Annotated in this window: 34 protein-coding genes and 2 pseudogenes (1 of these 36 running past the window's edge); 5 read left to right on the forward strand and 31 right to left on the reverse strand. The window is 42.9% G+C overall.

What is annotated here, in order from left to right:
• Positions 1-164 precede the first annotated feature (164 nt).
• The 6 genes from istB to D0T87_RS16670 all read right to left on the reverse strand — a co-directional run bounded on the left by istB (position 165) and on the right by D0T87_RS16670 (position 9548).
• Positions 165-932 carry an IS21-like element helper ATPase IstB gene (gene istB, locus D0T87_RS16645; RefSeq protein ID WP_163176301.1) on the reverse strand — a complete coding sequence of 256 codons (768 nt, stop codon included), beginning with the start codon at positions 930-932 and terminating at the stop codon, positions 165-167.
• A gap of 38 nt (positions 933-970) precedes the next feature.
• Entirely contained in the window at positions 971-2575 is a 1605-nt protein-coding gene (gene istA, locus D0T87_RS16650; RefSeq protein WP_239063725.1) for an IS21 family transposase, read from the reverse strand.
• Positions 2576-3224: 649 nt separating this feature from the next.
• On the reverse strand, positions 3225-4085 hold the full coding sequence (locus D0T87_RS16655) for a hypothetical protein (protein WP_163176259.1): 861 nt from the start codon (positions 4083-4085) through the stop codon (positions 3225-3227).
• A gap of 2 nt (positions 4086-4087) precedes the next feature.
• Positions 4088-7783: an ATP-binding protein gene (locus tag D0T87_RS16660; protein ID WP_163176260.1), complete on the reverse strand. Its 3696-nt coding sequence runs from the start codon at positions 7781-7783 to the stop codon at positions 4088-4090.
• Positions 7767-8345 (reverse strand): hypothetical protein, encoded by a 579-nt coding sequence (locus D0T87_RS16665; protein WP_239063727.1) that lies wholly within the window; start codon positions 8343-8345, stop codon positions 7767-7769. The genes D0T87_RS16660 and D0T87_RS16665 overlap by 17 nt, the downstream gene beginning before the upstream one ends.
• A 6-nt stretch (positions 8346-8351) precedes the next feature.
• Positions 8352-9548, reverse strand: a complete 1197-nt coding sequence (locus D0T87_RS16670) for a hypothetical protein (RefSeq protein WP_163176261.1) — start codon at positions 9546-9548, stop codon at positions 8352-8354.
• 193 nt (positions 9549-9741) lie between these two features.
• Between D0T87_RS16670 and D0T87_RS16675 the strand changes: the two genes are divergently transcribed.
• From D0T87_RS16675 to D0T87_RS16685, 3 genes are read left to right on the forward strand one after another with little or no spacing between them, the layout of a single operon-like run.
• Complete coding sequence (locus tag D0T87_RS16675) at positions 9742-9966, forward strand: helix-turn-helix transcriptional regulator (protein WP_203558713.1); 225 nt, start codon at positions 9742-9744, stop codon at positions 9964-9966.
• Positions 9941-10264: a HipA N-terminal domain-containing protein gene (locus tag D0T87_RS16680; protein ID WP_163176262.1), complete on the forward strand. Its 324-nt coding sequence runs from the start codon at positions 9941-9943 to the stop codon at positions 10262-10264. Before D0T87_RS16675 ends, D0T87_RS16680 begins: the two co-directional genes overlap by 26 nt.
• Positions 10261-11262, forward strand: coding sequence for a type II toxin-antitoxin system HipA family toxin (locus D0T87_RS16685; RefSeq protein ID WP_203558714.1), 1002 nt, complete (start codon positions 10261-10263; stop codon positions 11260-11262). The genes D0T87_RS16680 and D0T87_RS16685 overlap by 4 nt, the downstream gene beginning before the upstream one ends.
• A gap of 110 nt (positions 11263-11372) precedes the next feature.
• Here D0T87_RS16685 and D0T87_RS16690 read toward each other — a convergent pair whose 3' ends face one another.
• The 16 genes and pseudogenes from D0T87_RS16690 to D0T87_RS16765 form a co-directional block, all read right to left on the reverse strand.
• Complete coding sequence (locus D0T87_RS16690; RefSeq protein ID WP_163176263.1) at positions 11373-11990, reverse strand: chloramphenicol acetyltransferase; 618 nt, start codon at positions 11988-11990, stop codon at positions 11373-11375.
• Between the two features lie 85 nt (positions 11991-12075).
• Positions 12076-13272 carry a glycoside hydrolase family 88 protein gene (locus tag D0T87_RS16695; RefSeq protein ID WP_163176264.1) on the reverse strand — a complete coding sequence of 399 codons (1197 nt, stop codon included), beginning with the start codon at positions 13270-13272 and terminating at the stop codon, positions 12076-12078.
• 44 nt (positions 13273-13316) lie between these two features.
• Positions 13317-14990 (reverse strand): glycoside hydrolase 43 family protein, encoded by a 1674-nt coding sequence (locus D0T87_RS16700; RefSeq protein ID WP_163176265.1) that lies wholly within the window; start codon positions 14988-14990, stop codon positions 13317-13319.
• Between the two features lie 139 nt (positions 14991-15129).
• Positions 15130-16518 carry a glycosyl hydrolase family 28 protein gene (locus D0T87_RS16705; protein ID WP_163176266.1) on the reverse strand — a complete coding sequence of 463 codons (1389 nt, stop codon included), beginning with the start codon at positions 16516-16518 and terminating at the stop codon, positions 15130-15132.
• 18 nt (positions 16519-16536) lie between these two features.
• On the reverse strand, positions 16537-18465 hold the full coding sequence (locus tag D0T87_RS16710) for a glycoside hydrolase family 97 protein (protein ID WP_163176267.1): 1929 nt from the start codon (positions 18463-18465) through the stop codon (positions 16537-16539).
• Between the two features lie 975 nt (positions 18466-19440).
• Positions 19441-22077 (reverse strand): annotated as a pseudogene (locus D0T87_RS24670) (serine hydrolase domain-containing protein); the annotation flags it as partial.
• A gap of 2 nt (positions 22078-22079) precedes the next feature.
• Positions 22080-24017: a glycoside hydrolase family 127 protein gene (locus D0T87_RS16720; RefSeq protein WP_163176268.1), complete on the reverse strand. Its 1938-nt coding sequence runs from the start codon at positions 24015-24017 to the stop codon at positions 22080-22082.
• A 205-nt stretch (positions 24018-24222) separates the two neighbouring features.
• Positions 24223-26382, reverse strand: coding sequence for a heparinase II/III family protein (locus tag D0T87_RS16725; protein ID WP_163176269.1), 2160 nt, complete (start codon positions 26380-26382; stop codon positions 24223-24225).
• A 255-nt stretch (positions 26383-26637) separates the two neighbouring features.
• Positions 26638-28041, reverse strand: a complete 1404-nt coding sequence (locus D0T87_RS16730; protein ID WP_163176270.1) for an alginate lyase family protein — start codon at positions 28039-28041, stop codon at positions 26638-26640.
• Positions 28042-28064: 23 nt separating this feature from the next.
• Positions 28065-29639 (reverse strand): Ig-like domain-containing protein, encoded by a 1575-nt coding sequence (locus D0T87_RS16735; RefSeq protein ID WP_163176271.1) that lies wholly within the window; start codon positions 29637-29639, stop codon positions 28065-28067.
• A gap of 27 nt (positions 29640-29666) precedes the next feature.
• On the reverse strand, positions 29667-31412 hold the full coding sequence (locus D0T87_RS16740) for a RagB/SusD family nutrient uptake outer membrane protein (protein WP_163176272.1): 1746 nt from the start codon (positions 31410-31412) through the stop codon (positions 29667-29669).
• A 10-nt stretch (positions 31413-31422) separates the two neighbouring features.
• A complete protein-coding gene (locus D0T87_RS16745) occupies positions 31423-34572 on the reverse strand; it encodes a TonB-dependent receptor (protein ID WP_163176273.1) in 3150 nt (1049 codons plus the stop codon).
• Positions 34573-34684: 112 nt separating this feature from the next.
• Positions 34685-35209, reverse strand: coding sequence for a sigma-70 family RNA polymerase sigma factor (locus D0T87_RS16750; RefSeq protein WP_163176274.1), 525 nt, complete (start codon positions 35207-35209; stop codon positions 34685-34687).
• 640 nt (positions 35210-35849) lie between these two features.
• Positions 35850-38669 carry a two-component regulator propeller domain-containing protein gene (locus D0T87_RS16755; RefSeq protein ID WP_163176275.1) on the reverse strand — a complete coding sequence of 940 codons (2820 nt, stop codon included), beginning with the start codon at positions 38667-38669 and terminating at the stop codon, positions 35850-35852.
• A 154-nt stretch (positions 38670-38823) separates the two neighbouring features.
• Positions 38824-41544: a heparinase II/III family protein gene (locus tag D0T87_RS16760; protein ID WP_370526878.1), complete on the reverse strand. Its 2721-nt coding sequence runs from the start codon at positions 41542-41544 to the stop codon at positions 38824-38826.
• An 86-nt stretch (positions 41545-41630) separates the two neighbouring features.
• Positions 41631-43805, reverse strand: coding sequence for an alpha-N-acetylglucosaminidase (locus D0T87_RS16765; RefSeq protein WP_239063731.1), 2175 nt, complete (start codon positions 43803-43805; stop codon positions 41631-41633).
• An 81-nt stretch (positions 43806-43886) separates the two neighbouring features.
• Between D0T87_RS16765 and D0T87_RS16770 the strand changes: the two genes are divergently transcribed.
• Positions 43887-44048 (forward strand): hypothetical protein, encoded by a 162-nt coding sequence (locus D0T87_RS16770; RefSeq protein WP_163176257.1) that lies wholly within the window; start codon positions 43887-43889, stop codon positions 44046-44048.
• 275 nt (positions 44049-44323) lie between these two features.
• Here the strand turns inward: D0T87_RS16770 and D0T87_RS16775 are convergent, their stop codons facing one another.
• The 3 genes from D0T87_RS16775 to D0T87_RS16785 all read right to left on the reverse strand — a co-directional run bounded on the left by D0T87_RS16775 (position 44324) and on the right by D0T87_RS16785 (position 46599).
• Complete coding sequence (locus D0T87_RS16775) at positions 44324-44572, reverse strand: hypothetical protein (protein WP_163176276.1); 249 nt, start codon at positions 44570-44572, stop codon at positions 44324-44326.
• Positions 44573-45188: 616 nt separating this feature from the next.
• Positions 45189-45656, reverse strand: a complete 468-nt coding sequence (locus D0T87_RS16780; protein ID WP_163176277.1) for a nuclear transport factor 2 family protein — start codon at positions 45654-45656, stop codon at positions 45189-45191.
• 19 nt (positions 45657-45675) lie between these two features.
• Positions 45676-46599: an alpha/beta hydrolase gene (locus D0T87_RS16785; RefSeq protein WP_163176278.1), complete on the reverse strand. Its 924-nt coding sequence runs from the start codon at positions 46597-46599 to the stop codon at positions 45676-45678.
• A 386-nt stretch (positions 46600-46985) separates the two neighbouring features.
• Between D0T87_RS16785 and D0T87_RS16790 the strand changes: the two genes are divergently transcribed.
• Positions 46986-47543 (forward strand): porin family protein, encoded by a 558-nt coding sequence (locus tag D0T87_RS16790; protein WP_163176279.1) that lies wholly within the window; start codon positions 46986-46988, stop codon positions 47541-47543.
• 51 nt (positions 47544-47594) lie between these two features.
• Here D0T87_RS16790 and D0T87_RS16795 read toward each other — a convergent pair whose 3' ends face one another.
• The 6 genes and pseudogenes from D0T87_RS16795 to D0T87_RS16820 all read right to left on the reverse strand — a co-directional run.
• Positions 47595-48905, reverse strand: a complete 1311-nt coding sequence (locus tag D0T87_RS16795; RefSeq protein WP_163176280.1) for a glycoside hydrolase family 105 protein — start codon at positions 48903-48905, stop codon at positions 47595-47597.
• A gap of 1 nt (position 48906) precedes the next feature.
• Positions 48907-50559 (reverse strand): glycoside hydrolase family 28 protein, encoded by a 1653-nt coding sequence (locus D0T87_RS16800; RefSeq protein WP_370526881.1) that lies wholly within the window; start codon positions 50557-50559, stop codon positions 48907-48909.
• 47 nt (positions 50560-50606) lie between these two features.
• Positions 50607-51686 (reverse strand): annotated as a pseudogene (locus D0T87_RS16805) (glycoside hydrolase family 105 protein); the annotation flags it as partial.
• Between the two features lie 150 nt (positions 51687-51836).
• Positions 51837-53981 carry a hypothetical protein gene (locus tag D0T87_RS16810; protein WP_163176283.1) on the reverse strand — a complete coding sequence of 715 codons (2145 nt, stop codon included), beginning with the start codon at positions 53979-53981 and terminating at the stop codon, positions 51837-51839.
• A 12-nt stretch (positions 53982-53993) separates the two neighbouring features.
• Positions 53994-56354 (reverse strand): hypothetical protein, encoded by a 2361-nt coding sequence (locus D0T87_RS25155; RefSeq protein WP_370526877.1) that lies wholly within the window; start codon positions 56352-56354, stop codon positions 53994-53996.
• Between the two features lie 7 nt (positions 56355-56361).
• Positions 56362-57671, reverse strand: the 3' portion of a protein-coding gene (locus D0T87_RS16820) for a RagB/SusD family nutrient uptake outer membrane protein (protein ID WP_163176284.1). 667 nt of this gene lie beyond the right edge of the window; only the last 1310 of its 1977 coding nucleotides appear in the window; its start codon lies off the right edge, out of view — the gene reads right to left on this strand; its stop codon occupies positions 56362-56364.

Below are 57671 nucleotides of genomic sequence, written 5' to 3' on the forward strand. Positions count from 1 at the left end.
TACGCTCTTCTACGCAACCAACAGGGTGTTGGCCGCAATAGGGAAAGGGCTGAGAATTAACTATGCGCATAATGCTGCTTAATTATGAAAAGTTACTTAATAATTTATTCTTTACTGACACAGTTTAAATTACAGTCTCGTCTGATTAGACGTTTCAAATATAGTTATCTTTCATTTGTTTTCAACATTTTTTGTGTTTCTTTTACCCGATATGACTGTCCATTCATGTTTATCAGATACGCTTTATGTGTCAGTCTATCTACCATTGCGGCTACCAATACCTTGTCTTTGACAATTTCTCCCCACCTGCTAAATGCCAGGTTTGTAGTTATAATGGTTGTTTTCTTCCCAGCCCTGAGTGATAAATGGTTAAATAGAAGTTCTCCTCCTTCCTTATCACAGCTGACATATCCAAATTCATCACATATAACCATATCATACCTTTGGAAGCGCAATTCGAGTTGCCTAAGGCTTTTCTGTGATCGGCACTCCCTTATTTGTGTGAGCAAATGGGGTACAGAAGTAAAAAAGACGGTATACCCTTCTAAGCAGGCTTTGATACCCAGTGCTATGGACAGATGCGTCTTACCTGTTCCCGGATTGCCACAAAACACAATATTACGTCCTTCGTTTATAAATTCCAATGTTTCCAGTTCGGGCAATGCTGTTTGTGCATCTTTAGGTAGTTCTTCCCTTACCAGTTCTTGAAGATATTTAAGTTCCGGGAATCCAGCTGTCCTGACCCGCTGTTTTCGACGATTTTCTAGGCGCGCATCCATTTCCTTGCTGAGCAGGCTGCATATAAACGTTCGATAACTCCATCCCTCCTCTGTAGCCAAAGAGATAAAATCCTCCAGTTCATCCCTCAGGACAGGCAGTTTAAGCTCTTTGGCGTAGTTAAAGGCTCTTTCCTTTTCATTTAGATTTTCCATTTGTAAATCATTTAAATTAAGTTCCATATAATTGTTTTTTAATTAATTGTTGCCATTTCATTTATACTATTCCCTGTATCCATTATGCGGGACAGATCCATCAGTATCCTCATGGATTCATCCTCTATCTGTGAAGATTCGTCCTGGAGGTTTCCACCCAGAGAGATTAATTCGTCACCTGTACTTTCATCCTGAGTCGTGGCATGCATCATCGCTTTAATTTGATCAGCAGATATGCTCTTTAAACCGCGCTCTATCAATGCATCATATGCATCTACAATATCAGTGTGGGTAAAATGATGATCTCTGGCATACTGTAACAAGAAGACAAAATCCCTGGCCTTGTCTGTAAAATGCTTATTAAACAATGCCTGTATCTTGGGGGGCATTTGCTTTAGGGCCAACGAAGAATTTAAGGCTCCTGGTTTACGCTCCAATGTGGTCAGGTAGTGCTCCAGTTTAACAGACCATCTTTTGGACCCGGAGTATATGCGCTCATGTACGGCCACTTTGTCGTTATTATAGAGGATGACAAGTTTTTCGGAGTATATCTTAACGGTGACGGTTTTACCAACCAATGTATCGGGAACCGAGTAATGTGAGCACTTCATACAGATAGTAGACCACTTATCTACCTTATATTCCGCAATTTCGAAGCACCCCATTTCATTTACATAAGGATTTAGAGCTTCTAGGTCTGCGGCAAGGGATTCTTCTTTGCCTTGCGTAAAAGCAGAAGCGCTACAGGTGTTAATCTTTTCACAGGTAGCCAGTAAATGCCTGCCGGCATCTTCCAGATTTTTAAAATGTAGATTGATGCTAAAGGCTTTGCGCCTGATATATTCCACCGAACGTTCCACGTGTCCTTTTTCCCAACCCGCACGGATATTACAGAAACGGTAATGGAAACGGTAAAAGTTGCTCATACGAAGCAGTGCATCGGTAGGTTTCTTTTCCACTCCGGCGAACTCCTTGATAGCTACGCGCATGTTGTCATAAACCATCATGGCGGGAACACCTTTTACCTGACGGAAGAAATTACGGTGGCTTTCCATGAAGGCAAGGGTGTTCTGATGGCGGAACAACCATGCATAGCGTCCGTTACTATGACTCAGGGTAAATACAGCTATATACAGGCGCTGAAGCTTCCCGTCAAGATAGATTTTTACTTCTCCCCAGTCAAACTCGCAGGATTCTCCCGCAGGATAATACCCTCGCACGAAGGCTTCTGAGGACTTAACTTCTTGTTTTTGCTTTGCAAGGAAGCTAATGTATTTACAAACACTCGGATAGCTGATTTGGAAGCCTTTTTCAAGCAATAGTTCGTAAATGTCTTTACCACGCATGCATTGCTTCTTAAGCCCCATAGCTCGTTTACGTTCGTTCTTGGCAAGGCAGTCGTCTATTAAATCTTTTAAACTGCCAACAATAACCCTACGCCCTCGTTTGGAACTGTCATAACGGGGAACTGTGGTTAAAATAGTCTCCAATGAAGCTTCAGGATCACAAGCCCTTAAAGCTGATTCATACTCAGAGATAATCTTGTGTACTGTTTTTCGGTTGATACACAACTCTCTGGCTATAGCCCGTTTACTGTAACCGCGGGTACGGTACATATGTATAATTGTTTGTTTTTCCACCATTGTTATCATTTTTACCCTTTGTGTTGATTTAATCACAAAGGAATTTATAATGTTAATTAGGAGAGATAAAATTCAGACTTTTAATATGGAATAGGTCTAAAGTTTTATCTAACTGGTGGTATACTTTTCAATTATTTTAGTGGAATACTTTTCAGTTATTATCTACAAGCTTTGGAGTCGGAAAGTAACCATTCATAAACAAAAGAAATAACAAACAATTATAAACTGTTGTAAACACCTATTTTTCAGAGGTTTTTCTTTGCATTCAATTTTATTCTTACTTAGTTTATTATCTGTTTATTTATGGTATATTTGTACCACATATGTATCAAGCAGTGTAACAACAAACATTTATACCACGATTCAAACTAGAAAGTCACCGTTTGCAACATAATGCAACGTACTGCAATATAAATTGGGGGAGCGTATCAAAAATATGCGATCAAAAGAACCGATAAAGAAGCTACCTGACTAAGCTAACCAAGTTTGATAACTAATCCTATTAAGTTTCCAAACCAAGCCGACTTAAATTCTCTCAACAAGAAAGCGTGTCAGAAACCTCCTGAATGGGGTTGTTTCCGTAGGTCTAAAGGCTACTTGCGTTTAGACTAAAAGGATGATGTCGTTTTAGTCTAAAAGGTATCAGTGTTTACACATCACGCACCAGCACCTCCTGATCCACCCCTCTCCTATACCGATGAATAATTCCAATCAGCTCCGCCACCTGACTCTCTGTAATATCCACCATATCCACACACAACTTCTGCCGATCATATCGTTCGTAATTCCCATACCTTTCAAATAGTTCTTCAATACCCGGAGGGACGAAAAAAGAACACCTTCCATTCGGCAGATGCCTTTTAAATTCATTCATATAAATATTGATCCCAGCAAAATCAAAATCCCCAAAATGAAGATAAGGATTAGGTATAGCCTTAAGCCAACGGATTACATCCCCGTGCTGATTCTGAGGATAACGACTGATAAAAAGCGGTTTCATATCCTTAAAGAGATACCTCTGTTTTTCGATATAGCGGAAACTCTCCGGATTCTCAACGCCGACAATGGTAAGCTGAGGGTCAGGAATAAAATGTTCGAAGTCGTACACAAAGTGGAACAAACCCAGAGTGGGATTCAACAGCGTTTGTTTTCCGTTTAAACAGACCTCTACCGGATCGTAACAATTAACGAGAAACCCTTTAAAACTGCGGCTTCTTATCAGTTTTGAATCTGTAGAAACCTTTATGAGGCTGGCGCGTAAAGTATCTTCTTCTTTTAAAACCGAGACGTATTCATCCAGATTGGCGATGGAGTAATGATTGAGTAGATACAAATCAAGCTGCTCTTGGTTTAGTAAGAGGATGTATCCTCGATTTTTACCGATTCTATAGAGGATATTCTCAAACTGTAGTTCCTTGAAAACGGTCTGTGGAAGCTGACTAGCGGGAATTCTTTCTCCCTGGCGGAGCAAGAGTAGTTTTTCGGCAACGGGCAAAGATATCTTTTCCATATTTATATACGATTGTTTGTGATAATACGGTTGATAATGGTAATATCCTTCCCTATCTGCGTGTCCCGTTGCTTGCTGAGTTTATAGGTATATTTATATGCCAGCGCGTCGAATGATTGCGGCGAGCCGTTAACAAGGAAGATGTTACGGTCATTAGCAAATTTCAGGATGCCACGGACGTTGTTGGGATGGAGCTTTCCTATCTCGTCCATCATGCAATGCAGGCGAAAATCCTTAAACTGATTTTTGGTAGCTCCCTCTTTGAAGACGTTGAGCAGCATGATATTGATCATGGCTTTTACGAGGACATCTGTACCGTCGGAGCCTACATTTGCCAATTTATCTACCCACCCTGTATCGTTATCGTTTTCGATAACCTTGAATTCGAGTTCAAACGAATCGCTCAGGGAGATGGTGCCTGTTTTGTATTCTGCAATGGATTTACTTAAGGCAGAAAGGTACTGAACCGCCTTTTTGTTGTTTTCCTCCCGACTTTGTTCATGGGCGTTGAATAAGTTCATCTCACCGAAGTTGAACAAATTTTCATCGTTGAACGCTTTTATTTCTTCCAATAACTGCACTATTTTGTTGCTACTCGATATCATCCGCAGTTCGATGCTTTTAATTACGCCTGCAAAGTTTCGCTTTACAAAGTCGCTGTTTATTTCATTGATTACTTTGCGGATATCCTTTTCTTTGGACAGCAGTTGGTCCGTTTCGTTGCCCACCTGCTTTATGATATTGGAAAAGAGTTCATTTACCCGTTTCTCGTATTCGTTTATCTTATCTTCCTCTATAAATTCGCGAAGGTCTTCTGCAAATTGAAGATATTCAGCATCTTCAATGAGCTTTGTTTTAAATTTGAAGATGTTGTTTTCGCTAAAATTTCCAGTAAACTTGTTGATGTTTTCGCGCAACGTGTTGAACTCCTTTAACCGGGAATAATACTTACCGTTCAGCTCTTCGATGATGGTAACGCCATTTTTTTCGCTTGGGGTTTTGATGTCCGTATCACGGAATTTGTCGGTGTGATCCAAGTAAACCTCCGTAATTTGAAATTCCGCAAACTTCTGTGCATCAGCTTCAAAGCCTGCCAGTTGCGTCTCATAAGTGGTGATGCGGGATTTGATTTCGTCCTGTTCACTCCTGAGTTTTTGCAACTGTGCCTGATACTTATTTCCCGCTTCCGTTAGTTTATTTTCAAGCAAATCACGTTGCGCCTTGAAATAATCTACTTTGCTGAACAGTTCTTTCTCGTCTTTCCGGTAATTGAAAGTGAGTTCGGTATGCTTTTCTATGAAGCTTAATTCGGTAGCAATGGTTTGCAACTGCTTTTCCAGTGAGGCTATTTTTTCGGTATCCGCCCCCTTGTCTTTAAGTTCTTTGGTTTGACTATTTCTTATCGCTTGCACCTCCTGCCGGGTTTTCTCTTTCCTTTCGGCGATGGTTTGAGCTATAATTTCTTTATCTGCTTCCGTGAGTTGAAGCTTTTCTTTGATCTTTGCTTCCTTCTCTTTTTGCTTAGTTTTGATTTTTCTGTCAATCTCAGCTTTTACTGAAGCCAATTGGTTTTCGGCTTCTGTTTTACTGGCAACTACCTTATCAAACGATTGATTGACTTCATCGATGCGGGCTTTTTTATCTGCTTCGGCACGTTGCTCCCAACCACCGAGTTCTATATTCGCCTTTTCAACGTTTTTTGTTTCTTGCCCAATGTTATATTTACACCTCTCTATCTCCTCCTTATTCTTTTTAATACTGGGAAGATATTTCTTCTTCAATGCCTCCAGTTGGTCGGCGAGCCTTTTATCTTCCGCGTCATTCCGGATTTTAAGAGATGCTATTTCTTTCTCCAACGAAGCAATTTCGCTTTCATAATCATCTACCGTTTTTACCTCTTTCTCTATTTCGTCGAGGTTGATTTGCAGGCCATACAAGCTATCCGGTGCCACATTCGTTTTGCGGGGTGATAGTCCTGTTCTAAACAGCACCTGTTCCTGATCGATAACTTTACCGATGTTTTTTTCCCATCCGGGATACTCTTTGTTGAGCCAGCCATAGAGTGAGTCTTTGCTGTTTTCAATCCGGGTACGGATAATGGTTATTTTCTCAGTCAATTGCCGTATCAGTTCCCGGTTGTCATTTTTCAGTCTTTCCGCTTCCACCTTCACATTTCCTTCCTTTAGCTCCCATTGGGTTTTTAGGGTGGAGTTTTCGTTCCCCAAACATGCAATGCTGTTTTGAGCCTGCTGCATCTGCTCGTTGGCTATACGGATTTTCTCTTTGCACTCATTTATTTCCTGAGCGTACCAGACTGTATTTTTGGCTTCGAACAGCCTATTACGAAGTCTGGAGCTTTCTTCTTTTTTCTCTTCAATCAACTCAGCTATTTGCTGTATTTTGCTTTCCGATTGCTCGCGTATGGTGGAAAATATCTTTTCATATTCATGGGCGAGCACCTCTTTATAGGTATAATAATCAATGTCTAGCTTTTGAATCTTTTCTTGTTGGATGTTCCGGTAGGCTTCAAACTGGTTGTTGAGCTGCTCCACCTGAATCTCGTACCGTTGTTTTATTTCGTTGAAATCTGTTTCCAGCAATGCTTTCTGATCCTTTATGTTTTGTTGTTCGCCCAATAAGTCGCTTTTCCGAGCCACCCGTAACAGAATGTTTTGGATATCGCTCTGCTCATACTCTTCACTTTTCTGCCTCGCTTCTTTCAACTTATTGACAAACACACCTTTATCTTCCGACAGTTTATTTTTACTTTTCTCGTAGGCTTCCCATTTGCTCTTTTGGCTCTGAATGATCACTGCTTCTTTCTCCATTTCCTTAGTCCGCCTTGCATCGAGTTTTACTTGTTGCTCTTCGTTATCTTTCAGCCTGCACATTATTTCAACCGCCAATCTTTTGAAGTCCTGATCTATAAAACGGATGGTGGAGTGATTTTCCACAATGCTGCCGGCAAGTTTACGTATGCGGTTCCCTCCTTTTACCGTTTCCGTCCATAATCGAATATCGTTGAGTTGCGTTTCAAAGTCTTTCAGATGCAGCGTGTAGGTAGAAAGATCAATAGGCATTTCATCTTCATTGAGCGACTTGATAATGGTATCTTTTATGAAATCACTCTCTACTTTGTAGTTGAGAAATACGTGTTGAATGGCGCGCGGTATATTTTGATATCGTTTACTTTCCAGTAGGGCGTATTTGCGAAATTCGGCTCCAAGTCCTTTATTGTTTCCGTAAATAATGTTCCGGTACTCTTCGTAGCGGTCTATCAACCGAGTGTATTTTATCCGGTCGCGACTCAGATTTTCGCGCACCGCATCCCACGATTCCGCAATTCGCCCATCGGTTTCGTGAATGAAATAGGACTGTCTATATTCCGAGTTGAAAAAGCGAAACACTACCCTACCCTGCGATTTGTAGGCAAGCACACAGAATGAACCGTTTTCGTGGGCTACTTCATAGATAATGAAAGAGTTCTGGTAAGGGAAATAAAACTCCACGAACCGTTTTTTCTCTACTGGTATTCCGAGCTTTTGCTGGTTGGCATTGTAAAAGAACAATAATGCTCTTAGTAGGGTACTTTTCCCTACTCCCTGAGTGCCTGTGAGGTGAACATTTCCGTCGAGTTTAACTTCGGAATAACGGATATTTGCACTTTCGATAAATATGATTTTATTCAGGTATCTCATTTTTCGCTTCGTCGGTTATGTGTATAGTTAAAATTAAATCTTCCAGGTATCTGAAAGAGGAGAGTACTTTATATTGATCCGAGATTTCGTTTTCCAGCTCCATAAAGCGGTCACTTCTCATATCACCAATTATCTTTGCCAATACTTCCGAATGTTTGGTTTTATTCGGAGCATACCTTTTTAGCGCGTCTATCTTCGTTTTCAGTTCGGCATTGAGGTTGAGTTGCACTAAGATGTCCGACGGTGTAAAACGGAATCCGGACCCGAAAGCATTGTCGAAGGTTTTAAAGAATTCGAGGATATCAATCCACTTAAACGCCTGTTCTATCTTGCGTTCGAGGTCGGCCTTAGCTTCCACGCGCGAAAAATGATAGTAGCCATCGCCTTTTTCGAGGGTAAAGTTTATTTGCCGGAAGTATTCGTAAAGGTTATCATAATGCTCCTCGTTGTCGAGTATATTGTACAATTTCCTTTCCAGTTCGTCGGTGCAATTCGAATTTATAAGCTGTCCTTTGCTTAGTATTTCGAACACTTGCGCTGTTTGTTTCGGTACGTTCATCATGTTTATTTATTTAGGGTACACCACGGCATATTCAATGTCATTCATTGTATGATAGTGATTTGTAAATTCAAATTCATCTTCATATAGGGATATAAGCTGGCAAAATATCGTAACCTGTTCATCGAACGATACTTCTTTTTCATAAGGGTATTGTATCACAAAGTTGAAAAGATTATTTCCCGAGGCGATAAAACTATTTTTGACCTCTTCGAGGTTGATTTGCACATCCAATTCTGTTTCTTCCTTTAAAAGTCCGGGCGGCAAAGCAGGTGCCAGCGAGGCTCTTTGCTTTACTTTGAGGTGTATCTTGGCATTGGCTTTGCGGATGGATTCAATTACTTCGTCTCGTCCAAGGTAGTCGAGCGACAGTTTCAAAGGATAATGAGTTTTCTTTTCAAAGATAACATTCCGGTTGGCAGACAGTACGCGCTCTATATCCGTATCATGGCGGATGGTAAACTGGTCTTTAAGATATTTCAACTGACGTAGTTTTTCTACAATCCGGCTCTGATATTGTATTTGATTCAGGTATTCAATAATTTGCTGTTGTGCAGCAATAATATTGTGTCGGCACTCATTGAGTTGTAGTTTCAGGTGATGGATGATATGCAACAACTCATCATCAATAGCCGTTGTGAAGAAAGTTTGCTCATCCTTTCCGTTTATCAACTCCTCGATGGACTGGATGAAGAGCGAAAGGTTGTCTCGTTTCTTATCCAGCGATTCGAGTTTGGCCTTTTTAATCTTGTAGTTAGGTTCGTTTTTGAATGTATTGTCAATATTCCGTTTCAGGTCAACCACATTTCGCAGTGTTAGGGTGCCCATCTTTCGGAGTGAGCTTTTGATGGTTCGCAGGTAGTTGTACTTGCGATGTTCATTGTTTTCCTTGAAATAGTAGTTGATATGGTCTTTCAGATGCTGGATATTGGAGTCTATCAACGAGATGTTGATTTCTTCGTTTACCTCGAGTATCTGTTCAAAAAACTGTATGTACTGGTCGTCAATTTCCAGGAAGCTGCCATTCTCACGAATAACCGAATGGTCAATCAGGTACCGGAGGCGGTTGTCGTCGTGATCGACTAATTCCAGCGCATAATCGTACTTATAGGAGAATGTCTTGCGTTTTCCGAACATTTCTGCCAATAGAGTGCGCTCACGGGCAAGGACGCTGAGGAGTTCTTTTATATTGGAGAAAGTGTTCATGGCATAGATTTGGATTATTTGCAAGAAAACATACTGTCACAAATTTACAAAAAACATCATGATTAATGGGGATTTACAATAATAAAATAACTCAGGCAACATAGAAATATTACTTAGGCAATATATTGCACCATTTGTATTAAAGATGAAATTTATTCCATATCTTTGTATAAATGGAATTATATTGCACCTTATGGATATAAAAGAAATAATTAAGAGAAGAAGATCTGTATTGAGAATTACTCAACAAGATTTAGCGGAATTATCTGGTGTAAGTCTTCGTACGATAAAAGATATAGAATCGGGAAGTGCTAACCCTTCATTGGGTATTCTTTCGAAAGTTGCAGATATTCTGGGTATGGAAGTCATTTTGAATGTAAAAGATAAGATAAATGAGACAGGCAGAAGTATACATTAATAGAATATTAGCAGGAGTATTAATGGAAACTGACCATCAGAAATACATATTCAGATACGACGATCAGTACTTCAATGCCAAAAGCAGTAAAGCCATTTCCGTGACTCTACCTCTGTCTCAACAAGAATATCATTCTGATTACTTATTCCCCTTCTTTTTCAATATGCTTTCTGAAGGTGTAAATAAACAGAGATATTGCCAACTATTTAAAATTGATGAGAATGACGATTTCGGACTGCTTCTTGCAACAGCTGATGAAGATACCATTGGTAACGTAAATATCAAAAGGATAAAATGATGAAAGAAATAACCGTATGCCCATCTACATTACAAAAAGGACATAACACATACTGCACAGCAGCTATTAAAGATCTTTTTGATGGAAAAAAAGTTTCCCACATACTCGGATTTAGCCTTGATGACGAAGAAGATCAGGATGGTGATGCGATTGAAGGAAAGATATCCGTTTCGGGAGTCCAGGAAAAGCTTTCTGTAGTGATTGATGGAAATAATCTTCGCCTTACCCGCAAAGGTGAACAGGGAAAATATATCATAAAACCTGCACCGGCCTATCGTTTACGTTTTCGGCATCATATACCGGCTAACGAACATTTAACCATGCAAATTGCCAGACAAGTTTATGGCATCCGCACTGCTGAAAATGGTCTTACATTTTTCTCAGATGGTCGTCCTGCATATATTACCAAAAGATTTGATGTTTTACCTGACGATTCTAAAATTGCTCAGGAAGATTTTGCATCACTAACACATAAAACGACAAACACCGATGGAAAAGACTTCAAATATTCTGGCTCGTATGAGGACATAGCTATAAAGATAAAGGAAAATGTTTCTGCCTGGCAGGTTGAAATGGAACGGTTTTATAAATTGGTACTATTCAATTATCTTTTTTCTAATGGGGATGCACATCTCAAAAATTTCTCCTTGCAACAAACATCAGATGGAGATTATGTACTTACGCCGGCTTATGATTTGATGGATACTTCTATTCATACGGATGATACGGACTTTGCACTAGAAAAAGGACTATCTGAAAATATGGAGAAATCAGATACATACATTCGTACCGGACATCCGTGTAAGAATGATTTTATAAATTTTGGTAGACTGATTGGAATATCTGAAGCGCGAATCAATAAAATGATTGACTTATTTTCCACTGAACAATCGAGTGTGAAAACTCTTGTGGAATCTTCTTTCTTAGAAGATAAACAGAAAAGAATGTATTTACAGAATTATAAAACAAGATTTGACAGATTCCAGAGAAATGACTGATATTGAAAAACGTTCCACGCCCCTCCATCTCCCATTCCTATGTACAAAACGTTCTAACATTATATATTCCGGCTGCGAAAGAATTGCAACAAGCCGTGTGTGCTAATGAATCAAAGGTACTCCAGAAACTGCCCGACATGATACCCATCCATCAAACCATGATGGCAAGTAATTGAGACGGGAAGCATCAATCTATCTCCTTCGCGAAAGAATCTTCCTGTTGAGATTTTGGGAACGCTATCGCCCGATCGCATACTGGTAGGGTGCTTCATATCGGTAAAACTATACCAGGGAACGGCAGAGTAATGTATGGCGTTAGGGTGAAATACACCCGTTTTGTTTAAACCTACGGTATTCTGCAAACGATCCATTTCGGCCTTTGCTTTTTGTACAAAAACAGCCTCGTCGGCGTCATACTCAAAAGAGGCAAAAGAAAAAGTATGATCTTTCCGGCCTACAGTGGCTTCGGGCACAAGACTATCATAACAAACCACATCGTCTCCTTCAATCCGGTAACGGAATTCTTCTACTTTACAAGCAGCAGTAATGATGCGGTGCAATATGAGCAAAGAAAAGGAAAGCCCCTTTTCCTTAGCATATTGGTACGTCTGGGTACAATCCACATTAACGGTAACTCCAAAGAAAGGATCGTCAAAGGCACTGAAGTGTTCAAAGTGCTCTCTACGGTTCCATGTAGTTTTATCTATTATCTTTTCTATTTTACTCATTGCCGATAATTAATCTTAAGATTATCTGACAAAGATAGTATAAGTTGCATAATTACACGATGTTATCTGCCAGCGAATATAAAAATTATAGCAACTTCTTATAACGCATCAATGCTTCTATATAATAATAGTCAGCATAAATAATAGACGCATCTATTTCGGAACCACCCGGCCAGTGTCCTGTTGAATGCAGCAAAAAGGCTGGTTTACTTTCCCGGCATTGATAAACCGGAGAACTCAAACTCTCCAGCATCTTCACAGCCGCATTCCAATACTCCTCACTCTTCTTGCCTTCAAAGTAAGTAGAGGTTTCGAGTAATGCAGATGCAACGATGGCTGCCGCTGAAGCATCGCGTGGAGCATCCGGAATGCCCGGAGCGCTGAAATCCCAATACGGAACATAGTCTTCGGGAAGACCTTTCAGGTATACATCCGTGATCTTTTCTACAAAATCAAGATACTTCGGATCGCCGGTTTCGCGGTAGCACATGGTATATCCATAGATGCCCCATGCCTGTCCGCGTGCCCACATCGTATTGTCGGCATAGCCCTGATGGGTGACACCCTTGATAAGGTTGCCTGTTATGGTATCAAAAACGGCAACGTGATACGAGGTATAATCGGGACGGAATAAACTTTTCATTGATTTATCCGCATGGCTTACGGCAATATCATACAGTCGTTTGTTTCCTCCGTTCTTAGCGGCCCAGAAAAGCATTTCCAGATTAATCAGGTTGTCCATAATGGTGTTGTGCGGCCAGTTACGCGGTTCCACTTCGCGAGGCCAGGACAGGATGGTTCCAACAACCGGATTGTAAAGTGTGGCCAATGAATCGGCTACAGCCAGAATTACATTTTTATATTCAGGCTTCCCCGTCAGGCGATAGCCATTGCCATAGCTGCAAAATATCAGGAACCCAAGATCGTGGTCATATGCAGGAATATGCGCAAAGTACTCCAATGATTCTGTGAATTTCTCGGCCTCACCTTTGATCTTCTGATCTTTGGTATATTCATAGTCATACCACAACACACCTGGCCAGAAGCCCGAAGTCCATTCTTCTTTAGTTGTTTTGCGGGTATGCCATACGGTAAGGCTATCCATAATGTTGCGGGGCATCATTGTATAATCAATGCTTCCTCCATTGCTCAATTCATGCAATGTACGGTCGACTTGTGCAGCGCAGTAATCCAACGCTTCATCCGCATTTATCGTTTCTCTGGTTGGTTGAGAGCAGGCATAAAGCCCTAAAAAAACTAATCCTAAAACAATCTTCTTCATCTTCTATATTAATTTCTTATGTATTTCACCTTCATTTTACAGTCTCATCTTGTTACGCGAAACCAATCCGCATCCACCCATCCCCGGTTGTTCACTCCATGGGGGTTAATACAGAACAGGCCGACTTTAGCACCAATCCACTTTCCCTGCCGGGCTTTAAAGGGTTCGCCCACAATGGTATATTTTTTATCATCCATGCTGTACGAGAATTGGCACATACCGCCATCTGCTACTTGTAAACGCATATAGATATCGCAAACATAATTGGGAAACAGCCCTGCCTCATATTTATGGGCAACGGGCAATTCCGCCAAATCTATTGTACGTTCAGGATTCTTTTGTTCGGCATCCTTACAAATGGATTGTTGCAAGACAAATGCATTCCCTTTTTTAGCAACCGACAAATAAGTGTAGTCCCACCCCATGACGATAAGCCCTGTCTTTGATCCGTCTTCTTTTGCCGTAAACCGGAGTTTCGTAGTGGCGGTAAATCTCTCGGCGGGGAGTTTCTGCATCAGCAGGTTGGGTACTTCCCAGAAGTTCACAAAGTCTTCAGACAGTGTATATCCATATATACGCATGAACCCCAGATCGGAAGGATAGCCAAACGTATCCTGGTAGTTAGCATGCCACTGCCATTGCAGCCCCGGTTGACGAGTATTAAATTCATCACTTTCTGCCGGAGCGGTTACCGGATATTTTGCACCCACATCGGGTTTCCTGTATCGGCTTACAGGTTCTCCGCAGCCATCGCCATCTTTATCTTCACCAATCACAGGCCAGTCGTTCACCCATTTCATGGGGTTCAGATGAATGATACGCCCGTAAGCTCCTTTATCCTGAAAGTGTATAAACCACGACTCTCCGGTGCGAGTGTCTATCCATCCGCCCTGATGGGGTCCGTTAATTTTAGTTTTCCCCTGCGCCATAACGACTTTGGGTTCATAAGGACCATAAATATTCCGCGAGCGTAAAGCAAGTTGCCAACCATCGGCCACGCCACCTGCCGGTGCAAAGATGTAGTAATAGCCATTCCGCTTGTATAGCTTAGGGCCTTCGATTGTATGGTTTACACCATCGTTACCGTCGAACACCAGTACCGGATCGGATATTACTTTTGTGCCTTCGGCATTCATCTCGCTTATCACAATGATACTGTTTATTCCGGCACGACTGCCTGCCCAGGCATAAGCCAGATAAGCTTTACCATCTTCATCCCAAAGCGGAGTCGGGTCTATCATTCCTTTTCCGGCCTTCACCAGAATAGGTCTGTCCCATTCGCCTGCCGGGTCTTTGGTTTTCACCAGATAGATGCCGAAATCGGGATCGCCCCAATAGATATAGAACTCTTCGTTATGATAGCGGATGCATGGCGCCCAAACGCCACGTCCATGTTGTGGTTTATTGAAGAAGTCTGCGGGTTCCTGCGGATTCTTCAATGCATGGTTAATAATCTGCCAGTTTACAAGGTCTTTGGAATGAAGAACAGGCAAGCCAGGAATGCAATTAAAACTGGATGCCGTCATGTAGAAATCATCCTCGACGGCACAAACGTCCGGATCGGAGTAATCGGCATGCAGTACCGGGTTCATATAATAGCCGTTTCCCTGGTCGGAAACCCATGTCTCAGATAAATGGTTCTGAGCATGAATTCCCGCACAAAACAATAAAATGCTTAACAGAGAGAATGCTGTTTTTATTTCTGTTCTTTTTCCCATCTCATTCATTTAATTATCCGAATCCTGTAAAACAACCTTATTACCTTAAAACTACATATTGAGAACCTTTCAGCGGCACCTGGCCGCAATACTATAAAATACGAAGCTAGCAGTCAACTCACCTAATCCATCCGCTACTTTATTTCACTTTTATATCTTCAATAAATTCATTCGTTTGAAAGCCTTTACTGTCTTTCATCTTCTGTCCGTTGATGATAATGTTTTCAAAAGTAACGTTCTTTACGCTGCGTGTAGCATCGTATCCTTTTATCAGTGAGGGCTTCTCTCCTACCCCGTCGTAGCTGATATTACGGAAAGTTATATTCTCTACGCCACGGCCCGGCTCTTTGTCGTACTTTGCATTGAAACGCACATTGATATGAAACAAGCGACCTTCCTGGATACTTTCTACGCGGATGTCTTCGAACAAGACATCGTGTACCAGGTTCTTATCGCCGGCATCAATAGCCATACAGCCCTGATAGGGGATGTCGTCTTCATCGTGTTCCAGAATATCGACGTTACGAACGGTGATATTGCCTACGCGGTCGCCCGGCTGACCCTCGGAATTACCGTGCCCGCCGATATTGATTGGGTGGGCGATGTCTGCCCAAAGGATAGCGTTCTGCAATACAACATGTTGGGTGTCGCCCCAGAAATTCCAGCGATGGGCATAAAGGGCGATACAATCGTCGGAGTTGCGCATAAACACATTGTCTATCATTACATTGCGACAACTCATCAGGTCGATGCCATCACTCCAACCTTTGCAACTGAAGCTTTTCAGGTTCTTAACGGTCAGCCCGTCTGTTTCGCCGCCGAACACGGTGTAGTGGTCGGGGTTTACTACGGTAATGCCATCAATCCATACGTTTTTTGAATAGGTAACTTCTATTCCGCGGACGGGGTGGTCGAGGATGCCGCGACCGATGATGCGGACGTTTTCGGCTTTATCTACCAATAGTTTGGCTTTCAGTACAGCACCCGGAGCAAGGTAAACGGTGGTATTGGAAGAAACCTGTATCTGGTTGTTGGGTAAGTCCTTGGGGCGATGCACACCGGGACCGAAATACATAACGCCTTTTGCTGCTTGGGTATAAGTTTCCGTTTCCAAGGGGTTGGCAAACAGATGAAGGTTGTGCAAGCGGTCGCCGTTAAATTCAATAGAGAGATACTGGGGTTTATCGAGCGTAAACGTGATTACATTACGGTTTACGATGTGTTTAATGCCTTTCGCCAGCGGACGGATGGCCACGTCATAGATGGTGCCGTTGTTCTTTTTCACCATGACTTCTACCGGACTACCCATGTCGAATTGTACCATCGAGGCATTCCGGACATTATCCATATCGACCTGTACGTTGTATTCGAACAAGTCTTGCCACTCTCCGCCCGGCATGCGAACGCAGACGGTATAGTCGTCGTTGTGCTTCATGCCGGTATTCAGGGTGTTGGGATAGGTTTTTAGTTGTGCCTGAAGGGGCGATACGGCGTATAGGGTTAAGAGTAATATAAGTATCTTTCTCATTTTCTTCTTTATTTAATATCAGTTCAGGGGGATAAAGTGCATAGCTGCCCCACCACTGGCTTTCAGGGTGAAGGTGAATGTATCGCCGGTTTTGGCTCGTTTTGTGGTTATTCTCACCCGGGTACGGGTTTTTGCTTTATCGTCATCTTCGTATAGGCGGACTTCGTATTTCCTGCCGGGTTCAAGGAAATCGGCGGATAGGGTGAGTTTGCGCGGGTCGTTGTTTGTCATTATGCCTACAAACCACTCATTTCCCGAACGGCGGGCCATTGCGATGTGTTGGCCGATGGCGCCGGAAAGCACCCGGGTATCTTCCCAAACGGTGGGGATGTTTTTCCAGAACTCAAGTTCGGGTTCTCCCTGATATTGCTTGGGGGTGTCATACCAGAACATGAACTGAATGGGGCTGTAATATACGGCGGCCATAGCCAACTGATGGGCGTAGGTTGTTTTCTTGCGCCCACTGTAATAGCAGAGGGTGTAGTCTGCGGCTCCGCACAGGAATCGTGTGAAGGGCAGTATGACGTTGTGCGTTGCATCGGGCATTTCTTCATTTCCGCGTATGCCTTCCTGCGTCATCAGGTTGGGGTATGTGCGGCTGAAACCGGTGGGACGGTATTCGTCGTGGATGTCTACCATCATTTCATGTTCGGCACACTTCCGGATGGCATCGTGCAGCCAAGTGCTCCAATGTTGGTTGCCTATTTGTACGAAGCCGAACTTGATGCCTTTCAATCCCCATTCCCGATAGAGAGGGAGCAGTTCGTCGAGTTGCTGCACAAGGGCGCGCTGGTTGACGTATACCCACAGTCCGATGCCTTTGCTTTCGGCGTATGCACAGAGTGCAGGCATATCCAGATCTCTGTCGGGGGATACGCTGGTGGCATCGGACGACATTTTCATTTCCGGCCCGTACCATCCGGCATCCATGTGTACGTATTGGAGTCCCATGTTGGCGGCAAAATCAATCGTTTCCATCACTTCGGCTTGTTTCAGGTTGGAACGCATGACTTTACCGGGGGTTATCCAGGAAGTATCTGCAATCCGGCAGGGAGCATTCAGGTTCAGAAAGATGTCATTGTTTGCAATAAGTTCGCCTGGTTGGTTGGCCACCATAACCACACGCCAGGGGGTGGAGTAAGGGGTAATGATGTCGATGCTGCTGTACAGGCTGGCTTGTAGGGTGTTTGGTTTCTGCTCGTTGAGATGGAACTTCATGCGGGCATAGTCAATCATCGCGGCTTCGGCCAGAACGGTTGTCAGCCCGTTGGGGAGTTGCAGGGTGAGCGGGCGTTCGCTTTCGTCTTTCCAGTTGCTTAACGGAAGGAGTTCGTAGGGACCTTGCGCCCAGCGCTCGTACCAGGCATTCGTGCCTTGGGGAAGGGCAAACTGGGTTTGCTCGCCAAGGATATGGAGGAATAATCCGTTGGTAGCCTCGGGAAAGTGGTAGCGGAAAGCGATTCCTTCGTCGTAGGCACGGATAATGAGGTTCATGAAGTACTTCCGGCGTTTGTCGTATCCGTCTGATATGCCGCCACCGGTATCGCCTTTTTCGAAAGCCAGGGTGAGCTGGTTGTATTGGTCTTTAATGAGCGAACGCTCGCCATAGACGGGTTTCCAGAGAGTGTCTACCGTTTCGCGCGTTTCGGCAGTTAGTACAAGGCCTTCGCCCCATATCTTGCTTTCGTCGTTGGGAATGCCCAGGGCCGACTCGAAGAGCTGGTTTTCAATAAGTACGCCTAACTCTGACTCGTGGATAACATCTTTGCCTTCATAAGTCAGTGTATAGTACATCTGCCGGGTGTGGGGGGTGAGTTGTTTCTGGTAGAAAACAAATTCATATGCACCGTTGGGCGACGATATGGTTTTAACAGTCTCTTTAATAACCTGGGTTGCCGGGGCGCTTAAAGAGAATAATAAGAGTAGTGATCCTAAAAGCCTTTTCATTGTTCTGGTTATTTATTACTTTTATTAAAATACGAATAATAAGGAAGAAACACCTAATATAGGTATGAAAAAGGAAAAGTTGCTTTAAAAGGGGGGGGTAAAACGGTTTGGAAAGGAGTGAAACGGTGTGGAAATGACTCCGCATGGCTCAGCCGGAACGGCTGTTAATCTTGGTAGCCCGTTGCTTCAGCATCGGGGCAGCGAGGCGCTGTACCCAGATTGCGTGCCGAAGGTACGCGATAATGAGATCAAGATTGCGTACCTTCGGCACGCACGTGGTAGTTCTTTGCCTACCCGATGCTAAAGCAACGGGCTACCAAGATTAACAGCCGTTCCGGCTGACCCCATGCGGTTGGTCACGAATCGCATCAAAACTATTCAGAAATACTCAAAACCAAACAAAAAGACAGCATTTAGCGGATTTTGCTTACATACAAACTTTTCAAAAACCGCCAACGAGATGTTAAAAACAAGTATTAGGCTTGCTTCAGCAGTGTATTATTGATATTTGGAAGTAGCCCAGCGCAATAATTTCTACACTTGAGCCGCGTACTTTCGATAGCACGCGGCTCAAGTATCAACAGTCGAGCGCTCAAGTATCAACAGCCGAGCGCTCAAGTATCGACAGCCGAGCGCTCAAGTATCGACAGCCAAGCGCTCAAGTGTTTAGAGCGTTTCATTTTATAGGCTTCCATTCTCTGGTTGGTCTATTTTAAGCAAAAAAATTGAAGTATACATTTGCTGCATCAATCCGGATTCATACAACTATTTGCGCATTATTCCACCGAAATAACAATATTTAGATATTACATTTTGCCATTTCAAATCTTTTTGCATTTCAAATACATGGTTCTTTTTCCATTTTCCCTTCCCTTCTTACCCTAAGCCCGGAATTTGCGATTACAGTTCCATTCTATTATCAAATTGTCATTTCTGTCATTTTGTCTATACTTTGCTATTTCCGCCACAAAATCATTCCAATGTTTTTGATATTAATTCTGAGATAACCGGAGCATCGTAAAAAGGTGAAAAGCCATCATCACGAGCGGAAGTTCCTTCTACATGAGTAAGAAACAAACCATAAACACCATCTTTTGTATTTATCCACGGGTATGTGCCCGCCCATCCGGGACTGCTAATCTGATAAGCGTTTCCATGTTCGTCTATTTTTTCCCGCCATTCGCCCAAACCATAAATACCGGTATGGTATGCCCCGAAAGCCCTTTCAATGTATTCGCCAGGCAAAACCTGAGCATCGCCCACCTGATCGGCTTGCATTTCTTTTATTGTTTTTGCTAAGAGTACTTGTTTACCGTTGTACACCCCATGATTGAAGATCATATTCAGGAAAGCCATATAATCGTCCATAATTGTCCTTGCAGCACCTCCAAGCATTGGGCTATGTCCATCTGCGAAACTCACAGGGGTAAAGAAAGTCTTTTTCATCTCTAAAGGTTGGGCTATTTTCTCTTGAAAGAGAGTTTCGAAATCCATGCCCGATGCTACTTCGGCCATACGTCCGGCAATCTGCATGGCAAGGCCGCCGTACTGGAACCGGCTACCGGGAGAGAATACCGTATCCATAGGCATGATATCTGCCACAGCATCTTTCAATACATTGTGCGTATCTCGCTTAGGCAAAGGATGATAGTCGGGAATACCCGAAGTATGGGAAAGCAGTTGCCTTAAGCGGATTTTTCCTTTCGGATCTCCCGCAAACCCGGGCAGCCATTTCTCGATGGGATCATCCCACGATAGCTCCGTTTGGTCGACCACTGTGGCAATAGCTGCCGCTGCCAACCATTTCCCGGCGGAAGCAATATACACTTCTGTTTCGGGTGTATATGTTCCATAATACTTCTCGAAAAGCACCCGATCGGCCTTAACCACTTTGACGGCCGCTCCCGGATAGTAGCCTCTTTCTATCCAACCGGTAATGAGGCTATCTAACGGAGCAAAATCATAGGTCTGTATCGAAGAAGCATCCTGATTATCCAATATATAAAAACTACGTTCTACTGCTTCGGCTGTTTGCCACTGTCCGGCTATTCCGTATTGCCAGGCTACAACGGTAACTTTTACCGGGTACTTGGCCCGGGGCGGTACGGGCGTAAATACAACCCGGTTATCTTCAATGATTGCCGGTCCTTCCTTTATATAATAATAAACCGGAAGTCCGCTACTGGCTGTGGCGTTTAAAGCCACCTGCCGGGTTTTCCGGGTTACATCTGCCAGAGTTGGGAAAACAATATGTTGCTCCGCCCCATCCGTTATCCGGTAAGGAATGCGGAGTGATAATTGCTGTACGGTACTCTTATATTGCTCGTCTCCATCGTTCTCGGCAAGCAGAACGATTTCGCCGGTTCGCCTGGGATTATTCAGCCCCATACGATAGAACTGAATCTGAAATGTGGTATCATTCATCTGTTTTACCGGACCGCAGATGCGGGATATCCGGATTTTACCTTGCGCATGTTCATCACTAACAACCGTCCTGAGCGTATCGGTAAAGGCAGCCGACAAATGAAAAGTCACCCCATCGGCCTCCGGCTGGAAACTACCCGAAATACGGACGTGCGATTGCGGGTTAAACGTTAGCAACTCTCCGTTCTGCACAAAACCAATGTATTGTTCTTTCTTTCCCCGCACTTTTGCATAATACGTTTCGGTTGCCCCAGCCATTTCCTTATCGAAATACCAGAAAGCCGAATCATGACTCCCTTTATATTGAGCGTATGGCGCAGCTTCAGCACGAGGCGGTTCATCTTTGTGCCAGCGATCGGCCAACCAGCCGTGTTGTGCACGAACAGGAATGAGTTGTGCCGGTCTGTCTAAAGGCATAGTTGAAGGCAGACGATATTGAGCCGCTTTCTTCAAGAACAAAGACAGATAATTGATCAACCCATCGGAATGATCGAAATGTCCGCGGCCTGCATCGGCAAGCATCGACAGGGGAGCATCAGGATATTGGCGGCGGTATTCGAAAGCAGTAATCAGCCGGTCTTCCCACCATTCGTACTCGCCCATGACCATCAGCCCGGGAATACCTTCAATGGTGCGGTCGCCCCAGTCGGGGTTTGCCCTACCATATCCGGTGAGATGCGTGCGAGGAGCATCACCATGAATAGAAAGCATGGCCAATGTACGTTCGGGATTCCATGCGCCGAAGTTCCAGGGATAAGTTGCCATAGCCGAGTGTCCGATGGGAACAACAGGTGCATATTGCAGTTCGGTGTATCCGGAGGCAGCAGCCAGATCCTTCAACATCTGGTCGAAGATGGCCGGAGTATCTTCTGACAAACCCCAGCTTTGGTCGATTCCGGGTGTTATCCATATCTCGGCAAAGCCTAGTTCGGACAGATTCTTACGGAAATCCGGATGTTCGAAGATGCCTTCTTCGCTCATATTATGCTGACCGATTACAATAGCCCTGACTTGTTTGCAGTGAGGGGGAATCCACAGATAAGCCTGCGGATGCGCGTTGGTTTCGTTGGAAACAAACCCGCTAACCTCAATAGACCATTGCCACTCGCCGGTATCGAAAGAGGATATGGCAGATTGAGGTGTACATGCAAGTAACCAGAAACATACCAGGAATAAAATGTATTTCATATTCAATCTTTTGCTAAATCCCAATACACAACATACCGTTGATGATGTATCTTATGAATCGGCTCCAAGCGGACATTCTCATTTACCACATAAAACACCAACTTTTCCGTTTCAGACGGTTGGATATATTGGGCCAACTTCTTCTTATCCAGAGCTAATCCGGTTTTAAGATTGGCAGGCACATGGTAATCATACGTATAGTAGTCGTTATGAAGATGCGGATCAGAGAATGGAGCAGGCGCTTCCATACCTTCCGTTCCCATGGCACCGGCCAATACCAGCGGACCGTACATAATGGCGCATTTATCCGGGTTGTCGTTGGCTTCTGCCATATGCAAAGACATGGGGTAGTTGATCTCTATTTTGTCACCATCATTCCACGTTCTATCCACAAGCATATAGCTCGATGGTTTCTGTTTTACGCTGATCTTCTTTCCATTAACTTTCACTTCTACGTTTTTCGCCCACACAGGATAGCGCAGATTCACAGGCATCTTTACCGGCCCATCGGCCTGGATAGTCAACGTTACTTTTCCATCTTCCGGAAACCGGGTTTCCTGCCGCACCTTCACTCCTTTAGCCGCCCAATTCAATTCCGACGGAATAAAGAGATTAACGTATAATGCATGATCTGTATGGTAGTAAATAGCTTCGCCATACTTGGCATGATTCTCAAAACCTGTACCTACGCAACACCAGAACGAGTTCTCGGGTGTACTATATACTTTATGCGCTCCCGGAAGCAAGGGCAGGAAATAGGCCACCATACCCGAGTTCGGGTCTTGCTGCCCCAGAATATGATTATACAATGCACGTTCGTAAAAATCGGCATACTTCGGATCGGCTCCATAAGCAAACAGGTGCCGGGTGAGCTTCAACATATTGTTCGTATTGCAGGTTTCCTGGGTGTAGCCTGTCAGATATTCAGAAATCTTATCAGAATGAATAAACTTCTCTTTATGGCTGTTCCCACCCGTGCAGTATGTTTGATGATCAATAACCGTCTGCCAAAAGAATTCGGCTATTCCTTTAGAGCGCTCATTGGCCGACAGTTCATAGTTTCTGGCTTCTGCTATCACTTTCGGGATGAAAGTATTGGCATGTTTAAAATGTAAATCATCTTTTCCTTCGGCCAGCGGATCAATCACATCATTATGATAAAAGAACTCGGCCAGTTTCTTATGATCCGGATTTCCGGTTATGGAATACAGGTTATAGAAAGCCTCATTTACACCGCCAAATTCATTTCTGATCATCAACCGGCGCTGCTCCTCGCTCAATGGAGAGAGTTTATCGTAAGCCCATTTCGCCGTTTGGGTTATAACATCCAATGCCTGCCGGTTATCGCAATAGAGGTATTGATCAATCAATCCCGAATAGATTTTATGCAACGTATACCAAGGCGCCCAAACCCGCTGCCCGGCAATGTTGCGATTAATCAGGTTTTCCGGATAGGCACTCAGGTAACCATTATGCCCATTGGCCAGCAACACATCCTGTACTTCGGCCAATCCCTTAACAATGCTGTCCGATTTCATTTTATAAACTTCATCGCCCGTTGAGGCATACAGGTAAGCCAACCCCGACATGATGTGCCCTGTGGTGTGACCACGCAACTCACAGTCCAGCGACTCCCAGCCACCCAGCTTTTTCACGGCAGAATATCCGCCTTCCAGTCCGGCCCATGCTCCGGCTGATGTACGGAAGCTATGCAATAGCCGGTCTACACCAAGAGATAATATCCACCCGGATTCCCGATTCATGTTTTCTTTGAATGGGGATTCGAGCAAGCGAATATCTTTCAGGTCGAAAGCATAGGCTTTTATCTCGCCTTGCAGTGGTTGTGTGATCTTACCCTCGTGTTGACCAGGGTATATGGATTGCGCATCTATCAGGATGCAACAAGATAAAAGGAGCAAAAACAAACTGATTCTTTTCATTTTTATTCTTATTTCTATTTTATTTTACAATCATTTTATGGGCTATTATGGAACCCATTATTTCAAACCGCCTGAATCGCCCTAGGCATCGCACTTTCAAGCTTGCTGCAAACGTCATCTTGTGTTTGCGGCAAACGTTGAGTTGTGTTTGCTGCAAACGCAAACTTCAATTTGCAGCAAACGCAAGATGATGTTTGCAGCAGGGTTAATCCTCTCTATTTAAACTTCCATTTAATACAACAAACTGTTTCGCAAAAGAGTCAAAAACAATATTCCCAGGTTTACGCAGATAGCTACCATAGCCAACAAACCATTCCATGATATTCTCGGTTTTAGTACTGTCGGTATCTTCCTTGTATGAATAAGCCAACAGGTAAGCATCCGTATCCCAACCATTAATTACATGATTGGAGTTTCGATGCATAATATGACCATCGGCACGCTCGTTCAGGTAGACTTCCGTAACCTTCCCCCGGTGGGCAATGCGTACTCCCAAAAGTTCGTCACCACTTATACGGCTCACCTGTGGACAGTCTTTCGTGTCGGGTGAATCTTTAAGTATAATTGCAGTGATAAACTTTGCTCGTTGCTGCTTGGCTGGATCGATCACGGAACAGTAAGTCTCCACTTCGTCTGTTTTCTTTGCGATAGCCCCCTGATGCATTTTTAGTTTCAGGTTATCTGGGAAATCGTGTTCAAAATCGCTTTCAGTCAGGTACTCCGGCCAGATGGGGCGGATGTTTACTGCCGATTGTTTGTTTGCGATACAGATATCTATGCCCTGCTTTTTACTTTCTCCATCGGGGTGAAACAACAAACTGAACGTACCGTAATCATATGTCCGCACATCATCTATGACCAATATCACATCGTCGATCCACAGAAAACTACGATGATTCTTCGCAAAATAACGTGCAGTAGGACCTGTTACATCAGCAAGTATGTACTTGATATTTCCACCATCTACCAGATGATGCAGAGAGCCGTCAAGCAAAGAACCTTTATATTGTTGCTCTTCCGGTTGTGCTTTTCCATCGAACAAGAGTACATTATGCGCCTGGCTTTGAAAGAAATATTCACGGTACAACGGATTGGGATACCAGCAGTTACCAGCATCCTTTATCACCTGCTCGCCATTATGAAACAGAATGAATGAACCGGCATCAGCATGGGCATGATTCCACGTATGCCCGCACTTAATACCCAATAGTGTTGAATTTTCCTCCCATGATTTTCGCATGCTTGCCCAACCCATTTCATCATAAGACGTAGAAAGAGGCAGTGACGGTGGTGTGGCGTCAGCAAAACCGGGTGTATACAGAATTCCCATCGGTGTATTGATTGGCATACATTCTTTTTGTTGTCCTTTTCGCACTTGCGCCAAATACCAAAGCATATCCGGCTTACGGATATCCAGTGCCCACAGTAGTTTGAGCACTGCCTCACCATTGGCCGACATGCTGCTGTCGCCAAAATAGAACGAAGGCAGGTAATCGCCGGTACTTGGATAACACATATATAAATAGTAATCGGCGGCATGGGCTAATTGCTCTTTCTCCGGCCATGTCCGTGTGGAATCGTAGTTCTGTAAAGCCAAACGGAAATACAGATATTGCGATGTGCCGTAATTGGCATAACTCACACTCTCATAATAAGCTCCGTTATCAAAGTTCCGCGGTTTATTCTGTAGCACATCTCCGGGAAAAGTGACCCAGCCTGTCAACGCTTCCGCTACACGATCAATGCACCGTGCAGCCTCTGGTATTTCGTGGGCAACAGCTATAGCGGCAACACCCATCATGGCTGTACAGGATGCCCAGTAGTTATGCCCCATCGAGTTTATGGCGTGGAAACGGGTTTCCGGAGAAAGCCAGTCGTTCCATGTCGTACGCATTCCGGCATTGTAAATTGCTTGTGCTAATTCTATACGTTCATCAGGCGACAGATCATTATAAACTGCATCGAACCCAATGGCTAGTTGGAAGTTAACATGGGCCGTAGGAAGAGTAGAAGTCCAGGCGGGCTTCCGGTTCAACATATCCCGGGCCTCTAATGATTCTTTCGCACCCATTGTACGTATCACCCCTTTTATCTTGTCGGCATACTTCTTATCACCGGAAACCAAATAAGCTAAAGCAACATATTCAAGTCTTCCATGCGGATTGCTCTCTTTCAATGCCTGACGAGCCACTTGTTCTATCTCTGCATAGGCTGCTTTTATCTGACTATCCGACTTTAATTGCTCCTTCAACAGGCTCACTTTTTCATCTGTAAAGTATAGATAAGGATGCTGTTGAGCAGAAACAGAAGCTGTTCCGACCACAAGCAACCCCAAAAGGAGGAAAAGGATTCTATTGCTCTTCATGTCTAACGAGTATTGTTTGAATAAGTATATCTGCGATAGTATAAAACTACTATTAATTACGAATAAATAACGGCATACACCTAGTAATTCACAAATTATTTCTGAAATATAGGATTCTCTTTATCTATTCGTAAAAGGGTCGGACGATTTACTGTAAATCATCCGACCCTTTATTGTAATGCATCCGGTGTTTTTTATAAAAGGTCCGGTGCATAATCAGCCATATACTTTTGGCTGTCTGTTATTCTAAAATACCTATTCGCGATACATCATCAGTGTGCCCCAACCCAATTGGTCGAATGCTCCACTATTACCACCATAGCGACCATCGCCCGAACCTCCTTCGGGGCGCATCTTGTCGGCTAGCTGTTTCGCATATTTATAACCACTGCTCAATCCTTTTACCTTGGCATAATGATTATATAAAATCTCCCAACCCGGACGAACACCACCGCGACCCGTATCATCGGCTACACTGGTATGTATAGCACCATGATTCTTATCAGTACAACTGCAACCCGTACAATATTTATACTCATCGAATGGCATTTTATCGGCCGTAATCAGCCATGCACCGGTTGAGTTAGCATTGTCCGTACCATTTTTCAGATTGAAAAGCGCCGTATATTCACCCATACCAAGTATCGCATTGCTCTCCGCTGAGAAGAAGTCCAGTTTTTCAACAGAAGTATTGCCTTGATGCAATGTATAGGCCATCTGACAAAGGTTAGCCACCACAGCTACAGACATAGAAGCGTGTCCCTGGTCGCGTCCGCTCTCCTGGTTCTGGCAAATGGTTTCGCCGGTACCCAAAGGATCGGTATGTGTACCTTGAATCATGTATTTAATACTGCCATTACCTGCACCTGCATAGAAGTAGTTGACAACATAATTAACCATATCGTTATTCTCGGTCAGGATACCGATGGCCAGATAAGAACACATATTCACCAAATCCCAGTTCGACCAATAGTGATGCGCACAATTGTTCGCCCCCTGATGATTGTCCAGGAAGTCTTTGTTCTTAGATGCAAAAACATTCACCATCCACTCTTTGAACTTGGCTAAATCTGTAGCATTCCATCCATTGTAGGTTTGCATAATTTCGGCTGCGTTGGCAAAAGTATATCCCTGACATCCGGCAGCCAGTTTATGGTTGGAGTCGTTGGATGTTACTTCCGTACAAGTCTTCGCCCAGTCATTCATAATAGTGATAGATTCGTTTGCGTACGCTGCATCGCCGGTTAGCTTCCACAGCAATGCTTTTTGGTAAGCTGCCGCAGCATCGCGCATGGCAAAACCATAGTTTTCGCTGGCGAAACCTGTTCCTGTCACATCACCACGTACAATCTTGGTTTGTGGAGTATGCTGATAAGTATGCATCGCATACGAGTTATCTTTCAGCTTCTGAAACTCATCCTTCACCGGCTGCGGAGCGGTACCGTTGTCCAACATCGTTTTCACACGGGTGAAATCTGCTTCATTGAACATAGCACAAGGGTGATTGAATGTATACTGTGCATTTACCGGTTCATACGGTTTTTCTTGTTCTTCGGGCATTGTTAAATCTACCGTACCGAACTCATTTTCTCTGCAGGAGGTCTGCACTGCCATAAGCAGTGCAACTCCCGTGATTATAATTAGATTTTTAATTTTCATTTTCGAATAAATTATTTATTCAATTATTTAATGATATCGTAAGTCAAGCCTTCAGATTCGATATACGCTTTCACATCGTCAATGGTTTTGAACGTTTGTATCCAATATACATTATACTGGAATTGTGCTGTCAATGTACGGATATCGGCATACTTAAACTGAAGTGTTGGGAAGGTTGCAAGAGCGTTTGTCGGCAATACTCCACCATTAGCCCATGCTTGGGTGCTTAAATTATAAATAAATACGTGGCTACCATCGCTACACTTATAATCGTTCAACCATTTATTATTGTTACCAGCCAAACCACCACTATAACTAGCCCCGTTACAAGAACCGGAAGCATCCAGTGTAATATTACGTGAAGTAGCAGCAGTGTAATCCAACGCATCATCCATACGAATGGCAAAAATCGGATAGTTACCTGCATGCAGGAATGTTTTCGCATTCCAACACTTGAAGTCGCCGCGCTGGTTCGTATCGTTCTGCTTATAAGTAGTTACCGTAACCTTACCATAACTCCAAACATGCGAAGAAGAAGTACCATTGCCCGATTGAGCCGCATTATACCAACCATAGTTGTTTTGATCGTGGAATAATTCACGAACCAATCCTTCTGCCAGGTGCAGTTTGATAGAAGAGGCATTGCCTGTTTCCGGACAAGTTGCTGTAATCGTCACATCACCAAATACACCTTCCTGGTTGAAGGTTACCACACCAGCCTGAACGGTAGCAATGTTTGCATCGCTCGAAGTCCATTCTATCAATGAGGTAGTAGACACAGCGGGTACAGTAGTATAAGACAAGGCAATACCCTTATCGGCAATGGCAAATACATAACCTTTGTCGACTGACTTACTCTGGTCGATAGTAACACTTTCGGGCACTACAATTTGCTTCACTGTAATATCTTTCTTTGCCAAAACCTGAGCACCATCAAGCGAAGTAGCCGTGATTGTTACAATAGCAGAATAGTTTTCATTTACCTTACCGGTCACAAGTCCACTGGCATCGACCGTAGCAATAGATTCGTTCGAACTAGACCACTTCACTGTTTTATAAGTAGCATTATCCGGCAAGATAGTAGCTGTTAATTGCGCGGTTTCACCAGCAAAGACTTCATCTGCTGTAGAACTTATCGTAATAGATGTGGCAGGAACCATTGAATTAGCCACCACTACTTTCAGCGTACTATAAATATTACTACCGGAATAGAAAACCGAAGGAGCCACCTGAACAATGGCATAACCCGTACCATTGCCACTAACAGCAGTTATTGTTCCATCTTGGTCTACGGTAGCCACGCTTGTATTGCTGGAAGTCCAATCAAATTCATTAAAGGTAATATCATCAGGAGCAAAAGTATAACTCAAAGCAACACTTTCGCCTTTTATCAACGGTAAAACACTCGCTCCAGCCTCATCCGTATAAATGAGTTGCTGTTGTGCAGCCGGAATATTTATTAAAACCGACTTGGGATAAATGGCAGAGTCGAGGTCAGATGATGCATCGCTGTCATCGCACGAAACCATCGACAGGGTTATTATAGTAGCTGCCATCCATAATAGACAACCAAAGCTATATTTCAATATATGTTTCATAATCATTTTACTTTATAGTTAAACGTTTTAGTTTGTCCAACCCGGATTCTGTCCAAGTTGTGGATTCAACTGCAACTGATCGGATGGTAACGGATAAAGATAGAGTTTATCACTCCACGTTCTGTCACTATACAGGATAATGCAACCCTCATTGTTTAGCTGACGAGATTGTGCAGACCAGTTTGTTTCAAACCATGTTCCTGTAATTTTCACACCCAGTTGGTCTTGTGGCATTTCAGTTCCGGCTGTCGCCCAACGTTTCAGGTCATCAATACGGAAGCCTTCAAGGAACAATTCAACTGTACGCTCGCGACGGATTTCCTCACGCATGGAGAGTCCGTTTGCTGAAACAAAAGCATTACTTAACTTAGGCATATTCTTGTTTACACGTTGGCGAACCTGATTCAAAGAGATATCCAGATCGCTATCTGTAATGGTTCCGCTCAGTTCATAAGCAGCTTCGGCATAGTTCAACAACACTTCTGCATAACGAATCACAGGATAATCCATAGACTCAAAGTAATCGGCTACCTGACGCTCTACTGCCCATTTATTGTTCTGATATCCGCTGGCAGAACGCACATTGGCAACCAGGCAATTATCAAAATCAACATCTGTCCAGGTAGTACGCCACTTACCATCATTATTCCAATATTTCTGATCATGCTTCAGGAGTGTTGTATGCATACGCATATCCCGGTTTTTAAACTCGTCAGTTACACCAACATATCCGGAGAAGAGTGGCGATTTACCAATAGGCAAACCATCCGAACATAAATACAGGTTAGCCATCTTACGCGTAATATAGCAAACATTGCCTTGCATACCATGTGTGATGTTTGTACCCAGGTTATCACCGTCGCGGTGACGACGAGACAAAATATATTCGGTATTGTCTTTCTTAGTCAGATTCGCCGGATTACACTGCCCGGCATCTTCCAGAATAAACATATAGCGATAACTGGCCGTATCCAATGTGGCATGATAGAAGATTTGATGTTTGCCGCCACTAATCACACTCCCTGCCGCATTCTTGGCAATAGTCAACAGTTCAGTACTACGTGCTGTATTGGTAGTCGCATCGCGTCCTCCTGTGTGGAACTTTTGCCAGGTTCCTTCGAACAGTGCAACGCGCGACAGCATACCTAAAGCTGCATATTTTGTCAGACGACCGGCTTCGGAAGCGGTTTCTGGCAATGCGTCCGCAGCTTCCTGCAAGTCTTTTACCATTTGGTCGACAACAACGCCACGATCATCACGTTCTCCATAAAGTTCTCCGGAACTCAAGTCCAAAGGTTTGGTCAGCAGAATGGCGTTTCCATACATTTGTACCAATTCAAAATGAAGATAGGCACGAAAGAATTTCGCCTCGGCTACAGGTATAGCAATAGCTGCCTGATCGCCAAACGATTGCGCTCTGTCCAACAACAGGTTGGTGTAATAGATACGCGTATAGAGTGTGGTATAGTTCTTATCTTCTGCAGGAATATTATTTGTTCCCTGACTATATGTATTTATTGACGAAGTAGCAATTAAGTCCGAACGATAGTCGCTGTGAGGACCATCACTCATACCCGCTCCATAATTATTATCACCCAACTGAAAGTCACGTGTCCAACCATAAAACTGGTTTGCATACAACTGGAAGTTCTCTGCCTTGTCCCACACTAAGTTGTCGCCCATCTCGGCCAAAGGGTCGAGATTCAAGCAGGATGATACAACCAAAGCTATGAACGACAGAAAGGTTACTTTTATATAATGTATCTTATTCATACTCTTAAATTTAGAAAGTTAAATTAACGCCAAAGGTATAGTTACGAGTAAATGGATAGCGTTTTGTTCCTGTTACCTCACGGGCAGCTTCGGGGTCCCATCCATCTTTAATATCAGTTGACTCCCAAAGGTCGGCACCTGTTACATAGATGCGGGCATTTTCAAACACTTTGGTTTTCCGTAGCAAATCACGTGGGAAAGTATAACCAATGGTTACATTCTTCAGACGGATATAACTGGCATTTTGTGCCGTCAAAGACGATGCCCGATAGTTCCAGTTATTAAGATTACTGTCATTTGTATAGGGTGCGTAGTAAGCGTTCGGATTATCTTCGCTCCATGTTCTGCCTATAGACGTCGTAACGGTATTGGTATAATTGGCACGGAACGGAACTGTCCAGTTATCAATGCCACGGTACACAAAGCGATTGGCAGCACCCTGGAAAACGAGACTGATATCAAATCCTTTATACTCGGCACCGAGGTTAAACGAATATGAGATCTCCGGAGAGTCGCTACCCAGGTTTATAAAGTCGTTATGGTCAAGAATGCCATCATCATTTTCATCGCAGTACATATTGTCACCAACACGCAATCCGGCAGGCATTTCAACACCATTATTTTCCAGATATTTCGCTTTGTAAGCAGCCAGTTGTTCTTCATTCTGAATCTTACCACCATAACGAAGCCCGAAGATCGTATTCAATGGATAGCCTTGTTGAGTGGCTACATATCCGTCCTTGATAACGGTCGATCCGCCGATATCAGTCAGTTCGTTACGTGCGAAAGTCAATGTTCCTCCAACATGATAGTTCACATCGCCAATCTTGTCGCGATAGGTCAATTGTCCTTCATAGCCCCAACCTTTGAATTTACCTTCGTTGGCTTCCGGAGCTTTGTCGCCCAATGTACCCGGATATGAGAGGCTAACTAACATATTGTTATTGCGTCTCATAAAAGCCTCTACCGTACCGGTTAATTTATTGTTCAGCAAAGCAAAGTCCAAAGCGAGGTTATAATTCGCAATACGTTCCCACGTACGATTGTTCGATGCCAATGTGCCGCTGGTTTTAATGTAAGATAATTTGTCGCTACCTACATAAGCGCCACTGCTTGATTCTAACGAATAAAGCTGTACGCCATCATAGTATTTAACGCCACTCTGGTTACCCATTTCGGCATACGACAAACGGAGTTTCAAATCGTCCAGCCATTCTACACCCTGCATAAAAGCTTCCTGTTTGATTCGCCATCCGGCAGACACGCCAAAGAAAGCGTTCCAACGGTTTTCTGGCTGGAACTTAGAAGAACCATCGTAGCGACCGTTAAACTCAAACAAATAGCGACCATCGTAAGCATAATTGAAACGACCATAGTAAGACAACACAGCATGTTGGAATCTTACTTTATCTTTATTGTCATCTGTTACCAACGTTACTTCTCCGGAACCATTTACAATATCCAAACCTTCCTGAATATCTTTAATCTTTATTCCGTAATAGGTATAATCTTTAAATTCGTATTGTGCACCCACCGTCAGACTTACATCGTGTTTCTTGGCAAACGTATGATGTGCATTCAAATAACCTGCAAACGAATAAAAATCGGTACGCGAACTTGTTTGCTCATACGATGAGTTAGCCTGTGTAGGGGTTGTCAACACTTTCTTTGTGCCGAGATAGTTATAATAATCAATCGAATTCGTTACTTTATTACGCGAAGCCGAGCTGGTATTGTATCCAATATTACCATTGGCCGACAGCCAATCGGTTACTTTGTAATTCAATGTTTCGCTGATATTGATAGCCGATACCGACAACTCGTTGTTTCCACCTTGAGAAACTTTAGCCACCGGCGATCCCCAGCTACCCCATGCATAAGGTTTGCCGTCTATTGTTGTCAGCGGAAGACCCGGCATAGGTACAGAAACTGTAAGCACAGAACCTATATCTGTTGGTGCTACCTGCTCCTGACGCTGATATGAGATGGCAGATTCCAGCGACACGCTATTCGAGAGTTTATACGTATTGTTTATACGGAAGTTATACCGTTGGTTATTGTTTTTCCCGTATTGCAACGTAGAGCCATCATATAAATAGCCTAAAGAAATACGGTAAGAAGAGCGGTCCGAACCTCCTGAAATGCTCAAGTTTTGTTCGGTCGACCAAGTATCACCGAAAAGAGAGCCCAACCAGTTCACATCATCGGCAAAAACGAAGTCGCTTACATCGGTAAAGGCAGCCGTACCAAACGGATTAGGGCTTGTAGCCAGGTCAATATACGAACCTTTGTATTGCTTAGCCAGTTGAGCGTAAGTGTACCATACATTCGAGGCGTTATCATCATTTTCCAATGCAGCTATTACGCCATCGGCCCATTGATCAACGTTCATCAGTTTAGGCATTAAACCTACTGTTTTCAGTGTAGCCGATCCGCTATATTCTACTTTCGTTTTACCTTCTTTACCTTTCTTGGTAGTAACCAAAACAACACCACCGGCAGCGCGCGAACCATAAATAGCCGCCGAACCGTCTTTCAGGAAGTTAATGGTTTCAATATCACTGGGGTTCAATAAACGCAGTTCGTTTGTGCTTTCATAAGCTACCCCATCGATCACGATCAATGGTTCGGTTGTGTTCTTCGATGTAGCACCACGCAAACTCATGCTCCAGCTTTCATCACCCGGCGCAGAAGATGAACGGGTAATAATAACTCCCGGCACCTGGCCTTGCAGTGCCTGTAACGGACTGGAAAGACCTCCTTTTTCTTTAAAGATTTTGTCGTTGACAACGGTTACAGACCCCGTCAACGATTCTTTTTTCATTGTACCGTAACCCACAACCACTACTTCGTCAAGTAACTCGGAGTCTTCGGCTAATACGATCTTCTTCAGATTTCTGTCATTGGCCCGTATTTCTAACTTCTTATAGCCAATGTAAGAGATTTCGAGTACTGCATTATTTGAAGAAACGTTTAAACTAAAATTTCCATCAAAATCTGTAATGGTTCCATTGGTTGTACCTTTTTCAATGATACTGGCACCAATTACAGGCTCGCCTGACGGGTCAGTCACATTTCCTGTGATTCTGTTTTGGGCAAATACTGATATAGAAATAGTCAGCATAAGCAAAAACATACAAATCGGTTTCAATTGTTTCATAAATACTAAATTAGGATTAAACAAATATCGAATTATTTTCTTTAAATACTGAGTTATACGGAATAACCTTATCTTTTTTATTTCTCATAGGCTTATTATATTTTTTAATTAGTTAGATGCATTGACGTATATAAGCACGCATAATTTTGCGCCCTATCAAAAGATGGTTTTCTACCGTACGTTTACTTAGATGAAGTTCATCGGCTATTTCACTTGTTGTTTTCTCTTCAAACCGACTCAAAAGGTAAACTGCTTTTCGCTGGGGGGAGTATGTACCAAGTTTATCTCTTTCTAGTGATAGCAAATCCTTAACAATGAGGTTTTCTTCGGTTTCGTTCGAGTAATAAACTGTAGTATCATATATATAAGAGGTGATTTCTTGCTTTTTATAGTAACGGCGAATATAATCCGTTACGATATTACGTGCTATCGTGAAAAGGAAGTATTTCACCGTATCTTCCCTCAACATGGCTCTATAATCCAGTAAACGAACAAACACATCTTGCATTAGATCTTCCGCCTCATACTTATGATTTATCTTATATGTTATATAAGAAAGTATGATCTGATGGTATCTCTTATAAGAGTGAGTAATCAGACAGCTATTATGACTTGTTTGAGAAGATTGAGTTTTCATGATATTGCCTTTTAAGGTTTCATTCACTATGGCAAATATAGGGGGTATATACAAAAGCGCAATCGTTAAGAAGCTCTAAAACATCTCACACCATTATTACAGACCAGACAACATATAAATAACTGAATATCTGATAATTACAACAATAAAAAGAAGAGTCTCAAATTATTATTTAAGACTGATAAACATTAAAATATGCTATAAAGCATACTATGGGGCAAGCAGAACAATAGGTTGCTAATAATGGTATAAACAATATACTTTATAGAGTTTCACTCCTTTCCCTCCCGTTATACGCCAATCCTCAATAAAGTCTATAGCAATTTAACAATTCAACAGGCTTTTCGGATTGGCCCCATACTATTCCCAAAGCATTTGCTGGTAGAAGAAACCGGGAACAACTGGAAGTTGATGGAGGAAAGATTTATTTTGGATTGGCAAGCACACCAAACACAGCTTATACCCTTAATTTTCAACACATTGCATTCACACAACATTTACACACCGATGTAAAAGCGTTAACCTTAGCGCGTAAATGCATTTACATCAGCATGTAACTCCGTTTACCTCCGCATGTAAAAGCATTTATCTCTGCATGTAAACAGACCTATCTTAATATGTAAACAGAAGAGTTGTTCCCCTACTCATTCGTAGCCCCAATGCTACGGATATATTCGTTAGGGGTGATTCCCGTAATCTTCTTAAAGGAGCGGAAGAAAGAAGCACGCGAACTGAATCCACACAATTCGGCCAGCGCACTCAAGGTATATTTGGAATAGTCAGAGTTGTTCACCATCTTTTTGAACTCTTCGATCCGGTATTCGTTGATGTAATCGTAATAAGATTGATTCAGGTATTGATTGAAAAAGTAAGATAGGGAGTGCGAGGAAGTATCAATGCCCTTTGCCAAATCTGCAATCTTCAAATCCTGGTTAGTATAGGGTTTCTCTTCTTCCATGAAAAGAGATAGCTTCTGCAACAGTGCTTTACATTCTTCAGTTGTTAAACGATTTGTTTTATACTTTTCTTCAGGAGATTTGTGACTTTCAACTTCCTCCGGTATAGTCGCATTCATCGAAACCGGGTTGGCGGTTTGTGTTACTTTCTTAAAAACAACGTTCTTTTTCCGTGCTATATAGGAACGGCTCACCCAATACAAAACAATACCGGCCAATAGCAACACAATCCAGAACCAAACCGGAAACAAAGGTGGAACTACTACTTGAATACCTACTTCCGATTGCTCATTGCCTGGTATTCTTACCCTGAATTTATAGGTTCCCGAAGACAAGTCATAATATGAAACCTGACTCAGCCCGGTGGTATGTTTCCATTCATTTTCCAATCCCTCCAATTTATACTCATACACCATTGTAGATGGGTCGGTATAAGACAAGTTCACGAAACTAAAAACTATATTATTCTGGTTATGGCTCAACATAATCTCGTCTTTGGATATAGCTTCTGATCTTTTCTCCGGATCAAGCCTGTTTCCATTGATTTGTATATCTGTCAGTACTATTCGATAAGGATTACGAGAGATTTTATGAATATTCTGCGGTTCAACAAACAAAAGCCCTTTGGCATTGCCAAACCAAAGAATTCCTTTTTCATCCTTATATGCTGCATTGTTTGTAAAGGTCGGGCTCGGAATACCATCACTGAAATTGTAGAGATGGTAGGCAGCCTCGTCTTCTTTAGTCCGGATAAGTCCATCGTCACAACCCAACCAAACCCAGTGCTGATCATCTTCTACAATAGACATAAAGGCATTGCCATTCAATATCGGATTCATCGGAGTCCGATAAAAGCGGGTCATGGAAAGATTAGAAGTCAGCATGCTTCCTTTATCGGGCAGGAAATACAGATTATGGAAAGAATCTTCGTAAATAGTCCTGATCTTTTCTTTGTGTGCAAAGCCCTCGGGAAACACATTGGTCCGTAGGTTTCTCGATGAGGGATCGTAAAGTGCCATTCCCTCTTCGGTACAAATCCAACCTTTGTTTGTAGAGTCAAAGAAGATTTCATACACATTCCCCTCGGGAAGCTGCGAATTGCTATGCGTGTATTGTTTGAGTTCTTTTTCTTTCTTATTGTAGCAGTACATTCCGTCGGAAGCACCTATCCATAGATTCCCACTTCCATCTGGTTGTAAACAGAAAATGTGCCCGTTCCGGAAGGTTGAAGATGAGGATTCTTCGAGATCATGAACTGCCAAAGTAGACGGATCAAGTATTGAAAGTCCACCACCATAGGTTCCAACATAATATTCATTTTCATAATAAGTGATGGAGAGAATAAGATTGGCCCGTAGCACCGGCATCAGGAAACTTTTGAATTGTTTCCGTACTTCGTCTATATAGAAAAGTCCATCGCGTGTTCCTATCAGCTTCTTGTTATCGTGGATGAGAAACGACCGCACTTGCATATTCATAGAATCGAAATAAGGCGGAAAGTCATACACAGTAAACAATCCGCTTTGATAGAGACTATAGTCAAAACCTGCCTGATAGAACCCTACCCAGAGGATATTCTCTTTATCGACCAGCAAGGAATAAACTGAATTGGAACGAATACTTGCTTTATCTTTGGAGTCGTGCCGGAAGGAACGGATAATTTTCTTTTCACTGTGTGAGAGGAAATGCACTCCATTCCCGTCAGTAGATACATAGATTAAATCTTTACCATCAGTGGATATGGAGGAGATGATATTGCAATCTACATCCACAAAGTTCGCAAACTGATTGGTGAGGATATCGAACCGGATGATTCCCCGATTATCCGTACCCAGATAAAGCGTATTGTCAATATGCGTTATGCACCGGAAAGAATATGGAGAAGCATTTGAGTCTGAATTATACGATAATATCTCCTCGCTTTGGGGATTATAGGAATACAAATCTTTGGAAGTCAGCATCCAAAGCATACCATCGTCAGCTATTTCCAATGCTACCACATGGTTGGTAGAAGAAAGAATATTAATATCGAGTACGATTCTTTTAAAAATACCCGATTCGTAAATAAACAGCCCTTTTTCAGTAGCAACATAGAGTTTATTGTTGCCATCAAAAGCAAGAGCCGAAACAGCACAATCAATGGTTTCGGGCACAATGTGTTCCATTTGGTCGGTTTCTTTGTTCAATCGCCAAAGCCCCAGTCCGTTACCCACCCACAGGTATCTATCATCCATTTCTGTTATGGCCGTAACCCGCTTCCGTTTCACATCGGAACCCGTAAATGGATAGTGTTTGATACTCACTCCGTCGAAACGATCCAAGCAGTTATCAGTACCCAGCCACACAAACCCAACAGAGTCTTTATAAATAACATTCACCAAAAGATCGGAAAGTCCATCGGCCATAGAAACGCCACGGAATGTATTTACCCGTGCCGATAGAGGAGAACTTATCCAGGAGAACAGAATAGATACAAAGACAACATATGTCAGAAAGTTTCTCATTAGCTGAATGATATTACCAAAAACTTAGTTTACCCATGAAGTGAAGAGTACACACAAATATACAGAAATTCATTGAATGAAAGCTAAGAGCCTTAAAAAAAGTCCATGAAACAGACTATTTGCCTGCTTCATGAACTGCAATATCCATCAGGAATCAGAGTAGCCTGTAATTTGTTATCCCTACTTTGTATTTCTTTTTACCGATAGTCACTGTGCAAGGGCTTGACGTAGCAATATACCAATCTCCGTTTTTCCTCTCCAACGTTAGATTCGCAGAATTCGCAGACAGGATAGTTATATCCTTATACTTCAATTGCGTTCCATTGCCAAGAAAGAGTACACAATCGTCATTCTTTTCTACGCCCACCAACGCATAGGTTCCTGTGGCAGTTATTTGTTTATACGTTGCAGTAGATTCGTGCGATCCTTGCGAGAAGATATAATCTATTCGTCCGTTTTTGTTTTCCACACAGATTCCTGCGCAGTCATCAGCCTTAGTTTCGGCATTAAAGAAGGATACAGATGCAATACCAGACGGTTCATTTTTACTGCTTGGTTCAAAAACAGAAACAAACGGACGCGTCCATGCTTCTCCGGTTTGGCGTGCTACATAAGTCAGTGTAGGTTGTTCTTTTACATTATATGGCATCCCGGGTGTACGGCTCAGTCCTTCGCACATGGGGCTAAGGGCAGAGAAAACTTCGCGCCCCTCCTCTCCTTTCATCCACATATTCATGTAGATATCATCGCCATCGGGCATGCGCATGGTGAATGTGGCTTTGACATCTTTGTCTGTTTTCGTGCTCTTCTTATCGAAGATATAAGAATAGGCATATAAATGCGCTCCGGCAAAAGCAAGTTCTTCCGTAGGTTGCAGGTTCAGATCACGACCATCAGAAGCAGTCAGTTCCATATTCTGCCCCAGGTTGTGGTAGAAATAATCGTGCATCTTATCTCCTCCTTTCTCTTTACGACTGCGGAATACATCAACATAGTAACCTGTAGTCGGAGAAGTAGTAACAATACTCATCAACCGGGTTTGATCGGCACGGGTTTCAGGTTCGCGGAAGTAAACATCACTATAAGTAACACCACGATAAATTCCCTCCTTTATTTCGGGCTGTGGATAGCACGACAGCAATTCAAAAGCATGATTGCTCTTCATGATTGGATAACTGGAAATTCCATCTACACAAACAGTATTGTGCGATGGGAACTGACCGTAATACTCGGCATAATCGAGTGCAAAGTATCCGGTTCCGATACCAGCATCGGGAGCCAATGGAAAACCCTTTCCATAAAGTTCCATAGATATGCCGTTGGCATGCATATGGTTCCCTTCGGAGCCATTAAGCGAGATCATCAGGCTATTACGTCCGCTCATTCCGTTACGTTGCACAAACCAACTTACGTTGGGTGCCCAAAAGGTTGACGAAACATAATCTTCTATTTTACCTGCGGGGGTATCCGGATCAAGCATCAGAGGTTTATCCGTAAAGAAAGAAGTGATATCTGCCCGGACATTCTTTTTCTCCTGCGAACCAGATGCAGCATGCGGATCAAAGAGTTTAAGCATAGCTGTAAACTTCTGCTCTTGTTCCTTTTTATCGTAACGCTGGGCATTGGAAATCATGCGATGGAAAATATCGGTACGCAGTTTGCCCGGATGAGTATCTCCAAATCCTACAATATTATGATTGGGGAAAAGGTATTGCGGAGTTGCCGACACGGCTCTTTCAAGCACAGGCAACTGAGGAAGAATATCGTAATTCAAATTACGGTCGAACCAATCTACAAAATTGCAGAAGTCGGCCACTACATTGATACTATATCCCGGACACTCCGCCCAAATACCGGTTTGCTTATCAAAACCGTAGTCTATCAGTTTAGGAAGCGACCACTGGCGTATGCTGTTTTTATTGAGCACATAGTCAATATAGTATTGACGGCCTTTACCATCGGTATATTGGTTGTCGTCTTCCAACACTAAACCAATATTCAGGATATAAAGTGCCTGAAACAAGTTCCAGTTGTTGTGTGGCACACCGTTATCAATAATATTATCTGCCCATTTCTTGAATGCAGCAGCATAGACAGGCATTTTTTCACGCTTGTTTGCGCTTAAATCATCATACAGGAAGTCGTATAGGGGAACAAGTTCATTCAGAATATCTTCATGAATAACCTCGAATGAAGCTAACCCAACGAGAGTCTGTTGGTGCCCGTTGTTCAGATCAATAGGAACATTGCGGTAGTATATGCCAGTCATATAAGTATCGAATACTTCACGAGCCAATGCGGCATATTTCTGCTCTCCGGTAAACCACCATAAAAAAGCGGCATCACGGGCAATCGCCATGATCTCGCGGTTAATGGATTCTATATTCCGGCCAGTCTCAGCAGGAGCAACCCATTCCAATGGCCTACCTTCCTTTGCTTTGTTATGAAAGAAGACTCCTCGTTCATCATCCATATAAGGCAAAACCTCCTCTAACGCGGGGCGGGCATATGCAGATGTCGCTGCCCGTGTTCCGGTATAGCGAACCGTCGGAACCGGAGCGGCTTCCCCACCTGCATGCGAAAACACTTCTCCTTTTATAAAAATATCAACAGCCCGGCTATTCCAATACATTTGCAGACGGGAAACGAGCCATTCGGGTTCACGATCGGCATATCTATCGGTACGGCTTTTAATTTTCTCAAAAACATCCTTAGCCCAGGCCTCTTTCTGTATAAGTTGATGTACCGTTTCTTTTCCTTCGGCTGTGGTCAATACCCTGGGATGCCCTTGCGGATACTGTTCAGGCAAAGCAATATGTTGTGCCTGAATGTGTATAGATAGGAATAATCCTATACATACGGATATCATTTTCATGTATTTCATTTATATATCAAAGTTATAACGTTCTGGAATAATACGAATAAATAAAGAAATACACTCAAATTTACATTAGAGAATTGTCAATTATAGTATTTATTGAAGATTTCTTTTACTGTTGTGATCGGATCATACTGAACAGTGGCCGGACAAACTTCCGGCTTCATGGAAGTAGTGGCCCACTCATATTCCATTTGAAAGAAGGATGTAGCGTCCGGAGTAGGTTGTCCGGCTTTGAGGCAATCGAAATACAGTTTCCAACGCTTGTAATAATAATCTTTTAGCAAACCTCCCCATTCACGATTTGAATAGTCATGCAATCCTCCACCGTTAGCTGCTGCCATAGGTCCCCAGGTAGTTATTTGTAAGCGGGCATTTCTTTCATACAAGTTCTTTTCAGCAATGGTATTTCCGAGTTTACGGGCAGACTCAATCCATGTATCCAACCTGAAATCAGGAATTGTATTCATAAGTCTATCTTGATCAAGAATAACCTCCAAGAAACGATCGATCAACGAATTCCGAAGCTGTATTTCTTCTGAATTATGGGCGGAATTGATTTGTTTAAGCAGTTCGTATGCATAATCGGCCAACGTTTGACGCGTAATATCAACCAGATCATAAACGTAATTTGAACCCGACAAGATATCACTTTGCGACAATAGTAGCTTTGCCGCTTCCCGTACTTCATCCATATTATAATAAATAGCAGCCGTAGACCAGGTTGAAACTGAATTTACTGTTAACGACGGACGTGCACATAATACAGATTCCGATACCCCATCCTGATTGGTAGGACAGTTGTAAATGCCATTCGAAAGCAGATACCAGGCTTTCTCTATCTCGGGAGTAGTACAACCATAACGGGCTTTTACATAATGACTGATCCAATCGCCAACAGAAATTGCCGTCGGGCGCCAAGCCAACTCATAAGCCAATTCATAAACCACAGGATTATTTTCAATAGCTTCCATAGTCGTTCCTACGCCTTTCATCGTTTGCGGATAACGCCATCGTGCTTCATTAAACTCTCGTATTGTCCTGTCCAATCGTCCGTGCATGCCGGTACGACCACCAAAGTTATTCAAAACACAAAATACGAACTCATGCCGGTCTTTTGTACCAGTTTGCTTGTAACCGTCCCATTCCAACCATTTCTTACGGGCGTCAGAAAATAAATCGAGTACAACGAGAGTCCCCGGTTCAAGAGCATCCAAAGCTTCCTGCCGTGGATTCTCCTGCCAGGATTGGATCACCCATTGAGGTGTTTCCTCGCATCCGCTATATGTTTTCATGGCGTTATATACTGCCTGAAATGCATCGGTAAGGTTCACTCCCTTTACACTTCCTCCTTCATGGAACGGGTCCATACTATAATAGGTAGAAGTACCATAAAGTTCGCGCAACTCCTCATAGTAATATTGAGCCATTTCATTAAAATTCTCATCGGTAGGTAACAAGAAACCCGGGCGTTGGAAACCACACCACGTTCCCGGATCAGAAATGCTCCAATCTTTTTTACTACGAATATTGCTCGGCACCATACCCGAGTATCCGGCAAACACTGGTTGCATCCCCAATTCCCGCATACGTGCAACGATCTTTTTCTGTAACGCTTCCTGTCGGTCATACCAACTATCAGGGTTAGGTCCTCCCCAACCTTCGAGGTTATTCATCAGAAACCAGGCTTGAAAGCCCGATCCGGCAATAAAATCATTAGCCTCAGCCTTAGTATATCCTAACTTCTGAGTCAATACATTCCTCCAAACCACTTCGGTTCCGGTCAGGGCAAGGGGCATATTTACGCCATGCAAAGCCATCCAGTCGATTTCCTTTTGCCAACGTTCCCAATCCCAGAAAGCCATAGAATAAGAATAAGTACAATAATTGAGGTAATAACGATATGAAAGCGAGGTTTGATACACTTCTTTATGGTCAGGAAGGGGAAGATTCACGGTAGTCAAATCCGTTGTGAGGTTATTCCAGGTAAGTAAAATACCTGCGTGGTATTTCAAATACCAATGAATGCCGGTCGCGACAGACAAATAGCTATCGCCAATTATTTTGGGTTTTCTGTTTTCCGAATCTATGGTGAAATATTCATTTCCATTGGCAACCGGTTCAATGGCGATAATAAACCTGTCGCTGGTACCATTGCCACCAATTCGATTTAATAAATCATTTGCGGGATTCGAATACATCCTTAATCCACATATTAATAAGGTGGCTAAGGCAATAAAGAAGCTTTTTTTGCTCATTGTAATGGGGGTAAATTTATAATAATTCTATTTATAGTGTTTCTTCACATACAAAGATATTCGTTTATAAGCCAAAGCTATGTGCTCGTTTACCGTGCTAATCGACTTCGCTTCAAACTACCCGAGTATGATACTGCTTCGAATTATAAACGATTGCAAGAGCGGATCAGTACTCCGGTGATGACGTTAGGTAAGAACATCTCTCCGGCATGGAAGTGGTTCTCTATTGCTGCATCTTTTTAGACCCTGCACTGACAATGAGATAAGGTTAAAGGATTGGAAGTTCGCCTAGTATTTGATTACTTATACATAAAAAAAAGGGCCACTCCTCGCGAGCAGCCAATCTTTGTTAACCTTAAATCTAATACTATGAAAAACACATTGCAAATATATTGTAGTTTGAGTTATCCACCAAATATAATAACGAAATACAGTCTTTAATAACATCAGTTAATAAACTGGCGGCTTTAACTTAATATCTCTCGCAAATTTTAAAAGTTTTTAGGGATCAGCCTGCCTTAGCTTTGGCAGTTTCTGGTTCCGATTGATATTGAGAAACCGCGCAGTGACACATCACCACCGGCAAAAAAATAAGGCAGATCCTTATCATCTGCCTTATTCTTCTTCCTGTCGTACACTTTTTTGGACTTAACAATTTTGTGATGGTTCAGCGGATGTCCATAAAGCTCAATCTCCGCTTCCCTGCTTCCTTTTCGTGCAGCCTTGATATAATCTGTCAAGAGTTGCTGTTTCTTTTTCTTTTTCATTATATATGTTATTAAAGCCGGACAAAGATAGTGAATTTCAGGGAAAGAATAGAAAGGGGGAGCTTTATTATGCATATACCCTGCTTCCTTTCTCTCTATTACATAAAGATTTTCCACGAAAAAAGCGTCATATCTGACACGGGCTTCCCAAAAGCCGATAAATAGGGACTCGTAGAACATGGCGTTTTATGAAGAAGTCGCATCCTAATGTCACAAGTCACACGCAAAAAACTAAGAGCTACGGGTGAGTAGGATATTAACCGTGTTCGTACATGCAACCATCAATCATTTGTCCAAAGCAAAGGTCAGCTCCGGAATAGTACAGGAAAGAGAAGAACGTGCAAGTTTCCTGAGGCATAAAAGACCCGGGTCTTTTGCCTGGGAACACCCGGGTCTTCCATACCCATACACCCGGGTCTTTTGGACTGATACACCCGGGTGTATTCAAGGTTCACCCACTTGCTTATGAAGTTTGTAGTGATTTCTCTACGCAGTTTCTCTTATGGCAGAAAGCACAAACAGTGGTAGCATGTTTACTTACACAGCATGCCTGACTTCTGATATTTACATGCAACTTTTGTGCTAAAATAATGAGACGTAATCTTTTATCAGTGATTTACATATGGGAATGAACGATTTTCCAACTTCCATTCGCTTTTGAAAAAACAAGCGTCCATGCAAATCTGCCTGTTAGAGTACGACCATCTTCAAGCGCCATCGAATAGTTTCCCGATGCAGTAACCAACGCCGCATTATCTGCCAAGACGGTAATCTTTTTATTGACAACATGCATTTTCTGCGACTTGCAACCTCTTATTTTTTCTTTAAAATCGTTCATTACCTGATCAAAAGAGCGGAAGAAATGTCCATTGATAATGAATCCCGCTTTCAGACTATCGTCCACATTATCTGCCAGTAGTTCTGAATCAAAACTCTCCGAGGCTTTGACACTATTTTCAAAAAGCGTTGCAATCTCGGAAGTAATCTTTTCGTTTTGTTCAGCAGTCAATTCCTGTGAATATGCATTTAAACTGATACAGAAAGATGTAATCAGGACCGAAAAGAAATAAGTTAAAGTATTCATAATCATTGTTTTTATATTATTAAATTGCTTTTAAGAATTCGATTATCTTTTCGACTACTTCCGGGTGCTGCCTGATCAGTTCACTGCTATGTCCGTTTTCTACCAAATGCAATTCCGCATTAATTTGCTTACCGGCCAGAAAATCATAAAACTCACTCACCTCTTGCAAGCCTACCAACCGGTCATTCCTGGCATGAATTATTAAAGTAGGCGGAAAATCGGCTCTTATATTATCAGTCAATGTATACTTCTTCAGTTTTTCGGGTTCTTCCGCAGGATCAAAGCCAAAAATCTCATACAGTGCCAACCGGTTCCTGCCTAAAAACCGCCATAAATCGATCCGGCTATCATAATTTCCATACGAAACCACAGAATCTTTGACGATGTCATACGGTCCGGGACGACTAAGCACTGCTAAATCTCCCATCTGCATATTTGCCGTTGAAAATCCCGTTGGCGATGAAATAGCAACGATAGCATCCGGCATAAAATCTGCGTTAAAAGCCGATGTAAGAGCTAAATATCCTCCAGCCGATCCTCCAGCAGCTACAATCTTACCCGTATCCATGTTATATTTTTGTTCCCCGTTCAGCCTGATCCACTTTATAACATCGCTTACATCTGTTATTATTTCATCCAGTTTTGTTTCCGGCGCTAATCTATAATCGGCCGATACAACTGCATAGCCATTAGCAACAAACTTTTCCTTAAGAGGAGTCTCCAAACCCTGATCTCTGTTTCCAAAAATAAATCCTCCTCCATGAAAATAGATCAAAACCGGATGCTTCTCTCCAGAATTGGGCAAGAATACATTTGCCTTTATCTCATGTCCCTTAACAGTTTTATAAACAAATTCCTGCTTTTTAAGCTGGACACTTTGGGAGAAAACGCATATATAAGGAATTAATAACAACCCAGTTAGTGATAATCGCTTTAATTTCATATTGTCGATAGTTTAATTTGGAATTATTGTATTTTCTGACATTGATAAAAGACAAAGATAGAGAAAGAAAGCCTTTTGAGGTTATACAAATGAAGAGAAAAGCATCACTTTTTACGGTTTTATATCCCATCGCAAGAGCGTACCCATCTTTTCTGCATCTGTTATTCATTGATGAAGAAAAAGATGGTTAACTTAAAATGTCCGCTAATACAAAGAACTGTTCAAAACGGCGGATTTATTAACCTATATAAGAAACCCTATAAATGTTTAGGGAAATTCCGCGATTGGAGGATTTACATTCTTTTACTTTTATAAAAATTAATTTATTAAGTTAAAACAACCAAGCGAACTATTCTTTTAATATTAATTTAAACCATTAATCTGTTATGAAAAGAAGTTTATTATTGATTACACTTGCAATGATTGCAACTGTTTCTTTTGCGCAACTTACCTGGAATGTAAAAGGAGGGATGACTGTTAGTAACTACTGGGGCGACGACCCTGATACCGATGCAAAGATAGGCTACAGAATCGGCGGTGGACTTGAATATGCATTCACCGATATATTCTCCCTCCAACCGTCGTTATTTATTGCCTCTAAAGGAGCTAAGGCCGATGGCCTGAAAATTAATCAGGTTTATCTGGAAGCACCTGTACTGGGCGCTGCCCGATTCAGATTCCAGAATGATATGGCAATTGTAGTTGCAGCTGGTGGCTACATGGCATATGGTATAGGAGGAAAAACAAAATGGGGCGAAAATAGTGAAAACACATTTGGAGATGGTGGCCTGGATCGCTTCGATCTGGGACTAGCTAGTGGCGTTACATTGGAGTTTGGTAAGTTCAATGTAGGCATGGATGGACAGATGGGGCTGATAGAACCAATAGATGGGATGGATGCCAGGAATTTAAGCATGACAATAGCAGTTGGATATAGATTCTAACTGTAAGGCAGTGGCACCTTGCCACTGCCTCACTTTTACCTATAAAGAACCTCACAGCGGCGCGTTGCCGCCAATCTTATCATACTGATCATCCGCCGAGATCTCGGAATACCGCTTAGCCTTCGCCATTTCAATCAGTGCACGAAGTACGGGCCCCTCTCCCATCGGTGCATTCTCCTGAGTGGGGCGGTTATAATAGAAAGTCAGCGATGGCATGATTCCTGTACCCACGCAAATGGCCGTTACATCACCCTCATCCATCATTTTAGTCATCATGCCTTTTAAACCTTGTTCGGCAGCGTAGATATAATCCTTATTGATCCATCCCATACGAACACCACGGGCAATGGCAAATACGAACATGGAGGTACCGGTTATTTCTTCGTAAGAATCCGTTTTATCCAACACCTGATACCACAAACCGTTCTTTCCCTGATATTGAAGAATACCAATCACCTGGCGGTTAAAGTTCTCAATCAATGCAGCCTTTTTAGGATGATTCTCGGGAAGCATCGTTAGCAGATCTGCTTGCGCCATCAACATCCAGCCGTTTGCTCTCGACCAATGTGCCACGCCATGTTCCTTATTATCGGTATGGTAACAGTGGTAGTAAATCTCCTTTTCGGGATGCCAAAGGTACTTATGGTAGTTTAATACCTGATTAGCAGCATCGTCGAAGTACTTCACATCGCCCGTCATCTTACCCATGCGGCAAAGGAAAGACACGCCCATGAAGAGGTCATCGGCCCAAATCGTATTTTCGTGCGGCCAGATACGGGCAATGGTACCATCTTCCAAACGAGGTTCGGCATGCATGAGGTGTTCTTCGGTAGTACGGATATAATTCAAAAACGCATTATGGGGCCTACGCATTTGCAAATCAATCAGACTGGCTCCCATCGGACCGTTATCGTCCAGACGTTTATTGCGGAAAATCATGTGCCAGGTTAGCTTACGGATACCCCGCCAACCGCCTTCCTTAAAAGCCTCGTTGTATTGTTTCTCGAAATAACCCAGGTTATCTTTATCGAAGATGAAGTACATGTTGTTCCAGACATAATCTTCATACTTCTTATTTTTCTCCAGATCGGCCAGCTCAAGCAACGCCATGTGCAATACACCATTCGTATAATGCCAGTCGTTGTATTCATTAGTCGCCTTCATTGTTTTAACCACAGGCACCCCCTTGAGGGAAGTATAAATCTGCCCTGTCTCCGTATCCGTAAACGTATAAGGAGTTTCGGAAATGATACGATCGGCAATAGTAGTTGCCAGTTTCTCAGGCTTTTCGGTAGCCTGTGCAAAGAGTTGTCCCGTATAGAATAACAGAATTGCTAATGTGGATAGTGATTTCAATGACATATTAGTTTTTGATTTGTATAGTTGCTTGATTCGTTTCTTTACCCAGTTTAACTTTCATATTATCGTAGCCAGATGTAATATCTACATGCTCCGTTTTACTTCCGGCAATCGTGAAAATAGTTTCAAGGCTGCTATCTGTTTCAAACCCATCGACGGTTACATGCTGCACATTACCTAAGAATAAAGCAGGACCTTGTTCGGGATAGATTTGGATATTCTTCAATGTAATGTTTGTCGACTCCATAAGTTCTGCACCAATCTTCGAATGCACCACAAAGTTCTCTATATTGATATTATCAATGTTATGTTCGGGAAGTCCATAGAAGAACATAGCTTTACGTGCATGGCTACAAGTGATATTTTTAATATAGATATCTTTAAAGGTCGGCGTGGTTTCATCCACAGGCACCAAATCTTCGGGTTGCTCTATGGTATCGCCATCTTCCAATGATTCAGTAGCCGATTTTCCGCCATAATACAGATTGAATGAAACTGGTTCCGTTGCAATATCAAACATACTGATATCAGAAATGTAGATATTCTCTACCACACCACCGCGACCTCTGCGGCTTTTGAAACGAAGGCCGACATCGGTGCCAAGAAACTGGCTGTTAGAAACCTTGATGTTTCTGACTCCACTAGACATTTCACTTCCTACCACAAAACCACCATGACCTTTAAACACCGTACAGTTATCTACAATCAGGTTCTCGCAAGGAAAATTCCGCTTACGACCGTCCTCATCTTTACCGGACTTGATACAAATACCGTCATCGCCCACATCGAATGTACTGTTAACTACAATCGTATTCTTACAAGACTCAAGGTCCAGCCCGTCTCCGTTCTGTGCATACGACGGATTGCGCACCTGCACACCATCTATAATCAGGTTCTCGCACATTAGCGGATGAAGATTCCACGCTGCGGAGTTCTGGAAGATAACCCCCTCCAGATATATGCCTTTACATTCAATCAAACTTAATAGTACGGGACGAAGAAAATCTCTCAATGTATAGAACTCTTCCACAGTTTTCAGATGGCGGGGAACATTCATATCGCTGACAGCATCGCCTGTTACATACTGCTGGGAAGGCATCCAGTAATCATCGCGTTTAAACGCTCCTCCCCGGGCAAGGGTTGCTTTCCAAACATCTTCCGGTGCTTTCTGTTTCTTTAATGGGCGCCAATAATGCCCGTTTCCGTCGATAGCACCACTACCTGTAATCGCTATATTTTCCAGGTTGCGCCCGGAAATAGGCGACTGGCAACGGTAAGTATCCAACCCCTCAAAAGATGTTTCGACTATCGGATACAGGTCTTTATCGGGTGAAAAGAGAATAATCGCCCTATCTTCAAGGTGCAGATTGATATTGCTTTTTAATACAATAGGTCCGGTAAACCATACGCCCGAAGGAATAACCAATCGCCCACCTCCCGCTGCGGAGAGATGATCTATCGCCTTGGCAAAAGCCTCGGTATTCAGGTTAATCCCATTGCCTACCCCCCCGAAGTCGGTGATATTTATTTCCTTTTCCGGGAAAGAAGGTGGAGAAAGTAAAGGCATCTCAAAAGGTAAATCTTTATACAAGTATGCGTATTTATTTCCCCCACCAGCCTGACTACAAGATGTCACACCGACAGTCAGTGCACACATTACCCCTACAAACAAAATCAATCTTTTTACCATATATTCAGTTTCTTCTATTTCTTCAATTCCAAACATCCCATAATGAAAGGTCCTGTAGCCTTAGAATCATTATCACGGATACGTTCGTTTACATAATATTCAAAACTACCGTCACGATACGGATTACCCCCCAATCCGCCTACTGCACAACATTTTGTTAATGTAAGTGTTCCATCATCGTTCTTCACGATAAGGGTATTCATTAACCCATCGTATGTCTTTGCGGCTATCTTTCTATATTTCTTATCAATATATCCTTTGTTGACAGCCTTAGCATAAGAATACATAAACATGGACGAAACGGAGGCTTCCAGATAGTTTCCGGCTCTATCTCCCTTATCCAATACCTGATACCACAAACCTGTCTTATCCTGATACTTAGGCAGTGTATCGGCAAGTCCTTGTATCATCTTAATTAACTCACCACGTTGCGGATGGTCTTGCGGAATGAAATCAAGCACATCGACCAATGCCATAAACCACCACCCGATGCTACGTCCCCAGAAGTTGGGTGAGTGTCCGGTTTCTTTGTTAGCCCAGCGTTGTTTCTTGCTTTCATCCCAGGCATGATAGTACAATCCTGTTTTATCATCATAGGTCCGGCGGGCACAGATCAGGAATTGATTAACCACATCGTCTATCCATTGTGGTTGATTGAAGGTAACAGCATATTCGGCCAGGAATGGCGAACCCATGTATAATCCATCTAACCAGATTTGATGTTGATAGATTAGTTTATGCCAGAAAGCGCCTTCCAGAGTACGAGGGTGCATTTTCATCTGCGCAACAAGTCTTTCAATAGCGAGTTTATACTTCTCTTTTCCGGTTTGGCGATATACTTCGAACAGGATTTTTCCCGGATTGATGTAATCAATGTTATAGGTTTCTACTTTATACAGATGGATTTCTCCATTATCATTAATGATCGTATCTGCCCACTCAATGACATAATCGAGGTATTTACGGTCTTTGGTTTCTTTCCATACTTCAAGCATGGCCTGGCAGCCCACTCCCTGGGCATAACCAAAGTATAATCGCTTACCATGGTCCAACTGCCATGCCTGCGGGAAACGTTTCATTTCCGATTCGGCAAACAGGATACCTGTTTTTTGGGCAGATATGGTTTGTATGAATAAAAAAGATAAAAGTACTAGTGTTATTTTTTTCATTGTATTAAGTTCTTTTTGTTCTTTTGATTTCCTTCTATATTATCCGCAGGAAACCTGGGTGCCCCGCCTCGGGGCTTAAGGCATGGGTTGCAAATCTTCCCAAACCACATTCCATTTACCATCTTTAGGGAAGCCCGGGGTTTTCACCTCGTTGCCATCCCAACCGGCACACATCATAGCGGCAGCGGTTAATAACCCACCATTGCCCGGTAGATATACACGCAGGCGGGAATCCTGATAGTTATGACCGTTTACCAGATAAGTGTTGGTACGTTTATCCATTAATAAAGCGCCAACTGCTTTTTCCGGTTCCCCCAGACGTGCAGCACTCATAGCAGTCATCGGATAATCCCATCCCCAGGTTTTTCCCCAATTCCAGTTATCCCAGATCCAGTTCAGTGTATTCTTCATATAGTCCGGACGAACAAGTTTACATTCGGGCAGGATACCTAAAGCTCCCAATACAGCCGGATGATCCGAAGTAAAGCGGATATCTTTGTATGTATCTGTTGCATCTTCGGATGCCAGGTATAAACCATCTAAATAGGTTAATGGAGATAGTTTATCAATCAGTTCATCCCATTGTGGTTTACGTTTTTGCCCCGCACGCTCTCTCCATTGTTGTGCAACAGACATGGCATAGTGCCAGTAAGAAAGTTCAAACGGAGGATTAATGGTTTCCGATGCCCTGAGTGTTTCCTGTGCAGGGATGATTCCTTTCAGTACATAACGTCCTTCCAGTTCGTCATACGTAGCAAATGACGCCATAAACTCAGCGGTTTCATTTACCAGGAAGCTATATTTCTCCAGGACTTCATTGGATGGATTGTTTCTGTAAATCAATTCGGCCATATAAATGAAGTGCGGTTGTTGCCAGATGAGGAATGAACCCACTTTAGAAGGAGCTTCCGTACCGGAAGGATCAGTCATTTTCATCCAACGCGCACCCTTGAATCCTTGGCGTTCGGCGATAGATTTAGCGATAGGATAAGCCTGAGCATACCAATCCATGCTTCTTTCCAGTAAATCGGCACGGTTCCACAGCGCGAAATGTACCGCATGCCACCAATGCATTTCCAGGTGGAATTTGCCAAACCAACTGTTATACGTCAATCCGGTTTCTTGCGGAGGATACATTCCAGCCGACTGGATAGCCATCAGGTATTGCGAAAGAATAATTCTGCGTTCCAGTTCACTTGCACGCTCATCGGTACATTTGGAGAAGTCAATTGCACCCCCTCTTTTCCAGAATGCCTGCCAGTACTCAGACGAAGCAGTGAATGTCTCTGTTGCTACGTTTACATCTTCAGCAGGGTTTTTATCTGTAAAATCACAGGTTAACTGGAAATCATCGCTTTCAGGAGCAATCACAAAGTAGTGAGGAGCTTTCTCTGTGACCGAGGCTTTTCCCTGATAATTTACAGTTACATAATATACAGTATCATCTAGTGTTCTTTTGAAGATTACAATAGCCTCATCCTGAGATACGATTTCCGTTTTATGCTTTTGTGGAGAGTTCCAATCTGTTGCATCATCCGCATGGCCACCTGTTGGATAAGGGAATCGCAGATTAACTTTCATTGTACCTTTTCCGATCAGCGGAGAGTTTAACGCCACAGCCAATCTGTCTCTACCCGGATGAACTGCCGTTTTCACGCTAGCAGAATCCGATCCGATCATAAACCGGCTATTGATCACACCATCCCAAAGATGTAGTTCCTGATTGATTCCGGTGATTTGATCGGCTTTTACTGTTTCGCCATTCTCATTAATTAGTTCCAATCCTACATATCCCAGATGCAGGCGATGTGGATTAACACGGAAATAGTTAGCCGCATCCTGCTGTCTGCCCGGCTCATTAAACTGAACAGCGTAAGGTTCATCCCATCCTCTGAAATTATAATTCTTCAATGTTTCTTCGGGCGTGTATTTCTGCGTATTCGGATAGCTATGCCAGCCCCATTGCGACTGTGTACCCAACGGAACACCTGCCGAATACAATTCAGGGAAAGTCTGCAAGCCGGTAGCATCTACTGTCACAGCGAAATTTCCATTTCCTACCGACAGGGATGATAATTCTTCAAACTCCGTTACTTTAGGATCATTCCTGTCCACAAGTGCAAAACGGTCGATCTTTTCCGGTTGGCTATCACCACAGGAAAACAACAATGCGGCGAAAGCGCCCAACGTTAGTTTCTTTATCGCAACGTAACTCTTCATTGAAATCTATATTTATTCATTAGACATTATTTTAAAAACAAATCCCGATGCCGTATTGTATTTACCACCTTGCATAGCATTGAACAGATAAGCAGGCTTCCCGTCTTTCATCAATAGCTGGGGACGCTCAAAACGACCGTATCTTTTTAGATGTTTGGGTGCGGCAGGTTCTTCCAGATACACTTTAGCTCCGAACCAGGCAATCTGAGGTTCCGACCAGTAGATTCCGTCTTCGGATTCAAAGATCAGCCCCACTTCATGATCGAAATATCCCATATCTCGCATCAGCATCTTAAATTTTCCATCTTCCAGATAAACATAAGCGTCTTCTACCTGCTTATTATCACCGTGTACAGAGAGGTCAACTACCGGATTCCCTTTATAACGCTTATATTTACCCTCCACTTGTTTCGCTATAGCCAAGCCATATTTCCGGTTAGCGCGAATTGCTCCTTCCTGCTTTTGGTAGGCTTCTTTATTCCATGATTTATAATACAACCATGCTTGCCCGTTGGGGTGAATCAGGAAAGCCGGATTTGTTGTATTGCAATCGTCCCATGCTCCTTTCTTACCTGCTTCCAGTACCGGTTTATCACTTCTTTCCCAAGGACCGTAAAGTGATTTGGATTTCGCCAATCCTATCCTCTTAGTGTACACAGAACCGTCACTATTTCCCATGTAGAACAAGTAATATGCTCCATCCACATACTGAATGTGCGGATTGTGACAAGTGGTCGCATCAAAATATCCCGGGCGGGGAGCCAACACCGTTTCCACATAAGTATATGGACCCTCGGGCTGATCGGCTACTGCATGGGCAATTTCACACTTACTGATCCATCCTCCCATTCCGTATTTCTCGGGCCAACGTGAATAAAACACATGCACTTTCCCATCTTCTCCAAAGATCGGAGCACAACACCATACGTAATACCCTTCAGACTCCAGGATTCGCCCTACCGGTTTCAGACTTTTACTAAAATCGGATATGCGTTCCGCAGGATAAGCTTTTGTCAGGTTTTTATCCGCTGTTTCCCGCAATACCGAGAAATAATCTTCGGAAGATACTAAAGAATTCAGATATATTTCAATATTTGTATAATCTTCCTTTAGATTGTACAAATTTCCATCTGCCGGATCGTTGGGATTAAGCCCGTATTCGTTCTCCCAAGCATCGGGCATCCCATCTCCATCGCTATCTTTCGGATATATACCGGACTGTAATTCCGGCCATCCACCCACTGCATTTTGTGAATCAATAATACCTTTATTGCCTCCACCATAGGTTTCGCCCCCTGTTGCAGTTCCTATACGTACTTCCTCTATCACACGTTTGTCGTAACCATCGCGACGGTGACTACATCCGGCATAATTGAGCACTCTTTCGTAGGCAATTTCAGGAGTATCCTGATGGATTGGAACAAATGGATAAGGTTCTTCCGCCCTCACCCGTTCGGATTTATGTGTTACTCCCTTCCAATTGTCATCGGTCACAGATTCACTACCAAGCATGATGTTACCAAAGAAGTAATACCCTCCTGTTCCATCCTCGGCAGGGTCAAGAAAACATGCCCGCTTTTCTTCGGAAGTGGCAGGGCCCGGTTTATAATAATTAGCTACGAAGTTGACTTTACCATATCGCCCTCCTCCGTAAGCCGATTTGAATCCCCAATTGTAAACTACGTTATTCCTGAAATCAATCGGATTACAACCATCCGAAGCAAAACGCGGATTACGACTACTGTGATGTGCCATCAGGTTATGATGAAAAGTAGCACCACAGCCTCCCCAAATTCCACCAAAACCGTGCGCACCTTTGGAGTGCACAGATTTGGAAAGGCTATGTGTAACCATACACCACTGCACAGTGACATTTTCCGAATTGTATACGGAAAGACATTCATCGGTCGACCATGACAGTGAACAGTGGTCTATGATCAGGTTTTTCACTCTGATAGCTCCCATGGCATCGTCCTCGGCTTCAAATTTGTCGCCCATCCGGGAGCGGATATAACGGATTATTACATTGTTGGCTCTTATATAGAAAGGGAAGTTCTTTAAACAGATACCATCGCCGGGCGCTGTTTGCCCGGCAATGGTTATACTGTCACTTTCTATCACTAATTTGGATTGAAGTTCTATGGTGCCGTCTACGGCAAAGACCACGATGCGAGGACCCTGCTGCTCAATAGCATGGCGCAGGCTCCCTTCGCCGGAATCATTGAGATTGGTCACGGTAATGACCTTGCCACCTCTCCCACCCGAAGTATATTTACCATATCCTTCGGCTGTGGGGAAAGCTAGTTGCTGGGCATGGGTGTTTGCCCAGGCAAACAGCAACAACAATGTGGTAATTAGTGAATATTTTTTCATGGTTATATCAATAACAAGGATGTTGCTGTCCGATCAAGCCCGGATTAACATCGATTATATTGGTTGTATTGAATGGCATAATCTCTACCATATTCTTCTGCATACCATAGAACATATCTGTGATCCAGTTGTTTACATCTGCAAAACCTTCTACTTTATCTACAGACAAACCGCCTTTTTGCTTCACTGCATGGCAACCAAACATATTCAGAATAGTATAAGAAACTTCTTCAACTGCTACTCCTTCCGGTACAGCGCCCTCAGTAAAGTAAACTTTGCCACTCGCTTTATCTTCATAGAATGTCACATCCAGAAAACCTTTTGAAGAAGAGTTCAGCGTTTTCAGTGTAGTTAAATCGGTTTCGTCCAAGTTCATAGAGCTGATATCTGCATCACTCATCGGAATATAAGGCACAGCAATAGTTGGATTCTTGAATACAGCTTTCGTTACCTTATAAGCACGATATACATCTACATTAGCATACTTCCCTTCGCGTCTGGCCAGTTTATATAACTCCTCTTTTGAATTTGTCAGATGATCATAAAGAATACCCCAACGTGTCAGGTCACTCTTACGCAATGATTCATTTGAAAGTTCCAGTTTGCGTTCTTCAATAATCGCTTTTTTGAAGCTATCGTAAGTTGCCGGAGTAGTACCAAGCTTGCTTGCATCATTCTTGAATGCACGCAAACGTACATCTTCAAATGCTTTGGTTGCTGCGGCTGTTGGGCCATTATTCAATTCATTCAAAGCCTCAGCATACATTAATAATACATCCGAGTAGCGCAATAATGGGAAGTTAATGTCGCGTTTGCTATCTGTTGTACCTCTTTCGCTCTTCCAGTCGATGCGATATTTTCCAATACAAGTTCCAACATAGGTATTCAACTGCATACCATCATCGGTCATGAGGCCGAAGTTACACACGGATACATCACGACGTTGGTCGCCTTCTTCAAAGTCAAAGTACAGGGTTGGCATAGTAACCATTTGAGGGCCACCCTTACCAAAGGTTGTACTGGTACCATTTACGGCAATTCCGTTTGTATATCCGGTACGAACGTCAGGAGCATTTGCACCATACCAACCATATTCCAGCATACTTTCATTGTTATACTGCTTCAAAGCCAAATCGCGGAAAACCTGATCGTAGTTGGCCAACAGAGAGTTTTCTCCCTGAGTGATAACAGCATTACAAGCATCGGCAGCTATCTGATACAACTCCTTAACGCGGGCGGCATCACTGCGTTGTGCAATTTTCACGGTGCTTTGGCTATAAGGAACGGTATTCAGGTCCCAACGTAAAGAATAACCGG

Source organism: Bacteroides sp. 51, from assembly GCF_010500965.1.
GTDB lineage: Bacteria > Bacteroidota > Bacteroidia > Bacteroidales > Bacteroidaceae > Bacteroides.

Bases quoted from the DNA above. Each gene is read 5' to 3' on its own strand.
- istB (WP_163176301.1), bottom strand. From the start codon at position 932: ATGGAAAATCTAAATGAAAAGGAAAGAGCCTTTAACTACGCCAAAGAG.
- istA (WP_239063725.1), bottom strand. From the start codon at position 2,575: ATGGTGGAAAAACAAACAATTATACATATGTACCGTACCCGCGGTTAC.
- D0T87_RS16655 (WP_163176259.1), bottom strand. From the start codon at position 4,085: ATGGAAAAGATATCTTTGCCCGTTGCCGAAAAACTACTCTTGCTCCGC.
- D0T87_RS16660 (WP_163176260.1), bottom strand. From the start codon at position 7,783: ATGAGATACCTGAATAAAATCATATTTATCGAAAGTGCAAATATCCGT.
- D0T87_RS16665 (WP_239063727.1), bottom strand. From the start codon at position 8,345: ATGATGAACGTACCGAAACAAACAGCGCAAGTGTTCGAAATACTAAGC.
- D0T87_RS16670 (WP_163176261.1), bottom strand. From the start codon at position 9,548: ATGAACACTTTCTCCAATATAAAAGAACTCCTCAGCGTCCTTGCCCGT.
- D0T87_RS16675 (WP_203558713.1), top strand. From the start codon at position 9,742: ATGGATATAAAAGAAATAATTAAGAGAAGAAGATCTGTATTGAGAATT.
- D0T87_RS16680 (WP_163176262.1), top strand. From the start codon at position 9,941: ATGAGACAGGCAGAAGTATACATTAATAGAATATTAGCAGGAGTATTA.
- D0T87_RS16685 (WP_203558714.1), top strand. From the start codon at position 10,261: ATGATGAAAGAAATAACCGTATGCCCATCTACATTACAAAAAGGACAT.
- D0T87_RS16690 (WP_163176263.1), bottom strand. From the start codon at position 11,990: ATGAGTAAAATAGAAAAGATAATAGATAAAACTACATGGAACCGTAGA.
- D0T87_RS16695 (WP_163176264.1), bottom strand. From the start codon at position 13,272: ATGAAGAAGATTGTTTTAGGATTAGTTTTTTTAGGGCTTTATGCCTGC.
- D0T87_RS16700 (WP_163176265.1), bottom strand. From the start codon at position 14,990: ATGGGAAAAAGAACAGAAATAAAAACAGCATTCTCTCTGTTAAGCATT.
- D0T87_RS16705 (WP_163176266.1), bottom strand. From the start codon at position 16,518: ATGAGAAAGATACTTATATTACTCTTAACCCTATACGCCGTATCGCCC.
- D0T87_RS16710 (WP_163176267.1), bottom strand. From the start codon at position 18,465: ATGAAAAGGCTTTTAGGATCACTACTCTTATTATTCTCTTTAAGCGCC.
- D0T87_RS16720 (WP_163176268.1), bottom strand. From the start codon at position 24,017: ATGAAAAGAATCAGTTTGTTTTTGCTCCTTTTATCTTGTTGCATCCTG.
- D0T87_RS16725 (WP_163176269.1), bottom strand. From the start codon at position 26,382: ATGAAGAGCAATAGAATCCTTTTCCTCCTTTTGGGGTTGCTTGTGGTC.
- D0T87_RS16730 (WP_163176270.1), bottom strand. From the start codon at position 28,041: ATGAAAATTAAAAATCTAATTATAATCACGGGAGTTGCACTGCTTATG.
- D0T87_RS16735 (WP_163176271.1), bottom strand. From the start codon at position 29,639: ATGAAACATATATTGAAATATAGCTTTGGTTGTCTATTATGGATGGCA.
- D0T87_RS16740 (WP_163176272.1), bottom strand. From the start codon at position 31,412: ATGAATAAGATACATTATATAAAAGTAACCTTTCTGTCGTTCATAGCT.
- D0T87_RS16745 (WP_163176273.1), bottom strand. From the start codon at position 34,572: ATGAAACAATTGAAACCGATTTGTATGTTTTTGCTTATGCTGACTATT.
- D0T87_RS16750 (WP_163176274.1), bottom strand. From the start codon at position 35,209: ATGAAAACTCAATCTTCTCAAACAAGTCATAATAGCTGTCTGATTACT.
- D0T87_RS16755 (WP_163176275.1), bottom strand. From the start codon at position 38,669: ATGAGAAACTTTCTGACATATGTTGTCTTTGTATCTATTCTGTTCTCC.
- D0T87_RS16760 (WP_370526878.1), bottom strand. From the start codon at position 41,544: ATGAAAATGATATCCGTATGTATAGGATTATTCCTATCTATACACATT.
- D0T87_RS16765 (WP_239063731.1), bottom strand. From the start codon at position 43,805: ATGAGCAAAAAAAGCTTCTTTATTGCCTTAGCCACCTTATTAATATGT.
- D0T87_RS16775 (WP_163176276.1), bottom strand. From the start codon at position 44,572: ATGAAAAAGAAAAAGAAACAGCAACTCTTGACAGATTATATCAAGGCT.
- D0T87_RS16780 (WP_163176277.1), bottom strand. From the start codon at position 45,656: ATGAATACTTTAACTTATTTCTTTTCGGTCCTGATTACATCTTTCTGT.
- D0T87_RS16785 (WP_163176278.1), bottom strand. From the start codon at position 46,599: ATGAAATTAAAGCGATTATCACTAACTGGGTTGTTATTAATTCCTTAT.
- D0T87_RS16790 (WP_163176279.1), top strand. From the start codon at position 46,986: ATGAAAAGAAGTTTATTATTGATTACACTTGCAATGATTGCAACTGTT.
- D0T87_RS16795 (WP_163176280.1), bottom strand. From the start codon at position 48,905: ATGTCATTGAAATCACTATCCACATTAGCAATTCTGTTATTCTATACG.
- D0T87_RS16800 (WP_370526881.1), bottom strand. From the start codon at position 50,559: ATGTGTGCACTGACTGTCGGTGTGACATCTTGTAGTCAGGCTGGTGGG.
- D0T87_RS16810 (WP_163176283.1), bottom strand. From the start codon at position 53,981: ATGAAGAGTTACGTTGCGATAAAGAAACTAACGTTGGGCGCTTTCGCC.
- D0T87_RS25155 (WP_370526877.1), bottom strand. From the start codon at position 56,354: ATGAAAAAATATTCACTAATTACCACATTGTTGTTGCTGTTTGCCTGG.